The 56,154-nt window shown below is 67.0% G+C and carries 50 protein-coding genes and 4 pseudogenes (1 of these 54 only partly in view); 30 read left to right on the forward strand and 24 right to left on the reverse strand.

What is annotated here, in order from left to right; genetic code table 11:
- The 8 genes from ACLNGM_RS09395 to ACLNGM_RS09430 all read left to right on the forward strand — a co-directional run.
- On the forward strand, positions 1–338 hold the 3' end of the coding sequence (locus ACLNGM_RS09395; RefSeq protein ID WP_416358107.1) for a 2,3-butanediol dehydrogenase. 745 nt of this gene lie to the left of the window's left edge; 338 of the gene's 1,083 nt are visible here — the last part of the coding sequence; the start codon falls outside the window, past its left edge; it ends in the stop codon at positions 336–338.
- Positions 335–1,108 carry an SDR family NAD(P)-dependent oxidoreductase gene (locus tag ACLNGM_RS09400; RefSeq protein WP_416358108.1) on the forward strand — a complete coding sequence of 258 codons (774 nt, stop codon included), beginning with the start codon at positions 335–337 and terminating at the stop codon, positions 1,106–1,108. The genes ACLNGM_RS09395 and ACLNGM_RS09400 overlap by 4 nt, the downstream gene beginning before the upstream one ends.
- Before the next feature lie 28 nt (positions 1,109–1,136).
- A complete protein-coding gene (locus ACLNGM_RS09405) occupies positions 1,137–1,421 on the forward strand; it encodes a YciI family protein (protein ID WP_416358109.1) in 285 nt (94 codons plus the stop codon).
- An 11-nt stretch (positions 1,422–1,432) separates the two neighbouring features.
- Positions 1,433–2,434 (forward strand): Gfo/Idh/MocA family protein, encoded by a 1,002-nt coding sequence (locus ACLNGM_RS09410; protein WP_416358110.1) that lies wholly within the window; start codon positions 1,433–1,435, stop codon positions 2,432–2,434.
- A gap of 23 nt (positions 2,435–2,457) precedes the next feature.
- The gene (locus ACLNGM_RS09415; protein ID WP_416358111.1) at positions 2,458–3,441 is read left to right on the forward strand and encodes a zinc-dependent alcohol dehydrogenase; all 984 of its coding nucleotides are present in this window, start codon (positions 2,458–2,460) and stop codon (positions 3,439–3,441) included.
- Positions 3,442–3,513: 72 nt separating this feature from the next.
- Positions 3,514–4,449, forward strand: coding sequence for an intradiol ring-cleavage dioxygenase (locus tag ACLNGM_RS09420; protein WP_416358112.1), 936 nt, complete (start codon positions 3,514–3,516; stop codon positions 4,447–4,449).
- Positions 4,442–5,506 carry a maleylacetate reductase gene (locus ACLNGM_RS09425; protein WP_416358113.1) on the forward strand — a complete coding sequence of 355 codons (1,065 nt, stop codon included), beginning with the start codon at positions 4,442–4,444 and terminating at the stop codon, positions 5,504–5,506. The genes ACLNGM_RS09420 and ACLNGM_RS09425 overlap by 8 nt, the downstream gene beginning before the upstream one ends.
- An 8-nt stretch (positions 5,507–5,514) precedes the next feature.
- The gene (locus tag ACLNGM_RS09430; protein ID WP_416358114.1) at positions 5,515–5,847 is read left to right on the forward strand and encodes a hypothetical protein; all 333 of its coding nucleotides are present in this window, start codon (positions 5,515–5,517) and stop codon (positions 5,845–5,847) included.
- Positions 5,848–6,778: 931 nt separating this feature from the next.
- Here the strand turns inward: ACLNGM_RS09430 and pcaQ are convergent.
- Complete coding sequence (gene pcaQ / locus ACLNGM_RS09435; RefSeq protein ID WP_416358115.1) at positions 6,779–7,699, reverse strand: pca operon transcription factor PcaQ; 921 nt, start codon at positions 7,697–7,699, stop codon at positions 6,779–6,781.
- A 91-nt stretch (positions 7,700–7,790) separates the two neighbouring features.
- Between pcaQ and pcaD the strand changes: the two genes are divergently transcribed.
- The 7 genes from pcaD to ACLNGM_RS09470 are packed head-to-tail and all read left to right on the forward strand — an operon-like array spanning position 7,791 to position 13,954.
- Positions 7,791–8,963, forward strand: coding sequence for a 3-oxoadipate enol-lactonase (gene pcaD, locus ACLNGM_RS09440; RefSeq protein ID WP_416358116.1), 1,173 nt, complete (start codon positions 7,791–7,793; stop codon positions 8,961–8,963).
- Positions 8,960–9,682 (forward strand): protocatechuate 3,4-dioxygenase subunit beta, encoded by a 723-nt coding sequence (gene pcaH, locus ACLNGM_RS09445; protein WP_416358117.1) that lies wholly within the window; start codon positions 8,960–8,962, stop codon positions 9,680–9,682. The genes pcaD and pcaH overlap by 4 nt, the downstream gene beginning before the upstream one ends.
- Positions 9,682–10,308, forward strand: coding sequence for a protocatechuate 3,4-dioxygenase subunit alpha (gene pcaG, locus ACLNGM_RS09450; protein ID WP_416358118.1), 627 nt, complete (start codon positions 9,682–9,684; stop codon positions 10,306–10,308). Before pcaH ends, pcaG begins: the two co-directional genes overlap by 1 nt.
- 6 nt (positions 10,309–10,314) lie before the next feature.
- Entirely contained in the window at positions 10,315–11,049 is a 735-nt protein-coding gene (locus ACLNGM_RS09455) for a 3-oxoacid CoA-transferase subunit A (RefSeq protein ID WP_416358119.1), read from the forward strand.
- Entirely contained in the window at positions 11,046–11,717 is a 672-nt protein-coding gene (locus ACLNGM_RS09460) for a 3-oxoacid CoA-transferase subunit B (protein ID WP_416358120.1), read from the forward strand. Before ACLNGM_RS09455 ends, ACLNGM_RS09460 begins: the two co-directional genes overlap by 4 nt.
- A gap of 1 nt (position 11,718) precedes the next feature.
- Positions 11,719–12,921 (forward strand): 3-oxoadipyl-CoA thiolase, encoded by a 1,203-nt coding sequence (pcaF, locus tag ACLNGM_RS09465; protein ID WP_416358121.1) that lies wholly within the window; start codon positions 11,719–11,721, stop codon positions 12,919–12,921.
- 4 nt (positions 12,922–12,925) lie between these two features.
- Positions 12,926–13,954 carry a 3-carboxy-cis,cis-muconate cycloisomerase gene (locus ACLNGM_RS09470; RefSeq protein ID WP_416358122.1) on the forward strand — a complete coding sequence of 343 codons (1,029 nt, stop codon included), beginning with the start codon at positions 12,926–12,928 and terminating at the stop codon, positions 13,952–13,954.
- A 44-nt stretch (positions 13,955–13,998) separates the two neighbouring features.
- On the opposite strand, the gene ACLNGM_RS09475 is transcribed toward ACLNGM_RS09470, so the two are convergent.
- Genes ACLNGM_RS09475 through ACLNGM_RS09495 form a run of 5 tightly spaced genes read right to left on the reverse strand, consistent with a single transcriptional unit; the run spans position 13,999 to position 18,936 of the window.
- A complete protein-coding gene (locus tag ACLNGM_RS09475) occupies positions 13,999–15,891 on the reverse strand; it encodes a bifunctional sugar phosphate isomerase/epimerase/4-hydroxyphenylpyruvate dioxygenase family protein (RefSeq protein ID WP_416358123.1) in 1,893 nt (630 codons plus the stop codon).
- A gap of 57 nt (positions 15,892–15,948) precedes the next feature.
- Positions 15,949–16,701 carry an amino acid ABC transporter ATP-binding protein gene (locus tag ACLNGM_RS09480; protein ID WP_416358124.1) on the reverse strand — a complete coding sequence of 251 codons (753 nt, stop codon included), beginning with the start codon at positions 16,699–16,701 and terminating at the stop codon, positions 15,949–15,951.
- A gap of 54 nt (positions 16,702–16,755) precedes the next feature.
- A complete protein-coding gene (locus ACLNGM_RS09485; protein ID WP_416358125.1) occupies positions 16,756–17,571 on the reverse strand; it encodes a transporter substrate-binding domain-containing protein in 816 nt (271 codons plus the stop codon).
- Between the two features lie 29 nt (positions 17,572–17,600).
- Complete coding sequence (locus tag ACLNGM_RS09490; protein WP_416358126.1) at positions 17,601–18,257, reverse strand: amino acid ABC transporter permease; 657 nt, start codon at positions 18,255–18,257, stop codon at positions 17,601–17,603.
- Positions 18,258–18,267: 10 nt separating this feature from the next.
- Complete coding sequence (locus ACLNGM_RS09495) at positions 18,268–18,936, reverse strand: amino acid ABC transporter permease (protein ID WP_090964757.1); 669 nt, start codon at positions 18,934–18,936, stop codon at positions 18,268–18,270.
- Between the two features lie 149 nt (positions 18,937–19,085).
- On the opposite strand from ACLNGM_RS09495, the gene ACLNGM_RS09500 reads away from it, so the two are divergent.
- Positions 19,086–20,000, forward strand: a complete 915-nt coding sequence (locus tag ACLNGM_RS09500; RefSeq protein WP_416358127.1) for a LysR family transcriptional regulator — start codon at positions 19,086–19,088, stop codon at positions 19,998–20,000.
- An 11-nt stretch (positions 20,001–20,011) separates the two neighbouring features.
- Here the strand turns inward: ACLNGM_RS09500 and ACLNGM_RS09505 are convergent, their stop codons facing one another.
- The 4 genes from ACLNGM_RS09505 to ACLNGM_RS09520 are packed head-to-tail and all read right to left on the reverse strand — an operon-like array spanning position 20,012 to position 23,145.
- Positions 20,012–20,692, reverse strand: a complete 681-nt coding sequence (locus tag ACLNGM_RS09505) for a hypothetical protein (protein ID WP_416358128.1) — start codon at positions 20,690–20,692, stop codon at positions 20,012–20,014.
- Positions 20,689–21,462, reverse strand: a complete 774-nt coding sequence (hpaI, locus tag ACLNGM_RS09510; RefSeq protein ID WP_416358129.1) for a 4-hydroxy-2-oxoheptanedioate aldolase — start codon at positions 21,460–21,462, stop codon at positions 20,689–20,691. The genes ACLNGM_RS09505 and hpaI overlap by 4 nt, the downstream gene beginning before the upstream one ends.
- Entirely contained in the window at positions 21,459–22,241 is a 783-nt protein-coding gene (gene hpaH / locus ACLNGM_RS09515; RefSeq protein WP_416358130.1) for a 2-oxo-hept-4-ene-1,7-dioate hydratase, read from the reverse strand. The genes hpaI and hpaH overlap by 4 nt, the downstream gene beginning before the upstream one ends.
- A 10-nt stretch (positions 22,242–22,251) precedes the next feature.
- Entirely contained in the window at positions 22,252–23,145 is an 894-nt protein-coding gene (locus ACLNGM_RS09520; protein WP_416358131.1) for a dioxygenase, read from the reverse strand.
- Between the two features lie 306 nt (positions 23,146–23,451).
- Here ACLNGM_RS09520 and ACLNGM_RS09525 point away from each other — a divergent pair, with 306 nt between their 5' ends.
- The 6 genes from ACLNGM_RS09525 to ACLNGM_RS09550 all read left to right on the forward strand — a co-directional run bounded on the left by ACLNGM_RS09525 (position 23,452) and on the right by ACLNGM_RS09550 (position 28,442).
- Complete coding sequence (locus tag ACLNGM_RS09525) at positions 23,452–24,162, forward strand: GntR family transcriptional regulator (RefSeq protein WP_416358422.1); 711 nt, start codon at positions 23,452–23,454, stop codon at positions 24,160–24,162.
- Positions 24,159–24,977 carry a sugar phosphate isomerase/epimerase family protein gene (locus ACLNGM_RS09530; protein ID WP_416358132.1) on the forward strand — a complete coding sequence of 273 codons (819 nt, stop codon included), beginning with the start codon at positions 24,159–24,161 and terminating at the stop codon, positions 24,975–24,977. The genes ACLNGM_RS09525 and ACLNGM_RS09530 overlap by 4 nt, the downstream gene beginning before the upstream one ends.
- 101 nt (positions 24,978–25,078) lie before the next feature.
- Positions 25,079–25,918 carry a transporter substrate-binding domain-containing protein gene (locus tag ACLNGM_RS09535; RefSeq protein WP_416358133.1) on the forward strand — a complete coding sequence of 280 codons (840 nt, stop codon included), beginning with the start codon at positions 25,079–25,081 and terminating at the stop codon, positions 25,916–25,918.
- Between the two features lie 103 nt (positions 25,919–26,021).
- Positions 26,022–26,894 (forward strand): shikimate dehydrogenase, encoded by an 873-nt coding sequence (locus ACLNGM_RS09540; RefSeq protein ID WP_416358134.1) that lies wholly within the window; start codon positions 26,022–26,024, stop codon positions 26,892–26,894.
- 46 nt (positions 26,895–26,940) lie between these two features.
- The gene (gene aroQ / locus ACLNGM_RS09545; protein WP_416358135.1) at positions 26,941–27,390 is read left to right on the forward strand and encodes a type II 3-dehydroquinate dehydratase; all 450 of its coding nucleotides are present in this window, start codon (positions 26,941–26,943) and stop codon (positions 27,388–27,390) included.
- Entirely contained in the window at positions 27,387–28,442 is a 1,056-nt protein-coding gene (locus ACLNGM_RS09550) for a Gfo/Idh/MocA family protein (protein WP_416358136.1), read from the forward strand. The genes aroQ and ACLNGM_RS09550 overlap by 4 nt, the downstream gene beginning before the upstream one ends.
- A gap of 229 nt (positions 28,443–28,671) precedes the next feature.
- Here the strand turns inward: ACLNGM_RS09550 and ACLNGM_RS09555 are convergent, their stop codons facing one another.
- Positions 28,672–29,283, reverse strand: coding sequence for an FMN-dependent NADH-azoreductase (locus tag ACLNGM_RS09555; RefSeq protein WP_416358137.1), 612 nt, complete (start codon positions 29,281–29,283; stop codon positions 28,672–28,674).
- Positions 29,284–29,368: 85 nt separating this feature from the next.
- On the opposite strand from ACLNGM_RS09555, the gene ACLNGM_RS09560 reads away from it, so the two are divergent.
- A complete protein-coding gene (locus ACLNGM_RS09560; protein WP_416358138.1) occupies positions 29,369–29,758 on the forward strand; it encodes a winged helix-turn-helix transcriptional regulator in 390 nt (129 codons plus the stop codon).
- A 67-nt stretch (positions 29,759–29,825) separates the two neighbouring features.
- Here ACLNGM_RS09560 and ACLNGM_RS09565 read toward each other — a convergent pair.
- A pseudogene (locus tag ACLNGM_RS09565) lies at positions 29,826–30,271 on the reverse strand (MarR family winged helix-turn-helix transcriptional regulator).
- A 190-nt stretch (positions 30,272–30,461) separates the two neighbouring features.
- On the opposite strand from ACLNGM_RS09565, the pseudogene ACLNGM_RS09570 reads away from it, so the two are divergent.
- A pseudogene (locus ACLNGM_RS09570) lies at positions 30,462–31,247 on the forward strand (alpha/beta fold hydrolase).
- 499 nt (positions 31,248–31,746) lie between these two features.
- Here the strand turns inward: ACLNGM_RS09570 and ACLNGM_RS09575 are convergent.
- Together ACLNGM_RS09575 and ACLNGM_RS09580 are read right to left on the reverse strand one after the other, a co-directional pair.
- Positions 31,747–34,257, reverse strand: a complete 2,511-nt coding sequence (locus tag ACLNGM_RS09575; protein WP_416358139.1) for a hypothetical protein — start codon at positions 34,255–34,257, stop codon at positions 31,747–31,749.
- Positions 34,258–34,693: 436 nt separating this feature from the next.
- The gene (locus tag ACLNGM_RS09580; RefSeq protein ID WP_416358140.1) at positions 34,694–35,608 is read right to left on the reverse strand and encodes a magnesium transporter CorA family protein; all 915 of its coding nucleotides are present in this window, start codon (positions 35,606–35,608) and stop codon (positions 34,694–34,696) included.
- Between the two features lie 442 nt (positions 35,609–36,050).
- Here ACLNGM_RS09580 and ACLNGM_RS09585 point away from each other — a divergent pair, with 442 nt between their 5' ends.
- The 3 genes from ACLNGM_RS09585 (at position 36,051) to ACLNGM_RS09595 (ending at position 39,657) form a co-directional block, all read left to right on the forward strand.
- The gene (locus ACLNGM_RS09585; RefSeq protein WP_416358141.1) at positions 36,051–37,001 is read left to right on the forward strand and encodes a substrate-binding domain-containing protein; all 951 of its coding nucleotides are present in this window, start codon (positions 36,051–36,053) and stop codon (positions 36,999–37,001) included.
- A 62-nt stretch (positions 37,002–37,063) separates the two neighbouring features.
- A complete protein-coding gene (locus ACLNGM_RS09590; protein WP_416358142.1) occupies positions 37,064–38,647 on the forward strand; it encodes a sugar ABC transporter ATP-binding protein in 1,584 nt (527 codons plus the stop codon).
- Entirely contained in the window at positions 38,644–39,657 is a 1,014-nt protein-coding gene (locus tag ACLNGM_RS09595; protein ID WP_090964727.1) for an ABC transporter permease, read from the forward strand. The genes ACLNGM_RS09590 and ACLNGM_RS09595 overlap by 4 nt, the downstream gene beginning before the upstream one ends.
- A gap of 299 nt (positions 39,658–39,956) precedes the next feature.
- On the opposite strand, the gene ACLNGM_RS09600 is transcribed toward ACLNGM_RS09595, so the two are convergent.
- The 8 genes from ACLNGM_RS09600 to ACLNGM_RS09635 all read right to left on the reverse strand — a co-directional run bounded on the left by ACLNGM_RS09600 (position 39,957) and on the right by ACLNGM_RS09635 (position 48,302).
- Entirely contained in the window at positions 39,957–40,370 is a 414-nt protein-coding gene (locus tag ACLNGM_RS09600) for a hypothetical protein (RefSeq protein ID WP_090964724.1), read from the reverse strand.
- A gap of 288 nt (positions 40,371–40,658) precedes the next feature.
- Positions 40,659–41,534: a ribokinase gene (locus ACLNGM_RS09605; RefSeq protein ID WP_416358143.1), complete on the reverse strand. Its 876-nt coding sequence runs from the start codon at positions 41,532–41,534 to the stop codon at positions 40,659–40,661.
- On the reverse strand, positions 41,531–42,400 hold the full coding sequence (locus ACLNGM_RS09610) for a MurR/RpiR family transcriptional regulator (protein ID WP_416358144.1): 870 nt from the start codon (positions 42,398–42,400) through the stop codon (positions 41,531–41,533). The genes ACLNGM_RS09605 and ACLNGM_RS09610 overlap by 4 nt, the downstream gene beginning before the upstream one ends.
- The gene (locus tag ACLNGM_RS09615; protein WP_090964718.1) at positions 42,397–43,371 is read right to left on the reverse strand and encodes an ABC transporter permease; all 975 of its coding nucleotides are present in this window, start codon (positions 43,369–43,371) and stop codon (positions 42,397–42,399) included. Before ACLNGM_RS09615 ends, ACLNGM_RS09610 begins: the two co-directional genes overlap by 4 nt.
- A gap of 5 nt (positions 43,372–43,376) precedes the next feature.
- On the reverse strand, positions 43,377–44,912 hold the full coding sequence (locus tag ACLNGM_RS09620; RefSeq protein ID WP_416358145.1) for a sugar ABC transporter ATP-binding protein: 1,536 nt from the start codon (positions 44,910–44,912) through the stop codon (positions 43,377–43,379).
- A 62-nt stretch (positions 44,913–44,974) separates the two neighbouring features.
- Complete coding sequence (locus ACLNGM_RS09625; RefSeq protein WP_416358146.1) at positions 44,975–46,030, reverse strand: substrate-binding domain-containing protein; 1,056 nt, start codon at positions 46,028–46,030, stop codon at positions 44,975–44,977.
- A gap of 65 nt (positions 46,031–46,095) precedes the next feature.
- Positions 46,096–47,082, reverse strand: coding sequence for a sugar phosphate isomerase/epimerase family protein (locus tag ACLNGM_RS09630; RefSeq protein WP_416358147.1), 987 nt, complete (start codon positions 47,080–47,082; stop codon positions 46,096–46,098).
- A 491-nt stretch (positions 47,083–47,573) separates the two neighbouring features.
- Positions 47,574–48,302, reverse strand: a complete 729-nt coding sequence (locus tag ACLNGM_RS09635; protein ID WP_416358148.1) for a LysR substrate-binding domain-containing protein — start codon at positions 48,300–48,302, stop codon at positions 47,574–47,576.
- A gap of 308 nt (positions 48,303–48,610) precedes the next feature.
- On the opposite strand from ACLNGM_RS09635, the gene ACLNGM_RS09640 reads away from it, so the two are divergent.
- From ACLNGM_RS09640 to ACLNGM_RS09650, 3 genes and pseudogenes are all read left to right on the forward strand, one after another.
- A complete protein-coding gene (locus ACLNGM_RS09640; protein ID WP_416358149.1) occupies positions 48,611–50,512 on the forward strand; it encodes a hypothetical protein in 1,902 nt (633 codons plus the stop codon).
- 169 nt (positions 50,513–50,681) lie between these two features.
- The gene (locus ACLNGM_RS09645; protein WP_416358150.1) at positions 50,682–51,827 is read left to right on the forward strand and encodes a calcium-binding protein; all 1,146 of its coding nucleotides are present in this window, start codon (positions 50,682–50,684) and stop codon (positions 51,825–51,827) included.
- Between the two features lie 398 nt (positions 51,828–52,225).
- Positions 52,226–53,388, forward strand: a pseudogene (locus tag ACLNGM_RS09650) (IS3 family transposase).
- Between the two features lie 58 nt (positions 53,389–53,446).
- Here ACLNGM_RS09650 and ACLNGM_RS09655 read toward each other — a convergent pair.
- A protein-coding gene (locus ACLNGM_RS09655; RefSeq protein ID WP_416358151.1) for an IS3 family transposase occupies positions 53,447–54,546 on the reverse strand; the annotation gives its coding sequence in 2 pieces (ribosomal slippage) (positions 53,447–54,285 and positions 54,285–54,546; 1,101 coding nt in all).
- 48 nt (positions 54,547–54,594) lie between these two features.
- A pseudogene (locus tag ACLNGM_RS09660) lies at positions 54,595–56,081 on the reverse strand (IS1182 family transposase).
- Positions 56,082–56,154 lie beyond the last annotated feature (73 nt).

Below are 56,154 nucleotides of genomic sequence, written 5' to 3' on the forward strand. Positions count from 1 at the left end.
CGCTCGAATGCGTCGGCGCCGAAGCCTCGCTCAATCTCTGCGTCGACGCCGTTCGCCGCCGGGGCACCGTCGTCCAGGTCGGGCTGCACACCAGGCGCGCCTCCGTCGACGCGATGCTCTGGGCGCTGAAGGACATCACGGTCGAGGCGACGTGGTGCTATCCGACCGACATCTGGCCGCGCGTCGCCGCGATGATCGAGGGCGGCAGCTTCCCGGTCGAGAAGATCGTCACCGCCACGATCCGCCCGGACGAGGTCGTCGACAAGGGCTTCGAGGCGCTGCTCGACCCGACGGGTCGCAACATGAAGATCCTCGTGGAGATGGGAGGCTCGGCGTGAGCGCAGTGGACAGGCTCCGCCTCGACGAGCGCGTCGTCGTCGTCACCGGCGGGGCCGGCGGCATCGGCCGCGCGACCTGCCGCGCGCTCGCCTCGCTCGGGGCGACCGTCGTCGCGGCCGATCGCGACGAGGCGGTGCGATCCGTCGCAGAGGACCTTGCGAGCGAGGGCCTCAGCGCCGACTGGATCGCCTTCGACGTGACGGATTCCCGGTCCATCGACGCCGCGCGCGACGAAATCCTGTCGCGTCACGGACGGGTCGATCTCCTCTTCGCCAATGCCGGCATGGCCTACGAGCGCCCCGGCGCCGATCACTCGGACGAGGACTGGCAGAGCGTCATGCGCATCAACCTCGACGGCGTCTACTTCACCATCCGCGCCTTCGCCGCGAACATGCTGGAGCGTGGACGGGGCGCGATCGTCGCGACGTCCTCGATCGCCGGCGTCAAGGTGGTCCGGCCGGAACTGCATGTCGGCTACGACGTGTCGAAGGCCGGCGTCGCGCACATGTGCCGCGTTCTCGGCGTGGAATGGGCCAAACGTGGCGTTCGCGTGAACGCTGTCGGTCCCGGCTACACCGATACGGTCATGCTGGCGGAGGTCGGCATCAAGCAGCCCGAGATCATGGCCCGCTGGATGGACGACCAGCCGATCGGACGCCTCGTCTCGCCGGACGAGATCGCCAGCGCCGTCGCCTTCCTGCTCTCGGACGCGGCGAGCGGCATCACCGCGCAACTTCTCATGGTCGACGGCGGCTACTCGGCCGCCTGATCTCCCCAGTCGCAAACGGACCCCTGCCATGCATTTCATCGTCCATTGCCTCGACCGGCCCAACGCCGTCCAGGACCGCCTCGCGCACTACGACGCGCACAAGGCCTATCTCGCGTCCGCCTCCGTCAAGAGCGTCATTTCGGGGCCGCTGGTGGCCGAAGACAACGAGACCATGATCGGCTCGCTCTTCCTTCTCGAAGCCGAGACGAAGGATGAAGTCCTCGCCTTCAACGCCGCCGATCCGTTCAACCGGGCCGGCATCTGGGAAAAGGTGGAGATTCACCCGTTCCTGAAGCGCGTCGACAACCGCTAGGAGCCAGCGCGATGGAACCCCTCAAGACAGCGATCGTGGGCCTTGGATGGTGGGGCCGCAAGATGACCCATCTGATGTCGGGTGGCGATGCCGGGCTGAAGCTCATCCGCGCGGTCGACCCCGCACCGGAGGCCGCCGAGTTCGCCTCGCAATACGAGATGGCCTTCTCGGCCGATCTCGAGACCGCGCTCGCCGACCCCGCGGTCGAAGCCGTGATCCTCGCGACCCCGCACGCGCTGCACGAGGCGCAGATCGAGGCCTGTGTCGCAGCCGGCAAGCACGTCTTCTGCGAGAAGCCGCTGGCGCTCACCAAGGCCGGCGCGGAAAAGGCCGTCCGGCTTTGCGCCGACGCCGGGCTCGTGCTCGGCATGGGCCACGAGCGCCGCTTCGAGCCGCCGATCGCCGAGATCCTCGATCTCGCGCGCGAGGACGGTCTCGGTCGCATCCTGCAGATCGAAGCCAATTTCAGCCACGACAAGTTCCTGTCCCTGCCGGCCGAGAACTGGCGGCTGAAGGCGGACCAGGCGCCGGCCGGCGGCATGACGGCGACCGGCATCCACCTGACGGACCTCGCCGTGAAGCTGATGGGCCCGGCGTCCGACGTCCGCGTGTCCTGCGAGAACCTCGCGTCCAGCATCCCGCAGGGCGACACGATGAGCGCCCATGTGCGCTTCCAGGGCGGAGGCTCGGCCTACGTCTCGGCGACGCTCGCCACGCCCTTCGTCTCGCGCTTTGCCGTGTTCGGCACGAAAGGCTGGATCGAGGTGCGCGACAAGACCCATGTCGAGGCGCCGAGCGGCTGGATCGTCACGCGCGCCTCGACGGGGACGCCGATTACGGTGGCCGAGGTCGGCGCCGCCGAGCCGGTGCGCGACAACCTGCGTGCCTTTGCCCGCGCGGTCCGGGGCGAGGCGCCCTATCCGATCACCGGCGAGGAGATGATCGCCAATATCGCGCTTCTGGAAGCCATCGTCCGCTCGGCGGAACATGGCGCCGTCGAAGCCGTCCACTAGTCGCGTCCCGGGAGAGACACGCCATGAAAGCCCTGATCTTCGAAGCCCCCGAGAAGCCCGTCGTCGCCGACGTGGACATGCCGCGGATCGCCCCGACCGAGGTTCTCGTGAGGACGCGCGCCGTCGGCATCTGCCATTCCGACTACGAGCTCCTCGCCGGCCGCTACATCATTCCGATCTCCTATCCGGTGACGCCCGGCCATGAATGGGCGGGCGAGATCGTCGAGGTCGGCCGCGACGTGAAGGGCTTTGCGGTCGGCGATCGGGTCGTCGGCGAATGCGTGGTGCGCACGCCCGAACGGCTCCACCACTTCGGCTTCTCCCTGAGCGGCGCCGACCGGGAATACTTCAACGTCAACCCGGAATGGCTGCACAAGCTGCCCGACGCCGTCGACGACAAGAAGGCGTCGCTGATCGAACCCTTCACCTGCGGCTTCTACGCGGTCCAGCGTTCGGGCGGCACCAATGCCAGCGAGACGGTCGTGGTCTCGGGCGGCGGCACGATCGGCCTCGTCTCGGCGGCGGCGGCGATCGGCATGGGCGCACGGGTCATCGTGGTCGATCCCATCGCCAAGCGCCGCGAGGTGGCGCTCGCCCTTGGCGCCGACCAGGCGATCGACCCGTCGGACGGCGGCGCGGTCGAGCGCGTGATGCAACTGACCGGCGGCCGGGGTGCCGATCTCGTCATCGAGGCGGCCGGCCACGACGCCTCGCTCGCCGCGACCTTCGAGTTCGCGCGCGAGGAGGGCCGCGTCTCGATGGTCGGCATCAACATCGGGCGCAAGGTGTCGGTCAATCTCGGCCTGATCCAGATGAAGAACCTCGAGGTGAAGGGCTGCATCGGCTCGCCCGGCGTCTGGCCGGCCGCGATCCGCTTCCTGGAGCGCACGGGGCTCGACCTGTCGCCGATCCAGACCCACGAGTTCGCGCTGACGCAGGCCGTCGAGGCCTTCCGCCTCGGCGCCGACCCGCAGGCCTGCATCAAGGTCACGCTGCTGGCGGCCTGACCTCCCCCACGAAGCTCGATGACGACACGGAGACCGTCCGGCCCGGCCGGCGGTCCCGTCGAAGGAGACGCGATGACCGACGCAACCGATCCGACCGCCGGCGACGGCTACTTCACGGAAGAGAACTCCGCCGAAGTCGTCATCGCGCGCAACCGGGATTGCCGGGACGAGCGGCTGAAGACCGTGATGGACAGCGCGGTGCGCCACCTCCATGCCTTTGTGAAGGAGGTGGAGCCGTCGAACGCCGAATGGATGCGGGTGATCGAGTTCCTCACCGCGACCGGCCACATCACGAGCGACTGGCGGCAGGAGTGGATCCTCCTGTCCGACATCCTCGGCGTCTCGATGCTGGTCGATGCGATCGACAACCGCAAGCCGCGGGGCGCCACCGAGACGACGGTGCTCGGTCCGTTCCATGTCTCCAACGCCCCGCACTACGAGAACGGCCAGGACATCTGCCTCGACGGCAAGGGCGAGAAGCTGCTGGTGACCGGGCGGGTCGTCGACACGGACGGGCGTCCGATCGCGGGCGCGACGCTCGACGTCTGGCAGGCCAACGACGAGGGCTTCTACGACGTGCAGCAGCAGGGCGTGCAGCCGGACTTCAACCTGCGCGGGATCTTCACCTCGGGCCCCGACGGCGCGTTCTGGTTCCGCTCGGTCAAGCCGCGCTTCTACCCGATCCCGGCCGACGGCCCGGTCGGCCAGTTGCTGGGCGCCCTCGGCCGCCACCCCTACCGTCCCGCCCATATCCACTTCATCGTGGGCGCGCCGGGGTTCGAGGAGGTGACGACGCACCTCTTCACGCCGGACTGCCCGTATCTGCACACCGACGCGGTGTTCGGCGTGAAGGCCGACCTCATCGCCGACTTCCAGACGATCGACGACGCGGCAAGGGCGGCCGAACTCGGATTCCCCAACCCGTTCACCGCGGTGGACTGGACCTTCGTGCTGGCCCGGTCCGAGGAAACGCCGGACGATGCCGGCCAGGGCGACCGCAATGCGTGATTTCGTCTACAACGCCCATCCCGCCCGCGTGATCTTCGGCTCCGGCACGCTCGCGCGGCTGCCCGAAGAGGTCGAGCGCCTCGGCCTGTCGCGCGTGCTCGTGGTCGCGACGCCCGAGCAGGACGCCGATGCGCGCCGCATCAAGGATCGCATCGGGGAGCGGGCGGCCGGCATTTTCGCGGGCGCCCGGATGCACACCCCGACCGACGTCACCGCCAAAGCCATGGAGGTCGTCACGGCCGAACGCATCGACGGGCTGGTGGCGGTGGGCGGAGGGTCGACCACCGGACTCGCCAAGGCGATCGCGCTGCGCACCGACCTGCCGCAGATCGTGGCTCCCACGACCTATGCCGGTTCCGAGATGACACCCATCCTCGGCGAGACCGAGAACGGACGTAAGGTCACGAAGTCCGATCCCCGCATCCTGCCCGAGGTCGTCATCTACGACGTCGACCTCACCCTGACGCTTCCCGTCGCCATGTCGGTGACGAGCGGCATGAATGCGATCGCCCATGCGGTGGAAGCCCTCTATGCCCGCGAGGCGAACCCCATTGTCTCGATGATGGCCGAGCGCGCCGTCGCGGCCATCGCAGCAGCCCTGCCGATCATTCACGATCGGCCGGACGACCGGGACGCGCGCTCGGAAGCGCTCTTCGGTGCCTGGCTTTGCGGGGTCTGCCTCGGCAGCGTCGGCATGGCTCTGCACCACAAGATCTGCCACACGCTGGGCGGCACCTACAATCTTCCCCACGCCGAAACGCACACGGCCGTTCTGCCCCATGCCCTGGCCTACAACGCCGACGCCGCGCCAGAAACGATGCAGGCGCTGCGCCGCGCGCTGTCGACCGAGGATCCGGCCGGAACGCTATTCGACCTGTCACGGACACTCGGCGCGACGATGGCGCTGGAGCGCCTCGGGCTGCTTGAGCGGGCCGTGGACGAAGTGCCCGATCTCATCCTCGCCAACCCGTACTGGAACCCTGCGGCGCTCGACCGGTATGCCCTGAGGAGGCTGGTGGCGAACGCCTTTTCCGGGCATCGCCCGTCCGCCGGGTGAAAGGTGCGATGCCGAACCTCAAGATCTTTGTCGACGAGACGATCTTTCCGGACTGCCGGACCGCCTTGGACAGGGAGCTTGAATCCATTCGGTCCATGCTATGCCGGGAACTCGGCGTCGAGGTCGCCGCGTGCCAGTTTGCCGTCCTTCCCGTCATGGCGCTGCCCGACCAGCCCAGCGTGAACGTCGAGATGCAGATCATGCCGAAACCCGATCGCACCCGCGAACGGCTCGTCGGGCTCGCCGAGACGCTGCGCGACGCGGTCGGATATGCGACACACGCGCCCGTCGCCGTGCGGATCAGCACTCTCGATCCCAGCGGCTACGTCACCCTCAAGTAACAGACCGAACCCCAAGGGTCGGTTCGTCGCCCGAAGCCCGCGCTGCCTCACGCGCCAACGTGGGGCTGCAGCACGCCGCGGACGCCGGGGTCGCAGGTTGAGGATGGTCTCTGTGGCGAAGTCACAGGCTCAAGTGTCGTCGGTCCATGTGTTCGTAAAGGGAAGGGGCTGGTCGTTCGGCGCAAAGCAGGGGCGTCGGAGCAGATGATGTCGGGATCGACGTCATGGACCGAGACGTCCGGGTCGAGCCGGCAGAGCGCCAACGGGGCGCCTCCTTCATCGTGTCCATGGAACCGGCGAAGAGGCGGACGTGCCGGTCGACCCTGTCACGGTCGATCCGGTCGGTAAGGCAGTGGCCGGTTTCGGCTTGGTCGATCGTCACATCCTAGACGGCGGAGTCGAAGATCCCCAGCTCCCTTCGGCAGGCGGAGAAGTCAGCCGAGGCCGTGTACTCTATGGCAGCGAACGACCGTTTCCATTTTCGCCCGTACTGGCCGGCATCCTCGTCCGCCTTGATCGGCATGATCGAGGTCCTCCGGCTGGAGATCAGCGCAAATCTCCATCTCCTGCAGAGGTCCGGGAATTTCCCGCCTCGAACGATCGCGACCGGAAACTCTTCGTCGCGCTTGGGGTCTCCAGTGCCGACCGAGGCAGCCAGGCGCTGAGCGCCGACATCGAAGTTGCCCCAGCCGGGAGCCGACCAGGCGCAACCTTCAGGCCATTTTTGCGAGCGGAATGGGCTTCGACACTCTGACTCGAATTGTCTTGCGGCCTGATCGAGAGCGGGCCAACGGGAGCCGGTTCACCGGAGGGGATGACAGGCGCCAGCGTTGCTCCTTCTTGCGCGGCTGTCCGGTCGCGAGACTGGCAGCCTCCTCAGGCGCATCGGCGAGGCGTTCACCAAGGACCGGCGACGTGGATCCGGACCCGATCAGCCGCGCCGGATATCGGCCGCCACGTTGCGCAATTCCTGGAGGAGGATCGCGGCGGCGGGCGATGGCGTGTCGCCGGCGCGCATCGTGATGCCGACGGGTCCCTGCGTGCGCGAGGTGTCCACGGTGAGCTGATCGAGGACGCCGCGCTGGAGGTCTTCGAGGACGACGCCCTCGGAGATCAGCCAGATCGCGTCGGTCGCGAGGATGTAGGCGCGCGAGAAGGCGAGCGATACGGTCTCGACCACGCGGGGCGGCGCCGGAAGGTTGGCGGCGGCGAACAGCCGGTCGACGGTCGGGCGGATCACCGAGCCCGGCGGCGGCAGGAGCACATCGAAGGGCAGCACCGTTTCGGGGCGCAGCGTGCGGCCCGCGAGCGGATGCCCGGCACGCACGGCGAAGACGATCAGTTCCGAATAGAGATGCTCGAAGACGAGGCCGGTCATCGTCTCCGGCTCGCCCATGCGCCCGATGACGATGTCGAGCGCGCCCTCGCGCAGCTGCGCCGTGAGATAGGCCGTCGGGCCGGTGACGATGCGCGGTCTGGCGCCGAGATCGTGGGCGAGATAGCGGCGGATCGCCGCCGGCAGGAGCCGGGCGGAGACGGTGGGAAGCGCCCCGATGCGAACGGGCAGCGCGCTCGGCGAGGTCGCGTCGCCGACCTCCTCCAGCCCCCGGCACAGGGCCGAGAGACTGGCCTCGGCATGGCGCAGGAACATCTCGCCGTAGGGTGAGAGCAGGGGCTTGCCCCGCTCGCGCGCGAGCAGCGGGGCGCCGAGGATCGCCTCGAGTTCCTTGATCGCCTTCGAGACGGCCGGCTGCGTGATCGCCAGCTCGTCCGCCGCACGCCCAACGCTGCCCTGCCGCGCCACGGCGACGAAGGTTCGAAGATGGCGCAGGCGCAGGGCGGACGACAGCATCGGCATAACCTCCCAGTTATCATCGAGGCACCAATCCTCATTTCACATGACGGTTCAAGTGGCCTAAACCCGAGGACGGGAGGACGGCCGCATGGCATTCGTGACCGCGAACGGCATCGAGATGCATTACCGCGTCGAAGGACGGACGGGCGCGCCGCGCCTCGTCTTCCTCAATTCGCTGGGTTCGGACCTCCGGATCTGGGCCGAGGTCGTCGAGAAATTGCGCGACCGCTTCGAGATCCTTCTGGTCGACAAGCGCGGCCACGGTTTGAGCGAGGCGACGCCCGCGCCCTACTCGATCCCGCTTCTCGCCGACGACCTGACGGCGCTTCTGGATGCGCTCGGCTGGGCGAGGGTTTCGATCGTCGGGCTGTCGATCGGCGGCCTCATCGCCCAGCATGTCGCGATCCATGCGCCGAAGCGTGTCGAAAGCCTCGTCCTGATGGACACGGCCGCCCGGATCGGCGACGCGTCGGCGTGGAACGAGCGCATTGCCACGGTGACGGACGCCGGCGTCGCAGCCATCGGCGAGGCCGTCGCCGCCCGCTGGTTCTCCGACGGGTTCGCCGCCGCGCATCCCGCCCGCTTCGCCGCCTGGCGCGCCATGCTGGAGGGCACGCCACGCGAGGGCTATGCGGGTGCCTGCGCGGCCGTGCGAGACGCGGACTATCGTGGCGACGCGGCGCGCATCGGGGCGTCCACCCTTGCGATCGCCGGCGATGCCGACAAGGCGACCCCGCCCGATCTCGTGAAGGCGACCGCCGACCTCATCCGCGGTGCGCGCTTCACGCTCGTTGCGGATGCGGGCCATCTGCCGTGCCTCGAGAGGCCGGCGGCCGTCGCCGCGCTGATCGCGGGGCATGTCGCGCAAACCGGCGCAGCCACGAGCCGGTTCGACGCCGGCATGGCGGTGCGCCGCGAGGTGCTCGGCAGCGCCCATGTCGAGCGCGCCACGCAAGCGATCACGCCCTTCGACGCGCCGTTCCAGCGCTTCATCACGGAAGGGGCCTGGGGTTCGGTCTGGTCGCGCCCGCATTTCACGCGGCGCGAGCGCTCGATCGTCACCATCGCGCTGCTCGCCGCGCTTGGTCAGCACGAGGAACTCGGCCTCCACGTGCGCGCCACCGCCAACACCGGCGCCTCCGCCGAGGACATCGCTGAGGCACTGATGCACGTCGCGGTCTATGCCGGGGTCCCGGCTGCCAACCACGCCATCAAGATCGCCAAGACGATCCTGGCCGAGCGGGAGGACACGGTTCGATGAGCGGTTCCTATTTTCAGCGCGACCGCGGCCGGCACCCGCAGGCCCTGACGCCGTCCTACAAGACCTCGATCCTTCGCTCGCCCCGGCAGGCGCTCCTGTCGCTGCCGACCAGCCATTCGGAGGAGACCGGGCCGGTGTTCGGCCACGACATCCTGGGTCCGCTCGACAACGACCTGATCCGCAACTTCGCCAAGGACGGCGCCGAGGCGATCGGTCAGCGGATCGTCGTCTACGGCCGGGTGCTGGACGAGGCCGGGCGCCCCGTGCGCGGCGCCCTCCTCGAGTTCTGGCAGGCCAATGCCGGCGGACGATACCGCCACAAGCGGGAAAGCTATCTTGCCGCGCTCGACCCGAACTTTGGCGGATGCGGGCGCGCGGTCACCGACGACGAGGGCCGCTACTCGTTTCGAACGGTGAAGCCGGGCGCCTACCCTTGGCCGAACGGCGTCAACGACTGGCGTCCCGCCCACATCCACTTCTCGGTCTTCGGCCACGCCTTCGCGCAGCGACTGATCACCCAGATGTATTTCGAGGGCGATCCGATGATCTGGCAGTGCCCGATCGTGCGAACCATCCCGGACCCGGCCGCGATCGAGCAGCTCGTCGCCGCTCTCGACCGCCAGGTCACGATCCCGATGGACAGCCTCGCCTACAAGTTCGACATCGTCCTGCGCGGACGCCGCTCGACGATGTTCGAGAACCGCATGGAGGGCAACTGATGGTCCAGCGGCTCGACTACCTCAAAGAAAGCCCGTCGCAGACCGCCGGTCCCTATGTCCATATCGGCACCAATCCGAACTGGGTGGAGATATCAGGCGTCTGGCGGGACGACCTCGGGCTGGTGCTCGTCGGCCCGGACACAAAGGGCGAGCGGGTGATCCTGGAAGGCCGCGTCCTTGACGGAGCGGGCAGCTCCGTGCGCGACGCGCTGATCGAGATCTGGCAGGCGGACGCCGAAGGGCTCCACAACTCGCCGGCCGAGACGCGCGGCGCCGCGGATCCCACTTTTGCCGGCTGGGGCCGTCAGCCCGTGTCGGAGGCGGACGGCACGTTCCGCTTCGAGACGATCCGCCCGGGGCGGGTGCCCTGGCCGGACGGCCGGCTCCAGGCGCCGCACGTCACGGTCTGGATCGTGGCGCGCGGGATCAACCTGGGCCTGCATACGCGGCTCTACTTCGGAGACGAGGCGGAGGCCAACGCGGCCGACCCGCTCCTCAACCGCATTCCCGAGCCCGCGCGGCGCGCGACGCTGATCGCGCCGCGCACGGAACGGGACGGGCTGCCCGTCTTCACCTTCGACATCCGCCTTCAAGGCGAGGCCGAAACCGTCTTTCTGGATATGTGACGCACGATGGACAAGACCCTTCCCAATCTGGCCGAGGCCGTATCCGGCATCGCGGACGGCGCGGTGGTGATGATCGGCGGCTTCGGCGGCTCCGGCGCGCCGATCGAGCTGATCCACGCGCTGATCGACCGGTTCCTGGCGACGGGCTCGCCGAAGAATCTGACGGTGGTCAACAACAACGCGGGCAACGGCCACGTGGGCTTGGCCGCGCTGATCGAGCAGGGCATGGTCGCCAAGCTCATCTGCTCCTTCCCGCGCTCGGCCGACCCGCGCGTCTTTACCGAGCGGTATCTCGCCGGCGAGATCGAGCTGGAACTCGTGCCGCAGGGCACGCTTGCCGAGCGCATCCGGGCCGGGGGGGCGGGCATTCCGGCCTTCTACACGCCGACGAGCTACGGCACGGACCTCGCCAGGGGCAAACCCGTCGAGGAGTTCGACGGACGGCCGTACGTGCGCGAGCTGTGGCTGAAGGCCGATGTCGCCCTCATCAAGGCGCATCGCGGCGACCGGCTCGGCAACCTCGTCTTCAACAAGGCCGCGCGCAACTTCAACCCGCTGATGGCGATGGCCGCCGCGGTGACGATCGCGCAGGTGTCGCAGATCGTCGAACCCGGCACGATCGATCCCGAGAGCGTCGTGACGCCCGGCATCTTCGTGCAAGGCGTGGTCGAGGTTTCGAACCCTGCGCAGGAGGAAGACCTCAACCGCGCGAACGCGGTCTACCCGGAGCGGGCCGCATGAGTGCCAAGCTGTCTTCCACCCAGATCGCCTGGCGCGCCGCGCAGGACATCACTGATGGCGCCTACGTCAATCTCGGCATCGGCTTTCCGGAGATGGTGGCGAGATTCCAGCCGCCCGGTCGCGAGGCCATCTTCCACACGGAGAACGGCATCCTCGGCTTCGGCGAAGCGCCGAAGGCGGGCGAGGAGGACTGGGACCTCATCAATGCCGGCAAGAAGGCCGTGACCCTGAAGCCCGGCACCGCCTTCTTCCATCATGCCGACTCATTCGCCATGGTGCGCGGCGGGCATCTCGATGTCGCGATCCTCGGCGCCTACGAGGTGGCTGAGACGGGGGACCTTGCCAACTGGTCGACGGGGCCGAAGGGCGTGCCGGCCGTCGGTGGGGCGATGGACCTCGTGCATGGTGCCAAACGCGTCGCCGTCATCACCGAGCACGTGACCAAGGACGGCAAGCCGAAGCTCGTGAAGCGCTGCGCGCTGCCGCTGACGGGCGTCGGGTGCGTGACCCGCGTCTATACGAGCCTGGCCGTCATCGACATCGAGGACGGGCACTTCGTCCTTCGCGAGAAGCTGCCGTCCCTGTCGGTCGACGAACTCCAGGCGATGACGGGCGCCGCACTCGTGGTGCCCGGCACCGTCGCCGACCTCGTCGTTCTGGAGCTGTGAGATGAGCGAAGCCTTCATCTGCGCCTATGTCCGCACGCCCATCGGCCGCTTCGGCGGGGCGCTCTCGTCCGTGCGCGCCGACGACCTCGGCGCCGTGCCCCTCAGGGCGCTGATGGAGCGCCATCCGTCCGTCGATTTTGCCGCCGTGGACGAGGTGATCTACGGCTGCGCCAACCAGGCGGGCGAGGACAACCGCAACGTCGCGCGCATGTCGCTGCTGCTCGCGGGCCTGCCGGAGACCGTTCCCGGCACCACGATGAACCGCCTCTGCGGCTCGGGCATGGACGCCGTGATCACGGCCGCCCGTGCCATCAAGGCGCGCGAGGCGGAACTGGTGATCGCAGGCGGCGTCGAGTCCATGTCCCGCGCGCCCTTCGTCATGCCGAAGGCGGAAACGGCCTTCTCGCGTCACGCCGAGATCCACGACACGACGATCGGCTGGCGCTTCGTCAACCCGCTCATGAAGCAGCAGTACGGCGCCGATTCCATGCCCGAAACCGGCGAGAACGTCGCCGAGGACTTCCGGGTCAGCCGCGAGGATCAGGACGCCTTCGCCGTCCGCTCGCAGAACAAGGCGGCTGCGGCTCAGGGCAGCGGGCGGCTGGCGAAAGAGATCGTTCCGGTGACGATCCCCCAGCGCAAGGGCGATCCGAAGGTGGTGGACACCGACGAGCATCCGCGCGCGACGACGATCGAGGCGCTCGCCAAGTTGCCGACGCCCTTTCGCAAGGGCGGCACGGTGACGGCGGGCAACGCGTCGGGCGTCAACGACGGGGCGGCGGCGCTGATCGTGGCATCGGAAGCGGCGGCCAAGCGCCATGGGCTGACGCCAATCGCCCGCGTGCTCGGCGGTGCGACGGCGGGCGTGGCGCCCCGCATCATGGGTTTCGGCCCGGCCCCGGCATCGAAGAAGTTGATGGCGCGGCTGGGGCTGACGCAGGCCGATTTCGACGTGATCGAGCTGAACGAGGCCTTCGCTTCCCAGGGGCTCGCGACGCTGCGCGACCTCGGCATCGCCGACGACGACGCGCGGGTGAACCCGAACGGCGGGGCGATCGCGCTCGGCCACCCGCTCGGCATGTCGGGTGCGCGCATCGCCGGCACGGCAGCGCTGGAACTCGCACTGACGGGCAAGCAACGGGCGCTCGCCACCATGTGCATCGGCGTCGGGCAGGGCATCGCCGTCGCGTTGGAACGGGTCTGACCGCTTGACGTCCCTCCTCGACGCCCTGACCGGCGACCCCGAGATCACCGCCTTGTTCTCGCCCGACGCCGAGATCGCGGCGCTCCTGCGGGTGGAGGCGGCGCTCGCGCTGGCGCAGGGTGCGATCGGCACGATCGAACCGGCCGACGCGGAGCGCATTCGCTCGGTGGTGAAGGACTTCACGCCGGACGAGCGGGCGCTGCGGCAAGGCCTCGCGCGCGACGGCGTCGTCATCCCCGAACTCGTGCGACAGTTGCGGGCCGCAACGGGCGAGGCCGGGCGAAGCCTTCATCTCGGCGCGACCAGCCAGGACATCATCGACACCGGCCTCATGCTGCGCCTCCGCGCCCTCCTTGTAATTCTCGAGTCCCGAACGGGCGCGGTGCTCGCCGAGATCGCGCGGCTCGATGCGGAGGAGGGCGGGCGGACCCTGATGGCACAAACGCGGATGCAGGCCGCGCTCGCCTTCACCGTCGCCGACAAGCTGGCGACCTGGACGCGCCCGCTGCAGGGCCACCGCAAGCGTCTGCACGACCTTGCCCGGTCGCTTCCCCTCCAGCTTGGCGGCCCCGTCGGCAACGGCGCGAGCTTCGGCGCCTCGTATGAGCGCCTGCGCGCCGACATGGCCCGCCACCTGGACCTCCGAGACGCCGCCCCCTGGCACTCCGACCGCACGCCGATCCTCGACGTCGCCCAGGGGCTGGCGCTCCTGACCGGCACGCTCGGCAAGATCGGGCAGGACCTGGCGCTTCTCTCGCAGACCGAGGTCGGGGCGATCAAGCTGTCCGGTGGTGGAGGGTCGTCTGCCATGGCGCACAAGCAGAACCCGGTCGGCGCCGAGGTGCTCGTCGCGCTCGCACGGTTCAACGCGGGGCTCCTCGGCACGCTGTCCCAGTCCATGGTCCACGAGAACGAACGCTCGGGTGCGGCCTGGACGCTGGAATGGCTGGTGCTTCCGCAGATGGCCGAGGCCACCGGCCGCGCCCTGACCGGGGCCGCCGATCTCCTGCGCGGCGCCCGGTTCACGGGCTGAATCCGCCGACCGCGGTCCCGCCGCGCTCGGCCCGGAGCCGGGCGTCAGATCGCCGGCAGGCCCGCCGGCTTCAGCCGGGCCTGCGTCGCGAGCCGGATCGGAGCGTTCGCCGCCCCGAGTCCGCGATAGCCGCGCCGCTCGACGATCTCGATGAAGAAGCCGCCTTCCAGCGCGCCGAGATAGACCTGGAAATACTCGCCCGCCTCGTCGCGGTCGTAGAGGATGCCGTTCTCGCGCATGGCGTCGAGAACCTGCGGCTCGAGATCGAACTTGGCGTCGATATCGTCGTGGTAGTTCCGCGGAATGGGCAGGAGGGATACGCCGTTCGCCCGCAGCGCCCCGACGGTGCGGAAGATGTCCGCCGTCCGGAAGGCAACGTGCTGCACGCCGGGGCCGACGAACTGCGACACGAAGCGCGACGACTGCGTGCGGTTCGACTGCGAGCCGTTGAGGACGATGCGAAGGCTTGCGTCCTCGTTCTCCAGCACCTGGCTGAGGACGAGTCCGCCGGGGTCCGGCACCTCCAGCGGGGGGAGGGGGCGGAGGTCGAAGATCGACCGGTAGAACAGGGTCCAGGACAGGATGTCCTCGTAGCGCGCCGTCTGGGCGATGTGATCGATCATTTCCAGCCCGGCGCCGGGATGGGCGTCCCAGCCGGGCTCGAGGTCGAAGTCCACCTCCCACTGCCGGCCGAGCGCGTCGCCCTGCGGAACGAGGTAGAGGAGGCTGCCGCCGAGACCCCGGAGCGCCGGCAGCTCCAGTTCTCCCGGCCCGACGGGCTGGCGGAAGGTCGTCGCGATCAATCCTTCGGCACGCCTCAGCGCGGCGTCCGCATCCTCCATCCGAAGACCCAAAGCGGCGACGTTGGTGCCGTGGACGATGTAGGAGGAGTGGGCAAAGCCTTCCGTGTCGGTGTTGACGGCAACACGCAGATCCCCCTGCACGAAAAGCTCGACGTCCTTGGAGCGGTGCCGGCCGGCATGGCGGAAGCCGATCGTTGTCAGGAGCTGCGACAGAGCGACGGCCGAGGCGTTGTCGGTCGCGAACTCGATGAAGGACACGCCGCGGGTGCGCGCGGGTGACGGCAGCGGGTTCGGCTCGGACGGTCCCTTGACCGCGCGCCCTTCGGCCTTCAACCGGTCCATCATGTAGATCAGCGAGCGGCGGCCATCGACGGCCGTCTGGCGCGCCGAGCCGGCGCGGAACTGGTCGTTGAAGATCTCGAGCGAGTAGTAGCCGTCGTAGCCCGTCGCCTCGACGGCGGCCATGAAGTCGGCGACGGGAAGTTCCCCCTGGCCGGGCATGTTGCGGTAGTGCCGGCTCCACGAGAGAAGGTCGAGATCGAGCTTCGGCGCATCAGCCATCTGGACGATGAAGATCTTGTCGCGCGGGATCGAGCGGATCGAGGCCGGATCGATGCCGCGCGACAGGGTGTGGAAGCTGTCGAGGATCAGGCCGACCTCGTTATGGTCCGCCCGGCGCACGATCTCCCAGGCGTCGCGATGGTCGTTTACGAAGCGGCCCCAAGCCAGCGCCTCGTAGCCGATGCGAACGCCGTGCTCGCGCGCGATGTCGCCAAGCGCACGAAGATCCTCGGCCGCCCGGTCGATGCCGCCCTGCGCCAGCGGCGACACGTTGGAGCAGATCAGGATGAGGTCGGTGCCGAGCTCGTTCATCGTCTCGAACTTGCGCCGTGCCCGCTCGAAGGCTCGTCCGCGCTGGGGCTCAGGCAGGCCCTCGAAGTCCCGGAAGGGCTGGAACAGCGAGATCTTAAGGCCGGCGTCGCGCACCATGCGGCCGACCTCGCGTGGCCCCTGGTCGAAGGCGAGGAAGTCGTTCTCGAAGATCTCGACCGCGCCGAAGCCCGCCTGCGAGATGGCGGCGAGCTTCTCCGACAGGTCGCCGGACAGGGAGACGGTAGCGATCGAGGTCTTCATCGGGATGGCCCTTGAACGGGGACGGGGACACCCGCCGCTGGCAGGTGTTTGCGGCGCCTAGTGGTGCAGGATCTCGCCGAGGAAGGCGCGGGCGCGCTCGTGCCGCGGGGCCTGGAAGAAGGCCTCCGGCGTGTTCTCCTCGATGATCTCGCCGTCCGCCATGAAGATCACGCGATCGGCGACCTGCCGGGCAAAACCCATCTCGTGCGTGACGCAGATCATGGTCATGCCGTCGCGCGCGAGGCCCACCATCGTGTCGAGGACCTCCTTGACCATCTCCGGATCGAGCGCCGAGGTCGGCTCGTCGAAGAGCATGGCGATCGGCTCCATGCAAAGCGCGCGGGCGATGGCCACGCGCTGCTGCTGGCCGCCGGACAACTGGGCCGGATACTTGTCCGCCTGGTTGCCGATGCGGACCCGCTCGAGGAAGCGGCGGGCGGTGGCCTCCGCTTCCTCGCGCTTCACGCCGCGCACGCGCATCGGCGCCAGCATGCAGTTCTCCAGAACCGTCATGTGCGGGAAGAGGTTGAACTGCTGGAACACCATGCCGACCTCGCGGCGCACGATGTCGATCGACTTCTGCCCGTCGCTGAGCTCGGTGCCGTCCACCACGATCCGGCCCGACTTGATCGGCTCCAGGTGGTTGATGCAGCGGATCAGCGTCGACTTGCCGGAGCCCGAGGGCCCGCAGAGGACGATCTTCTCGCCGCGCTGGACCGACAAGTTCACGTTCTTCAGGGCGTGGAAGGAGCCGTAGTACTTCTCCACGTTGTCCATCCGGATCAGGATGTCGGCGCTGGTGGCGGTCATCGTTGGCTCCCGGGCCCTGCGGGAGCCCGTCCGGGCGCCCGCGCGTGGGTTTCGTTACTGGCTGACGGTGAAGCTGACGCCGTCGATCGTCGCCGGCAGGTCGGTGGTGGGCACCTGAAGCCATTCGGCATGGGAGGCATTGTAGCCCTCGCTGCCGATGTAGCTCTTCAGGAAGCCGTTGAGGGCCGTGTTCCAGTCGCTTTCGCCGAGGCGCGTGGCGACGCCTTGGTAGAGCTGGCCGATCTTGAACTTGTTCTCGTAGGTGCCCGCCGAAGCCTTGTCGAGGCGCTGGATATAGAACTGGTTGGAGCCGACGGCCTGGACCTGACCCGACAGGAGGGCCTGGATGTTGGCCGCGTCGTCGTCGAAGCGGCGGATGTCGGCCGACGGCGCCTCCTTGGTGAGGATCGTGTCCATCGGCGCCGAGCGCGGCACGCCGACGCTGACGCCCGAAAGCGCCGCCGCATCGGGCAGGTCGGCCGTCTTGGCGGCGGTCACGTAGAGCGTGTTGGCGGCATAAGGGGGGCTGAACTGCACGGATTTGGCGCGCTCGGCGGTGATGCCGACCGAGGCGATCAGCATGTCCACGCGGTTGGCGGTCAGCGCCGGGATGCGGTTGGCGACGGCGAGCGGCACGAACTCGGCTTCGAGCCCCAGGCTTTTCGCAAAGGCGCGGCCGACCGCGGCGTCGAAGCCCTGCGCCTCGCCCGTCGTCGAGAGGCAGCCCCAGGGGCAATTGTCGGCCTGGATGCCGATGCGCACCTTGCCGGCCGCTTTCGCCTCGTCGAGCGTCATCGCGCCGGCGGGCAGCGCGGCGCCCATCAGGGCGACGGCGGCAACGGCAAGGCCGAGCGTGGTCTGACTGATCATCGGGTTCCTCCTCCTTTGTTGGTCTCGTGTCAGCGCGCGGCCTGCGCGAGCCGGCGTTCCATGCGGCTGCCCCAGAGCGACAGGGGCCAGCACAGCAGGAAGTAGAAGATGCCGACGATCCCGAAGACCAGAAGCGGCTGGAAGGTCTGGTTGGAGACGATCTGACCGGCGCGCGACAGCTCGATGAAGCCGACGATCGCGGCGAGCGACGTGCCCTTTAGAAGCTGGACCAGGAAGCCGATCGTGGCAGGCAGCGACAGGCGGAAGGCCTGCGGCATGATGATGTCGCGCATCAGGCTCGGATATTTCAGGCCGAGCGCATGGGCCGCCTCGCTTTGGCCGAGCGGCACGGCCTCGATCGCGCCGCGCCAGATTTCGCCGAGAAACGCCGAGGCATGCGCCGTCAGCGCCACGGCGACCGCAAGCCAGGGGGCGACGTCGAGGCCGAAGAGCGGCAGGCCGAAGAACACGACGAAGAGTTGCATCAAGAGCGGGGTGCCCTGGAACACCACGATCCAGGCCTTGGCGGGCCAGCGGAAGAGGCGGCGTCGGGAGACACGGGCGAGCGCCACGACGAGGCCGAACAGGATGCCGCCGACGAAGCCGAAGCCGGTGAGGATCAGCGTCCAGCCGAGGCCGCGCAGCAGGAAGTAGAGTTCCGGAAGGCCGACATTGCTCGTTCCCATGCCCCGGGCCTCACTTCGTCGGATAGTTGAAGGACAGGCGCGCGATGGCCGCCAGCCCGGTCATCAGGAGCCAGGACAGGACGAGGTAGATGCCCGTGATCGTGAAGTAGACCTCGAAGGACCGGAACGTGTCGCCGTCGATGCGCTGGGCGACGCTGGTCAACTCGAAGGCCGAGATCGAGGTCGCGATCGAGGTCATCAGGGTCAGGAGCACGAACTGGCTGGCGAGCGAGGGGAAGATCGCGCGCAGGGCCGGCTTCAGGATGATGAGCCGGAAGATGTCGGCGCGCGACAGGCCAAGCGCGAAGCCCGCCTCGCTCTGCCCCTTGGGAATGCTCTCGACGCCGCCCCGGATGATCTCGATCGCATAGGCGCCGCCGTTGAGGCCGAGGGCCACGATCGCCGTCGTCGTCGGATCGAGGCGCACGCCGGCGAGCGGCAGCGCGAAGAAGATGAAGAAGATCTGCACCAGGAACGGCGTGTTGCGCACGATCTCCACGAAGGCGATGACGAATGCCGCGCCGATCCGCGAATGGGACCGGCGGACGGCGACGCCCAGAACGCCGATGATCATCGCGAGGATCATGCCGCAGAGCGCCAGCCACAGCGTGCCGAGCGTGCCCCAGGCGAGCTCCGGCCAGCGCGCCAGGACGGCGCCGAAGTCGAGTTCGACGTTCAAGCCTGTCCTCCCATCCAGCCGCTTCCCGACCTCTCCCGAGCGGCTTTTTCGTTAGCCTTCGCAAGCGGCCGGCGAGCCGTCAAATACCGATTTCGCGAGTTGTGGAACATGATGTTAATCTGACCGCTGTCCGGGACGGGAGAACGCGCGTGACCAAGCCCCTCACGCTGCGCCAGATCGAGGTCATCCGCGCCGTCATGGTCGCGGGGACGATCCAGGGCGCCGCAAAGCTCATGGGCGTCTCGGCGCCCGGCGTCAGCCGGCTTCTGAAGTACACGGAGGACACGGTCGGCATCCGGTTGTTCGAGCGCAAGGGCGGTGTGTTCCTGCCGGCTTCCGAAGCGCGGATGATCTTCGCGGTGGTAGAGCAGGTCCACCGCGAGGTCGGCAACCTCAACGAGGCCGTGGCGCTGCTGCGCCGGGGCGACGGCTCGGTCCTCAGTTTCGCCTCGGCCCCGTCGATCGCGCAGTTCATCGCCGCGCGCGTGATCCGGTCGCTGCGCCAGACGTTCCCGCATCTCGGCATCGACCTCAACGTCCTGAAAATCGAGGAGACGGCCGACTACCTCCTTCTGGAGCGGGGCGAATTCGTCGTCATGAGTTCGCCGAGCACCAACCCGGCGCTGGTCTCGCGCCCGCTGGCAAAAGGTCGCCTCGTGGTGATCGTACCGGAGGGGCATGCTCTGGCGGCCCGGGAGGCGATCTCCATCCACGAGCTCGCCCGCGAGGCGGTGATCGGCGTCGACCCGGAGGACCCCTACGGCGCGGTGCTGGCGCAACCCTTCATCGACGTCGGCCTGACGCCTCATTTCTCGATGCGCGGCCGCTTCGCCCAGACCGTCGTATCGCTGGTGCGCCACGGTCTCGGGGTCGCTCTCATCGACGAGTTCTCCGTGGCCGAGGTCTACATGCCCGGCCTCGTGCAGCGCCCGCTTCGGGAGCCGAGTACCATCGTGCCCTATGCCCTGATGAAGCGCGGTCGGGTCCTGTCGAGCTTTGCCGAGGATGCGATCGAGCGCTTTCGGGCCGAACTCGTCGGGGCTTCGGGCGCGCCCGCTGGGTAACGAATGCGCGATCACGAGGCGGCAGCCTCGATGCCCGTGCCCTGGAACCATGCCTCCAACACAGCCTGTGCGTGCGGCCTGCCGAGCGGGATGGCCAGCGCCTGAGGGACGCGAAGGATGTCGTCCTCCATCAGGCGCACATCCGGATGCTCATGCGCGAAAACTTTGAGGGTCGAGCGGATGCCTGCCACGAATTGGCAATCCCCCGAAAGCATGGCGGCCCGAGCCGCCTTCGGACTGTCGAAGGCGACGAGTTCGCCGTGCGCGAACGTGTGTTCGAGATGCGCGGTATAGGCCGCACCCCTGACCACCGCGATCCGAACGCCGTCGGCATCGGCGTCCCCGCAGCGTGCGATCGACGGGTGCGTGAGGGTTGCCAGCGTCGCGTCGACGGTGGCGAAGGCGGGCAGGAAATGGAGGCGGTCGAGACGCGACGGTTCGACGGCGAGGATCGCGGCGTCCCAGGCGGCCATGTCGTCCAGGATCGCGCCGCCCGGTGCGAAGGGCACGATCTCGACCGCGATGCGCCAGTCGGCTTCGAGCCGGCGCGCGAGATCGATCGCCTTGCCCTCGAAGGTACCGGGGCTGCGCTCCGACGCCATCTCGGCATTGGCGACGTTCACGCCAAGCCGCAGCCGGCCCGTCGGCAGGAGTTCGCGCCGGGCCGCCTCGGACAGGCCCGGCTCGCTCACGGCGCGAACTCGCGGGCGAGGGCTTCCGTCTGGCGGGCGAGGAGCCCGATATCCACGCCCACCGCCGTGAAGCTCGTGCCGAGCGCGATGCAGCGCTTGGCGAAGGTCTTGTCGGGCGTCAGGGTGCCGGCCGGCTTGCCGGCACCGCGGATGCGGCCGATGGCGTCCTCGACGGCCGCGACGACGTCCGGGTGTCCGGCCTCACCGACATGGCCGAGGCTGGCGGCAAGATCCGCGGGCCCGATGAAGACGCCGTCGACGCCTTCGACGGCGGCGATCTCCTCCAGCCGATCCAGCGCCTCGCGCGTCTCGACCTGCACGAGAAGGCAAAGCTCGCGCTCGGCGTCCCGCGCATAGTCGGGCACCCGCCCGAAGCGGGTGGCGCGGGTGAGGGCAGAGACGCCGCGGATGCCACGCGGCGGATAGCGCATGGCCGCCACCGCCGCACGGGCCTCGTCGGCCGACTGGACATAGGGGATCAGCAGCGTCTGCGCCCCGATGTCGAGAAAGCGCTTGATGAGGACGGGATCGTTCACCGCTGGCCGCACGACGGGCGACACGTCGTAGGGTGCGAGCGCCTGGAGCTGCGGCAGGACGGTGAGGACGTCGCCCGGCGAATGCTCGGTGTCGAGGAGGATCCAGTCGAAGCCGGCGCCGGCCAGCGCCTCCGTCACGAAGGCGTCGGGGATCGCCGACCAGAGGCCGATCTGCGACCGGCCCTCCGCGAGCCCGGCCTTGAAGGCATTGCGGGGCAGGGTGAAGGCGGTCATGTGAAGGACACGCCGATCGCGCCGCAGGGGCCGTAGTCGGCGTGGATCACGTCGCCGGGCGCGATGTCCACCGGCCGCGTGAACGAGCCGCCGAGCACGATCTGCCCCTTCTTCAGGCCGGCGCCGACCGCGGCCAGCTTGTTGACGAGCCAGGCGATGCCGGCTGCCGGATGGCCCATGATTGCGGCAGAGACGCCCGATTCCTCGATGATGCCGTTCTTCGACAAGGTCGCGCCGATCCAGCGCACGTCGACGTCGAAGGGGCGGAACACGCGCCCGCCCACGACGATCGCGCCGAAGGCGGCGTTGTCGGCGATCGTGTCGGTGATCGCGCGCGGCACTTCCGTTCGGTAGTCGATGATCTCCAGCGCCGGCACGACATATTCCGTCGCCCGCATCACGTCGTGGATGCGCGTGCCCGTCCCTTCTAGGTCCTCGCCCATGACGAAGGCGAGCTCGACCTCGAGGCGCGGCTTGATGAAGCGGGTCGCGGGGATCTGCGCGCCGTCGTTGAACAGCGCGTCGTCGAGGATGCGGCCGTAGTCGGGCTCGGTCATCTTGGAGGCCATCTGCATGGCGCGCGAGGTCAGGCCGATCTTGTGGCCGGCGAGCCGCGCGCCGCGCGCGATGCGCTCGTCGGCCCAGAGGTCCTGGATGCGATAGGCGTCCTCGATCTCCATCTCCGGATAGGTGCGGCTCAGCTGCACCACGGGCACGCGGGTTTCCTCGGCGCGGAGGATCGAGGCGGCGGCCTCGCGGCGTTGGTCGTCGGTCAGCATCGTCTGGTCCTCAACTGATCGGCGGGCGCGGCAGCACGGCCTCGCCGGGCTCCATGACGTAGGTGTAGTCGAGCTGCACCCAGGGGCTCGCGAGATCGGGGCGATCGGGGTGGGGCTCGGTGTGTTCCACGAAATCGCCGGTGAGCGCCTTGGTGACGCCGAACTGCACGTCGCTGTCGATCCACGGGCAGGAGGGGTCGAAGACCTGACTGATCAGCGTCTTGTAGCCCGGCTTGAAGATCAGCGCGTGGAGATGCGCGGGGCGATACGGATGACGGTCCTGCGCCTCGAGAAGCCGACCCACCACGCCGTCGGTCGGGATGGGATAGCCTACCATGCGCACCGACCAGAAGGAGAAGCGGCCGTCCACATCGGTGGTGAACTTGCCGCGAAGGTTCATCTCGGCCTGCTCGGGATCCTGGTTCTCGTAGAGGCCGACCGGCGACGCATGCCAGACGTCGACCTCGGCGCCTGCGATCGGCCGGCCCTGCGCGTCCTCGACGCGGGCGGTGACGAAAAGCGGCGTGCCCGGCGTGTCCGAGCGGATGATCGAGCCGCCGTTCGGCACGCGCGGTGAGTTGAGCCGCCAGAAGGGGCCGAGCAGTGACTGTGAGGTTTCGGTCTGGCCGCCGTCCCCGTTGTTGAGGAGGCAGACCAGCGTCGAGACGCCGAGCGACCCGGACATCAGGACGAACTCGTTGTGCGTGTCGCTGGCGAGCGCGCCGATCTCGTTGAGGATCGCGGTCGCCTCGCGGAACTCGGGTTCCGTCAGGCGGACGTCGCGAACGAACGCATGAAGATGGGTCACCAGGGAGGTCAGGATCTCCCGCAGCCGCGGATTCCGCGTGCGCGCCATCACGGCCAGAACCGCGGGCGTGACGTCCTCTTGGGTGCGAACAGGCATGACCGGGCCTCCCTCCCTCGAGCGAAGGACTGAACGATCATCGATTATTCGTCAAGGCCTAATGATAGCGGAGGTGCGCGGGGATAGGTTTGCGAGGTCAAGGCACCGCCAGTTCATCGACGATTGAGCTGTGTTCAGGCGGCTTTCGCTTCAATGAACCCATGCTCGTATCCGCTAAAGGAATGGAAGCGGCAGAACTGTTGACAGAAATAATCGTTTTTCGTAGCCATCGTCGATACAAGTGAGGCGTGAGACGGGACATTGGCGGCTTTGTCGATCGATCGGGAGAACGAGACGGGCCGCGCCGTGCCGGAAGGGCAGGTCGTCGCCGCCGTCCGCCCTCTCCTTGATGACGGCAAGAACACGATCGCCAGCCAACTCGTGCACCGGCTGCGCGAGGCCATCGTCTCCGGCCAGCTGGAGGCCGGCGCCAAGATCAACCTCGACCGCGCGCGACAGAACTTCAACGTCAGCCTCAGCCCCTTGCGCGAGGCGCTGGCGCGGCTGATCGCCGATGGTCTCGTCGAGTTCGAAGACAACCGCGGCTACCGGGTGACCGCCCTGTCGCTCGCCAATCTCGAGGAGATCACCAGCCTTCGCATCGAGATGGAGACCTTTGCGCTGCGCGAGGCGATGCGGGTCGGCGATGTCGAATGGGAGGGCAACGTCATGCGCTCGCTCCACCGTCTCAACCGCGCCGAGCGCGATCCGGCCCGGCCCGAGACGCTCGAGAACTGGGAGGCCGCCCATCGCGACTTCCACCTCACTCTCATCTCGGGGTGCCGGATGCCGCTCCTTCTCAACTTCTGCGGCATTCTCCTGAATCTCAACGACCGCTATCGCCGGGCCTTCCTGACGCGCACCTCTGGCGACCGGAACGTGGCGGCCGAGCATAGCGAGATCGGCCAGGGCGCCGTCGCGCGGGACGTCGACTACGCCTGCGCCAAGCTCGGCGACCACATCCGGCGCACCGGCGCCAATCTCGTGCGACATCTGGCGGAAAAGGGGATCGCATGACGAGGCCCGTCGTGCCGCTCGGCGTCGCGCATTTCTCGGCCATCACTCTCGCTCCGGTCGATTTCGTTCGGGCTGCCGCCGCCGCCGGTTTTCAGCGGGTAGGCCTGCGCCTCCACCCGGCCTTTCCGGGCGCGCCGTTCTACGAACTGCCGGCCGGAAGCCCGGCTGCACGTGACGTGCGCGCAGCCCTCGACGACCACGGCGTCGCGCTGCACGACATCGAGTTCGTGGTCCTGTCGCCGGACTTTCGGCCGGAAACTCTGACCGCGATGCTCGAAGGTGCCGCGGCGCTCGGCGCCCGGCGCCTCAGCGTGTGTGGCGACGACCCGGAGGAGGGCCGTCTTGTCGAGACCTTCGGTGCCGTGTGCGACCTGTGCGCGGGCTTCGGCATGAGCGTCGATCTGGAGAACATGGGCTGGCGGCCCGTCGCCACATTCGATTCTGCCCTGCGCGTCGTCGAGGCGTCGGGCCGCGCGAATGCCGGCGTTCTCGTCGATGCCCTGCATTTCTTCCGCAACGGGGCCCGAGCGGAGGACGTGGCGAGGGCACCAGCGGGCCGCATCGCTGCGCTGCAGCTCTGCGACGTCGGCGGACCGCCACCAACGCAGGCCGAAGCCATGGTGGCCGAGGCACGGGGCGGGCGCTTTGCGCCGGGCGAGGGCGAACTGCCGCTGGCCGATCTCGTCGCGGCCGCGCCTCGAAGTGTGGCGATTTCCGTCGAGGTTCCGATCGTGGGCGGTCGGGACGTTGCCGATCATCTGGCGAATCTGGCACGTTGCGCCCGACGGGTGATGGACGGGAATCGCGAACCATAGAAACCGCACATCGCGCGAGGCCGGCCGGGAGGGCGGGACTTGCGGAACTTCATCGCCGCCGCTGCGCGGCGACCTCATCGTCAACACAAGGGAGGACTTACATGATCGGAATTCTTGCAGGCGGACGCGCGCTTGCGCGCCGGGCCGCCGTCGCGACCCTGGCCCTCGCCGCCGTGTTCGGCGCGCTCGACGCCCACGCAGCGTCGCTGGAGGAGGCCAAGGCGCGCGGTCGCATCATCGTCGGCATCCAGGGCGACAACCAGCCCTGGGGCTTCGTGAACTCCAGCGGCCAGCAGGACGGCTTCGACGCCGACATCGCCCGGCTCTTCGCCAAGGATCTCGGCGTCGAGGTGGAGTTCACCCCGCTCGCCGTCTCCAACCGCATCCCGGCGCTGACGACCGGCAAGGTCGACGTCCTCTTCGCCACCATGGCGATGACCGAGGAGCGGGCGAAGGCGATTCAGTATTCCAAGCCCTATGCCGGCAACGTCATCTCGCTCTACGGTCCGAAGGACAAGACCATCGCCAAGCCGGAAGACGCGGCGGGCATCGCCATCGGCGTGCCGCGGTCGAGCGCGCAGGACAAGGCTGCCACCGACATGATGGGCACGGTCGCCACCATCCGGCGTTTCGACGACGACGCCGCCTCGATCCAGGCGCTTCTGTCCGGCCAGGTCGATGCCGTCGGCGGCAACCAGTTCTACCTCCAGCGCCTCGACGCCGCGGCCCCCGGACGATTCGAGCGCAAGATCGACTTCCTGACCGTCTACAACGGCGCGGGTACGCGTCAGGGCGAGAAGGACTGGAACGAGGCGATCAACGCCTTCATCGACAAGATCAAGTCCAACGGCGAGCACGCCGCCGTCTACGCCAAGTGGATGAAGGTGCCGGTTCCGGAGTTCCCGGCGTCGATTCCGAACATCCCGTTCACGGTGCAATAACGGGTGAGGGGAGACGGGCGTCGGCGACGCCCGCTCCTTCCATGCCGTCCCGACGCGGGGCACCCTGCCTCGCGATATCCATCCGCGCCACGAGGACGCCAGCATGACCACCGAGGGTGACACCGCGCAGACCGTCCGGGTCGGCCTGATCGGCTCCGACATCCAGCTCTCCAAATCGCCGGCTCTCCACGAGACCGAAGGGCGCGCCTTGGGCCTGGACTATCGCTACAGCCTCTTCGACACGCTGCGCCCGCCCTTCGACGCGATGAGCCTTCCCGACCTCCTCTCGCATGCGGAGGGTCGGGGCTTTGCGGGCGTCAACATCACGCATCCCTACAAGCAGGCCGTGCTGCCGCACCTGACGAGCCTTTCCGACGATGCGGCGATGCTTGGCGCGGTCAACACCGTGGTGTTCCGCGACGGGACCCGCACCGGCCACAACACCGACTGGTTCGGCTTCTTCCAAAGTTTTCGCACGGGGTTGCCCGACGTCGCGCTGGGATCGGCGGTTCTTCTGGGGGCGGGCGGGGCGGGTGTCGCCGTCGCCCATGCGGCGCTGAAGCTCGGGATCGGCCGGCTTTTCGTCTTCGATCAGGACGCGGCGCGGGCCGGCTTGCTCGCCGAGGCCCTGAACGGGCGCTTCGGCGCAGGGCGTGCGCAGGCCATTGGCGACGTCGGCAAGGCGCTCGCTACCGCGGACGGCCTGATCCACGCGACCCCGACCGGCATGCCCGCCCATCCCGGCCTGCCGATCGATCCGGAATGGCTGGAGGGCAGACACTGGGTCGCCGATATCGTCTACATGCCGCTCGTCACCGAGCTTCTGGCGCTGGCCGAGCGTCGGGGATGCCGGACGCTGCCCGGCGGTGGCATGACCGTGCATCAGGCAGCGGCGGCCTTCGAGCTCTTCTGCGGCCGGACGCCCGATCCCGACCGCATGACCCGCCATTTCGCGGACCTCTGCCGCGCCGCCTGACGGCCCGCTGCATCCTGCTCCATCAAGACACCCGGAAAGCCCTCCGATGAGCCTGATCTTCGTCCTCAATGGACCCAATCTCAATCTCCTCGGCAAGCGTCAGCCCCACATCTACGGCACGGAGACGCTCGCCGACGTCGAGCGCGACTGCCGCGCGCTGGCGACGGAGCTCGGACACGAGATCCGCTTCCACCAGTCCAATCGCGAATACGAGATCATCGACTGGATCCACGAGGCGCGGGAGGCGGCGGTCGGCATCGTCATCAATCCGGCCGCCTTCACCCATACCTCGGTCGCGATCCTCGACGCGCTCAACACGTTCGAGCCGCCGGTGATCGAGGTCCATATTTCCAACGTCCACAAGCGCGAGGCTTTCCGCCACCATTCCTACGTATCCTTGCGGGCGGATGGCGTGATCGCGGGGCTGGGCACGCAGGGCTACCAACTGGCGATCCGCCGCGTCGCCGCGCTCCATGCGGCTGCCGCCCCGCGATGAGCGGGCTCGAGGCCCGGCCCGTAAGACTGGCCGTCATGGGCGCGGGGCTGATCGGCCGCCGCCACATCCAGCATGTCCGCGCCGAACCCGACGCCGAACTCGTGGTCGTCGTGGACCCGACGGATGCCGGGCGTCAGGTCGCGGCCGAGAACGGCGTGCGGTGGCATGCGAGCTTCAGCGACGTGTTGGCGACCGAGCGACCGGACGGGGTGATCGTCGCGACGCCGAACCAGGTCCATGTCGAGAACGGCCTGGAAGCGGTGGCGGCCGGTATCCCGCTTCTGGTGGAAAAGCCGATCGCCGACGACCTTGCGGAAGGCGAGCGTCTCGTCGCCGCAGCGGAAAGAGCCGGCGTCCCGCTCCTCGTCGGTCATCACCGCCGCCACAACCCGATCATGCGCGCGGCACGGGAGATCGTCTCCTCCGGTCGGCTGGGCCGCATCGTCGCGGTCAATGCCCTGTTCTGGCTCTATAAACCCGACGACTATTTCGACCTTTCCTGGCGGCGCGAGGCGGGAGCCGGCCCTGTCTTCCTCAACCTCATCCACGACGTCGACAACCTGCGATACCTCATCGGCGAGGTCGTCGCGGTGCAGGCCGTCGAGTCCAACGCGGTGCGCGGGAACGCGGTCGAGGAAACCTCTGCGATCATCCTCGAATTCGCCTCCGGAGCGCTTGCGACCGTCTCGGTCTGCGACACGGTCGTCGCGCCCTGGAGTTGGGAAATGACCACCGGCGAGAACCCCGCCTATCCCGTCGCCGACGAGGCCTGCTATCTCCTCGCCGGCACTGCGGGCTCGCTGTCGCTTCCCAAGCTCGAGGTCTGGTTCAACGATGCAAGACCCGGCTGGTGGGAGCCTCTCCAGCGGTCAAGGCTCGGGGTGGTCGCCAGGGATCCGCTGGCGCTGCAGATCCGCCATTTCGCCGCGGTGATCCGGGGTCAGGAGGCCCCGCTCGTCGATGGCCGCGAGGGCCTGCGGACCCTCGAAGTCATCACCGCCATCAAGCAGGCGGCCCGAACCGGGCAGCGCGTCAGCCTGCCCCCGAGATGAGGCACGGGGCTTCCGCAACCTGACTTGCATCGGTCATTCGCACGAGCGATCGGGGGCGAACGCCGCGGCATACTGGATAGAAGGCTCGGAGAGACCGCCGATCGTCCGCTCCCCACATGATACGAGGAGAGTGGGCTTTCGTGAACCACTACCCATTCCTCCCGTGCTGCGGCGCGTGCCGGATGGGCGACGTGTCGCGCGGCAATCGGGATCCGAGGGCTGAAAGGCGCTACGCGACCTTGAGTTCGGCAATCTCCGTCAGGGCCTTTGCGATCGAGGCCTGTCGTTGGTCTGGACCGATCGCGATGCCTTCGGCCACGATGACCTCTGGATCCGTGATGCCGATGAAGCCGAGTACGGTGCGCATGTAGGTTTCGGCATGCTCGAAGGACTGGTGCGGTGTGCCTGCGCCGTAGAAACCGCCGCGGGAGACAGCCAGGACGACGCGCTTGCCGCCTGCCAGTCCTTCGGCACCGTTCGGGCCGTAGCGAAACGTCTTGCCGGCGACGAGGATGCGGTCGATCCAGGCCTTCAACTGGCTTGCCACGGTGAAGTTGTAGAGAGCGACGCCGATCACCACCGTATCGGCGACGAGAAACTCCTCGAGAACGCGGCCGCCAAGCGCCAGATCCTCCTGCAAGGCCTGGTCGTGCTGGACGTCGGAGTTCTGACCCGCAAGATATCGACCCGTCAGGTGTCCGATCGGATCGGCGACGAGATCGCGGTAGGTGACGTCGATTTGGGGCGCGGCTGAACGGAGCCGCTCGACGACCGCGGACGAGAGGGTTCGGCTGACCGAGTTGTCGCCGAGAATGCTGGAGTCGAGGTGGAGTAGCTTCATCCTGGGCGCCTTTGCGATAGCGGTATCGATTTGATACTGGCGCCCATTAGATGACCGTCTCGGCACGCCGCAAGGAGGCACATTTTTGGAACCCGCGCACACGGATGTCACCAGACTGCAACTGCACGAGCCCAGCCGCTGCCAGACCGTCAGCGGCGTGCTGGCGCGGATCGGCGACAAATGGTCAGTTCTCGTGGTGATGCAGCTTGGTTCTGGACCGCGCCGCTTCAGCGAGCTCAAGCGCTCCATCGGCAGCATTTCGCAGCGGATGCTGACGTTGACGCTGCGCGGGCTGGAGCGCGATGGCCTGGTCACGCGAACGGTCACGCCCTCCATCCCGCCAAGGGTCGATTACGAGCTGACCGGGCTCGGCCGCTCCCTCCTCGATCCCGTGCAGGCCATCGGCGCCTGGGCCGTCGACAACCACGAGCGGATCACCCGGGCACAACAGGCATTCGACGACCGCAGTGCTTGAAATGACGAAGCCGGATCCGTGACGCGTCCGCCAGCGAAGGGACGACGGTTCGAAGCGCTCGTTCGGCTCAAGCCGTGTCGGTTGTCGTGTCCAATACCGACCACTCGCCGATATGATCGTAGACCGCAGCGCGAAGCTGGTTGATTTCGCCGTTGAGCCGTGCCAGCACAGCGGGCGTCTGCCCCGAGGCCTCGAGCAGCGTGTCGCCGAGACACCCCGCTCGAGATCGCAGAGCCTTTCCCTCGTCTGTGAGGGCAATGATGACCTGCCGCCCGTTCGCCGGATCCACCGTTCTGTGCACCAGACCGGCGCCCGCCAGCCGCTTGAGGATCGGGGTCAGGGTGCTCGACTCCAGGGCGAGTTTCTGGGCGATGGCTCCGACAGTCTGGGAGTCCCGCCGCCATAGGACGTTCAGGACGAGATACTGCGGATAGGTCAGCCCCAGCTCGTCGGGAAGGGGTTTATAGGCACGCTGGATCGCGACCCCACCGAGTAGATGGCGAAGCAGAGCAGCTACTCCAGCGCGACGGGCGGGTTGGCGAGCTTGGTCATTCGGGACATTTTCCTGCTGGAATTCTAGCGGATCAGGTCACCGAGACGTATACCGCGATAACAATATGCCGGACACGGGCGGCGATGTCATCCAGAAAGATATCGCGATAACGGTTCTCCCTCACGTTAACCTGCTCGAAAGGTCCGACCCATGATCCAGACGCTCCTGAACGCCGCCCTTGCGACCGTCGCCGCCATTGCCAACGCTGGAGCACTGCCCGCGAAGGCTTAGTCCGACATTGCGCCAGTGAAGAACGTCGTCCTCGTCCACGGGGCCTTCGCCGATGGTTCGGGCTGGCGCGGTGACTACGAGGACCTCTTGGCGCGAGGCTATCGCGTGACCATCGTCCACAACCCACCGACCTCGCTGGCGGACGATGTTGCCGCGACCCGGCGGGCGCTGGACCGTGAGGACGGGCCGGCGATCCTTGTCGGGCATAGTTGGGGCGGTACGGTCATCACCGAGGCTGGCGTGCATCCGAAGGTGCGCGGCCTCGTCTACGTCTCGGCGCTGTCCCCGGATGCGGGCGAGACCACAGCCCAGTAGTATGCGGGATACACGACCCCGCCTGAGTTCGTGATCGAGACGGGGGAAGACGGCTACGGCTACATCAAGCCTGACGCGTTCGCGGCCGGGTTCGCAGCCGGTGCGACCGAGGCCGACGCCGCGTTCCTGCGAGATGCGCAGGTGCCGATCAACATGTCGGCTTTCGCCACCAAGCTGGAGCACGCCGCCTGGCGCACCTTGCCGAGTTGGGCCGTGATCGCCACGGACGACAAGGCCTTCGATCAGCGAATGTTGCAGGACATGGCCAAGCGCATCGGCGCAAGGGTCACGAACGTCCCCACCAGCCATGCCGTCTACCTGACGCAGCCGAAAGTGGTTGCCGACGTGATCGACGAGGCCGCCACGCAGGCAACTGTCAGCGCGAATTAGACGGACGCGCTCCGGTTCCAACGTCGGCGGAACCGGAGGGAGCCCTTACTGGCAGAGAGGGGCGATGCGGACAGCAGCTTCGGGAGGGTGACGGCAGCCGTGCGTTCGTGACCATCGCTGCCGCTGTACCGGTCTCGAACGTTCTTGCCCTCGAACCAGTCATCCCCTGTCCCTTCCAAGGAAATGTCGGCATAATTGCCGACGTGCACTACACGGCGCTCGACGGAGGTCGTGTCGAGGAAGCTATGGTTCGTGAAGATACTGTAGCCGCCGATGTCGTAACGCTCTGTTCCAAATCCCTAGACTTTATATGCCGACGGAGCACTGCCGCTTTACGGGTTGTCGGCCAACTGCGGCGGTTGGATCGCGTGACGGGAGCGCAGCCGCGGGTTTGCGTTCCCCGATCCGCCACTGGAGAGCCGCTACACGTCCTCCGGACGTTGGAACCTTCGACGAGCTGGGGCAGACCAGTGTCGCGCTCGGCACCATCGCTGCGGCCCTATTCCGTCCGACTGGAAGGGCTCCAGTCCTGGAACAGCAGCAGCAAATTCTGCCTCGATGCGTTCATGATCGCCATGGAGCGCTTCAGCAGCTCGCGCCTCGCCTCCAGCGCTTTCAGCTTCGCCTGCTCGGCATTCAGGTCGATCTCGGTAATGTCTTTGAAGGCATCTCGATAGATGCCCTCCAGTCGAGAGCTGAAGTTTGACTGGGTTTGGAGTTGAAAGGCGACAACTCCCACATAGTCCTCAGCCTCGGAAACCCGCTTGACGATTGCGTCGATATTGGACGCGATAGCGCCGATGTGCTCGAGGAAATGCTCTCGCTCCAACGTGCCGAGTGCGCCCACTGTCCGATCGAGCGTGAGGAGGCTGGTGCCGTCGGGAAGCGCCGGTCCCGAGCGAAGGGTGACATTGGTGATCGTAAGGCTTCCAAGCCCGGCAACCGTCTTCGTGAACTGAAGGCGGCTTGCAGACGAGGCGACGTTCACTCCCCCGACTCCGGCATCGATGAACGCCTGCTGCACGACGCGGGCAAGCTGGTCGGCGCTGTCGATGCGTCCCGGGGAGTATCCGCTGTCCTCGCCGAGAACCGCCTCGATCGTGCTGCGATCGAGCGTGATCAAGGGTCCTTGTTGCCCGTCGACCGAGAGCTCGAACGCGATTGACTGGCTCGCATCCAGAACCACGGAACCTGAGAAATCGCTTCCGGTCGTGAGAGTGGCTTGTCTCGCCGCAACGACCGGCGATTGGACGTTCGCGATCTCCAAGGTGTCGCCGTCGGCTGAAGGGCCCGTCGATGTGAGCCGCAGTCTTTGCCCGGATGTGGCCACCGAAACGTCGCTGATACCGGCGCGCTGGATGGCCCTCGCGACGACGCGCGAGAACGCGTTCGCATCGGCGATCGTGCCGCTCGATGGAACGTAACCGGCATCTGAACCCAGAGCGTCGTCGACGTCCGCCTTCGTGATGCTGACCGTGGCAGCACTGCCGTTGCGGATCAGATCGAAGTGAAGCGTTCCACCGTCTTCAATGGTGAGCGGCCCTTCGAAATCCGATCCGGTGGTGATGGCCGCGTTCGTCCCGCTCACTCCAGCCGCTCCACTCGAGGAGCCCGTGCGAAGACGGGGATCGGCGACGGCCGTACCATCGCCATCGATGCCGGTTATGGACGACACCCGGATGTTGCCGTTGATCTTGAGATACACGGCGACTTCGCCGTTGACGACGGCGGCGCCGACATACGCGCCATAGGTCGGATCGCGACTGATGGCAGCGTCGATGGCGGCAGCCATGGACGCCGTGTCCGTCACCCCGACCAGCTTGACTTCGATGGTGCCGGAGCCGGTCTGCCCACCTGAGAGCGCGTCGATCTGCAGGCGGAGCCGATCCGTCGTATCGACGTTCGACAGGCTGAAGCTGCCCAGGCCATCATATGTTCGAACTTGCCCGCCGATGGTTGCCTGGGTCGAACTGTAGGCCGATTGGGGGCTCAGGCCACCGCTTCCGGTGACCCTTCCGTTTCCGTCCAGCATCGCAACGTTTGCCACGCCGAGGCTGGCGCTCGCGCCCGTACTGGCCGTGGTCAAGGTCATCGAGCCGTCAGTCTCCGTCGAGACGCGCACTTTTCCCCCTCCCATCGCAGTATCGATGGCTGCCTGCATAGCCGAGGCAAGGGAACCTGGATCGCCGGCCGCCGGCAGAACCAGCGTCACCGCCCGGCGTACGCCGTCCACCGTCAGTTCGAACTGGACTCGGTCGCCGCTTCCAAGCGCTGCCGCGTTCAGGACTCCGAGATTGAAGGAGGCGCTGGTCGCCGCGCGAGCGCGGACGCCAGCCGTCGCATCGACGTTCGCGCCCGCCAGGCCATTCGCGGGCACGGAGAATGCGTCAGCACCCGGGTTGGTCGTCGCAGTTCCGGAAAGGCCGAGCAGGGCCGGACTCGCACTCGAAACGGTGGAAAGCCCGGAGAGATCGAAAGGGGTCTCGAGGATGGCCTCCCCGGATCCTGTGCCAAGGAGAACGGTTCGGCCCTTGTCCAACTCGATCGTATAGCGCGTGGCCTCGCCCGGCATCGAAGCCGGAAACGTCAGTACATCGGCCGATCCGGTGAGGATGCTGGTTCCGGACAGTGTGGACTGCTGGGCTATCACGCGCAGATTCTCGACCGCCGATCTCAATTGGGCGCGGAGGGTAGAGGAATCGGCGGGACTGCTTTTCGCCCTCGCCAAGAGCAATTGAATGGCCTGCAGCGCTTCCCGCGTACGGCTCAATCCATTCGCGCCGCGGGCGGCGAGGGCATGGGCTCGGTCGAGATCGACACGAAGCCCCGAAAGAGCGGACGCTCGCGATCGAAACTCTGTCGAAACCCGCCAGAGCGATGGATCGGTCGATGGGCCAGTCACGCGTAGACCCGTTGCCAGACGGGCCTTGGAAAGAGCGATCTGCTGGTCGATGCTTCTCATCGATCGAAGCGCAGACAACTCGCTGCCGGACAACGCCGTGATTATCATTCCGCATCCACCGCCATGTGAGTCGAGACTCGATGCTGGTGGAGTGCCGGAATCTTATCGCTCCCGACTGAATCGCAGAGGGCAGATTTTAACCGGATTTTATGACACGTTAACGGAATACGACGGCAGTCTCCACGGATGTCGAAAGCCCGGCGTTTCTTGGGTCGAGATCACGAATGGAAGATGTTCACCGTTGCGTCGTGGGATTGGCGGTTTTCGAACAAGAGCGGTTGCGGCGGCTTCCTGAAAAATCGCCGCGACAACTGCGCCAGAGATGATCCAGCAAATGGTGCCGCTGGTTCGGTCTGCGGACTTCGCTTCTCGATGAAGGCTGCTTCGCCGCGACCGATCCGGGGTGGTGCGACCTCGAAACCCGTCGTTGGCTGCAGGCTGTCCGCCAGCGTTGCGAAACCTCGCGCCTGTTCCCGCCTGCCGGTTACAGCCAGCCCTTGCGCCGGAACCACCAGTAGGGGACGACGGCCGAGACGACCATCATGACGAGCGCCATCGGATAGCCGATCCGCCACGACAGTTCGGGCATATGTTCGAAGTTCATGCCGTAGATCGTGCCGACCAGCGTCGGCGGCAGGAACAGGACGGCGGCGATCGAGAAGACCTTGATGATCGTGTTCTGCTCGATGTTGATGAGCCCGAGCGTCGCGTCCTGAAGATATGCGATCTCGGCTTCCGTACGCGCCTCGTATTCCGATAGCGAGCGGATGTCGCGCTCGACCGACTCGAGCCGCTGGAGCGCCGCGTCCTGGATCCAGGGGGCCCCCGGCCGCGCGAACAGGACGAGCCGGTTGAGGCTGAGAAGACTCTCGCGGATGATCGCCAGCAGACGGTTCTTCCGGCCGAGGCGCACCAGAAGGTGGCGGAGGACCGTCGAGCGCTCCTCCGCCTTGCGCACGTCCTCGTCGCCGTAGAAGATCGCGGTCGACACCTCGCCGATCTCCGTCTCCGTGGCCTCGAGAAGATCGGCGATGCGCTCCAGCACGCTCTCGAGAAGGGCGCCGAACACCGTCTCGGACGAAAGATGCGCATCCGACGATTTCGCCTGCCTCGCTTCGAAGGCGCGGAACGGCAGGGGATCGGCATAGCGAACCGTGACGAGGCACCGCCTCGTCAGAACGAATGTCACCTGCGTGCGGCCCGGCTGGGTCCGTCCCGTCGCCTGGACGAGGACAGCCGTCATGACGAGTGCTCCATCCTCCTCGTAAAGCCGGGACGACTCCTCGATCTCCGCCATCTCGTCCTTGGTCGGGACTTCGATGCCGAGCATCCGCTCGACGGCCTGTTCTTCGTCTCGCGTCGGATCGTGGAGGTCGATCCAGACCAGACCGTCAGGCATGTGCGAGCAGTCGCTGCCCGAAGGCTTCAGCCTTCCGCCATCGATCGTGTGAAGCGTCAGCATCGGGTTGCCGCGCTCGCCGGGTCTCCGGCTCCATCCATGGGGATCCTGTCCGACCCGGATGAGTTCATCGTCTGGTTCCTCCGGGTCGTCGCGCAATCGGCCGATGGCGAAGCATGCCTGCACACTCGAGGCAACGTTCAGGACCAACGCCGCTATCGTGCGACATGATCGCGGGAATGGTGAAATGCGCCATCCGGAAAATCGTCTCGGACCCAGCCGTCCACAGGCAGCCTTCCAACTGGCCTAGGCGTCTCAAGGCAGCCTTTAACGATCAATGAAGTCCACTTGCACCGACACGTGTGCGTGATACCGTGAGGTGTCCCCGGACCGACCCGACGAAGAGCGGGAGGCCGGCGGCGCAAACGGGAGGGTTCACATCATGAACAGGCGTTCGTTCCTGTTGTCGTCGGCTGCCTTGGGTGTGGTCGCCCTATCGGCCGGAAGAAGCTGGGCGCAGGCCGCGCCCCTGACCATTCTCGGCTCCGTGCCGAGCCTCAGCTTTCCGTTCTTCGTCCACATGCTGAACCAGATCAAGGCGCAGGCGCAGGAGATCGGCGGCATCACGCTGATCGAGAGCGACGGCCAGAACTCGGCGCCCAAGCAGACGGGCGACGTCGAGGCCGCAGTGGTCCAGAAGGTCAACGCGATCGTCATCTCTCCGCTCGACGTCAATTCGCTGGCGCCCGCCGTGGAGCAGGCCGTTCAGGCCGGAATCCCGGTGGTGACGATCGACCGGCGCGTCGACGGCGTGGACGGGATCCTCGCCCATGTCGGCGCCGACAACGCCAAGGGCGGCGAGGCGCAGGCCAACGCCATCATCGCGGCGAGGCCCGACGGCGCCAAGATCTTCCACCTGCAGGGTCAGCCGGGCGCAGGGCCCGCAATCGACCGCAACAAGGGCGTCCATGCCATCCTCGACGGCAAGGACAAGTATCAGATCGTCTTCGAGCAGACCGCCAACTTCGCGCGGGCCGAGGCCCTTTCGGTCACGGAAGCCGGTCTCACCGCCCACGGCAAGCCGGACGTCATCGTCTGCGCCAACGACGACATGGCGCTCGGCGCGATGGAGGCGTGCGAGGCGGCAGGCCACACGGACGTCCTGATCTACGGCTTCGACGCGCTGCCGGAAGCGCTGGCGGCTGTGCGCGACGGCAAGCTCGCCGGCACGGTGGAGCAGTTTCCGGGTGAGCAGTCCCGCACTGCGGTCCGCATCGCGGTGGATTTCGCCCGCAACCAGACGAAGCCCGCACAGTCCCAGGTTCTCCTGACGCCGATCGTCATCGGCAAGGACAATCTCGACAAGGCCGAACGACTGAGCGAGGCTGGCTGAGCGAAGGCTCCAGTCTCGGCCGGCGGCCTCCGGGGCGCCGGCCAAGATTGGACCGCATGCCGATGCTCGCGCCATCCGCTCCCATTCCGGCCGCACCGTCGCCGGTTCCGCTGCTCGAGATGCACGGCATCTCGAAGGACTTCTCGGGCGTGCGCGCGCTCAACGACGTCTCCCTGCGCCTGCACGCCGGCGAGATCCTCGGCCTGATGGGCGAAAACGGCGCCGGCAAATCGACGCTCCTGAAGATCCTGTCCGGCGTCCAGCCGCCCTCGCGCGGGGAAATTCGCCTCGACGGCCGGCCGGTCGCCTTTGCCAATCCGGACGAGGCGATGCGGGCCGGCATCGTGACGATCTACCAGGAACTCTCGCTGATCCCGACCCTGTCGGTGGCCGAGAACATCTTCGTCGGCCGCGCGCCGGTGAACCGCCTGAAGCTCGTCGACTGGCGCGCTATGCGCGAGGCCGCGTCGGAGGCGATCGCGCGGGTCGGTCTGCGGCTCGATGTGCGAACGCCCGTCTCGGCGCTGTCGGTCGCCGAGCAGCAGATGGTGGAGATCGCGCGCGCGCTCTCGCTTCGCTCGCGCGTCATCGTGATGGACGAGCCGACATCCGCTCTTTCGGAAGCCGAGGTCAGCCGCCTTCTCGGCATCATGCGCCAGCTCCGCTCGGCCGGGGTCTCCATCATGTTCGTCACCCATCGTCTGGAGGAGGCCTCAGAGGTCTGCGACCGCATGACCGTCCTGCGCGACGGGCGGCTGGCGGGCGAACTGGAGCGTGGGACGGATCCCATTCCCGTCCCGGCCGTGATCGAACGGATGGTCGGGCGTGCCGCCTCCGAGCTCTATGCCCGGCCGGCCGAGCGGGCGAAGGCCGGCGAGGTGCGCCTGTCGGTGCGGGGCCTCACCACGCTCCGCAATCCCGAGGCGCCGCACGCGATCGTCCTCAAGGGCGTCGATCTCGATCTTCGAGCCGGCGAAATCCTCGGAGTCGCCGGTCTCGTCGGGTCGGGTCGCACCGAACTGGCGCGGGCCATCTTTGGCGCCGACCGGCGCGCGGCCGGCGAAATCCGGCTCGACGGGCGGCCGATCGCCCCCGCCGCGCCGTCCGATGCCATCGCTCTGGGGATCGGTCTCGTGCCGGAGGATCGCAAGCATCAGGCGATCTTCCCGGCGCTCGGCATCCAGCCGAACTTTTCCGTCGCGTCGCTGAAGACCTATGCCCGGGCGCTGGGCTTCATGGCCGAGGGGCGGGAGCGCCGCGATCTCGCCGACTACAGGAAGATGCTGAACATCCGCATGGCCGGCCCGGATCAGCTGATTGCCGGGCTTTCCGGCGGCAACCAGCAGAAGGTGATCCTCGCCCGCTGGCTGGCGCGAGACCCGAAGGTGCTGATCGTCGACGAGCCGACGCGCGGCGTCGATGTCGGAGCCAAGGCGGAGGTCCATCAGATCCTCGTGGGGCTGGCCGCGCGCGGTATCGCCGTGCTCGTCATCTCGTCCGAACTGCCTGAGATCCTCGCGGTCAGCGACCGCATCGTGACCATGCGCGAGGGCCGCATCACCGGCGAGATGCCGGCATCGGAGGCCAGCGAAGAATCCCTCATGGCGCTGATGGCGCTCGGAACCCGGACGGAGCCCCGCCCATGACCGCAGCCAACGAGCCGGCGACACGCCCCCGCGTCAACCTCTTCCGCGTCCTCAAGACCTTCGGGCCGCTGCTCTTCCTCGTCGTGCTGATGGCCGTCTTCGCCCTCGTCAACCCGAACTTCCTGAACCCCACCAATCTCTTCAATGTCCTCCGCCAGATCTCGATCACCGGCCTGATCGCGCTCGGCATGACCTTCGTGATCCTGACGGCGGGCATCGATCTGTCCGTGGGATCGCTGGTGGCGCTGTCGGGCATGGTGGCGGCCATCGTGTTCAAGGGCGGGGCGGCCAACACCTTGTCCCTCGGGGGGGCGGCGGCGGGCGGCTACGGCTGGTTCGCCGCGCTCCTCGCGGCCCTTGCCGTCGGCACGCTCTGCGGCGCGATCCAGGGCCTCGCCATCACCCGACTTAAGGTGCCGCCCTTCGTGGTGACGCTCGGTGGGCTGACGATCTTCCGCGGGCTGACGCTGACGCTCTCCAACGGCGGCCCGATCTCAGGGTTCGACGCGTCCATGCGTTGGTTCGGCGCCGGGCTGATCGGGCCGGTGCCGGTGCCGGTCATCATCTTCGCGGTGGCCGCGATCCTCTGCCATGTCGTCCTGCGCTACACGCGCTACGGGCGGGCGGTCTATGCGGTAGGCGGCAATGCCGAGGCGGCGCGCCTGTCCGGTCTGAAGGTCGATGCGATCCTCGTCTCGGTCTACCTCATCGTCGGCTTCTTCTGCGGGCTGGCGGCCTTCGTCCTCTCGGCGCGCCTCAACTCGGCGGAGGCCGTGGCGGGTATCGGCTACGAGCTGACGGTCATCTCGGCCGTCGTGATCGGCGGTACCAGCCTTTTCGGTGGCGTCGGCACCGTCGGCGGCACGGTGATCGGGGCAGCGCTGATCGGCGTCCTCGTCAACGGCCTCGTGCTCAACAACGTCTCGTCCTATACGCAGCAGGTGGTGATCGGCCTGATCCTGATCCTTGCCGTGGCCTTCGACCGCTGGCTGAAGGCGCGGGCCCGGTGAGGGCGTCGTTCCGCTGGCCCCTGAAAGGGGCCTCATAAGCGGCTGATCGTCGTGCATCTGCCGACCGTGGCGCCCTGTGGCGTCTTCTCGGCGAAGCCTGTCGGCAAATCCCGCACATAGGATCGCACTCGGCGCATCAAGGCTGATCGGGATCGGCGTCGCGTTCCGACTGCCGACATCGAGCGTCTGCCTCAACGCGCAGTTTTCCGGCGAAGCCGCCGATGCAGCGGCGCAACGGGCGCGGAAACGCGGGCACTGGACGAAGAGCCCGCCGCCGGATGCCGGCGGGCCCCAGAGGACTACTGGGCCTTGATCATGGTCATGACGAGCTTGTCGTCGACGCGGACCGGTCCGTCCTCCTTGGCACCCAGCGTGTACTCGAACACGCCCTTCTTCGTGCCGCCGTCCTCCGAGTGAACCATCAGCATCAGCATGTCGCCGGGCTTCACGTCCTCGGTCAGGATCGCCGCGACGTCGTTCGTGGTGCCGGCCCGGATCGGGGCATGCCCGACAACCGGACCCGGCTTCATCGCAGCGTCCGTGCGGTGGACGACGAGCCAGCCGTTCTTCGCGGCCATGACGGTGTCGGCGCTGACGATGCCGTTCGAAACATCCTGATCGACGGCCTTCACGCCCTGCATGGTCTGCTGGGCAAAGGCGGACGACGCCATCAGGCACAGCGTTCCGGCGATGAGGATCGCGCTCTTCTTCATGTCCCACTCCCGTGTTCGGTTTCGAAAACACAGAAAGATACGAACGGGCTTCGACGTCGGCTTCGGCGATCACCACCACGTGACTGCGCCGGACGAACGCCCCGTGCGCTGTTCATCCGTGTTCGCGACCGGCGCAAGGCTCGTGTCGGGCATTCGCTGCCGGGGCGCCGATCGGTAGGAACAGGCGATCAACCAACAGGGGCGAGGGCTCGGTCGCTCGCCATCAGATGTGAGATCGCATCCGATCAGGCGGATCCCGGCGTGGCCGGCATCGATGGTCCCGAACCGTCATGGACGTGCGGAAACATGCCGGGCTGCCGCCTCGTTTGCGGCAGACAGGCTTTCCCCGAACGGCGAGCCGGCGGCGAGCGAACCGACGAGGGCGCCGACGAAAGCGTCGCCGGCCCCATGCGTGCTGACGAGACGCACGGGCAGGGCTTCCAGCGAAACCGGTGCCTCGCCGGTCTGGACGCAAGCAACGCCGTCTCCCCCGGCCGTGACGACCACGCTGGGAAAGCGCTTCGCAAGCTCCGTCGCCGCGGCGGCTGCCGACGTCAGGTCGGTGACGCGACATCCGCAAAGCTGCTCGGCCTCGATCGCGTTCACGATCAGGACATCCACCAGGGCGGCCAGTTCGTCCGGAAGCGGACGGAACGGGGCCGCGTTGAGGCAGACGATCGCTTTCGCCTGGCGGGCGGCTGCGGCGGCTGCCAGATTCACGGCGTCCGGCACCTCATTTTGGAGGATCAGGGCTTTTGTACCCTTCCAGAGATCGGCCTGCCGGAGCGCAGCCGTATCGATCTCCAGGTTGGCGCCTGACACGATCACGGCGCCGTAGTCGCCTTCGGCATCGGAGATCGCGACGCTCATGCCCGAGCCGATCCCCGGCAGCCTGGCGACCCGGGTGGCATCGACGTCCGAGGCATCCAGCGCGGCGATCAGGAAACGGCCGAACTCGTCATCGCCGACGGCGCCTGCCATCCGGACCTCGGCGCCCGCCCGAGATGCGCTCACCGCCTGGTTGCCGCCCTTGCCGCCGAACTTCGGCGCCCAGGCGTGCCCCGTCACCGTCTCGCCCTTGCGCGGCCTGTCGGGCGCATCGACCATGATGTCGTAGTGCAGGCTTCCGACGACCACGATCACGGGCTTGGCGGGAGTGTTCATGTGTTTCGTCGCTTGGTTTTGACGGCTCCCATCGTAGCCGCGAGATTGCGTTCGGCGGCCTTCAGATCGCGCTGGGCGACCGCTGCGAAGACGGCGTCGAGGATGATCAGCTGAGCGACGCGCGCGGCCGCGTTTTCGCCGAGCAGCGGCGATCCCTGCGCGGTCGAGCAGAGCACGACATCGGCGATCTCCGCGATCGGGGAGGTGGCGTAGTTGGTCAGCGCGATCGTGCGCGCCCCTCGTTTGCGGGCGAGTTCGAGCGGCTCGAGGACCGCCGTGGTCTGGCCGGAATGCGAGAAGGCGATCGCGACGTCGCCTTCCGACAGGAGGGCGGCCGACATCAGCATCATGTGCGCGTCGTCGAAGACGTTGGTGCGCACCCCGATGCGCAGGAACTTGTGGGCGACGTCGCGCGCGATCTGGGCCGAGCCACCGATGCCGTAGAGGTCGCGCTGGCGCGCGGCGAAGATCAGGTCCGCGGCACGCTCGAAAGCTTCCGGATCGAGGATCGAGAGCGTCTCCTCGAGCGCGTGGATCGAGGTGCGGAAGACCTTCTGGGCGATCTGGGCGCCGCTGTCGTCGGGCGAGAGTTCCTGATGCAGGTCGGCGGTCGGCAGGCGATTGTAGTCCGCGATGCCGGCCCGAAACTCCTTGAAGCCCGAGAAGCCGAGCTTCTTGGCGATCTTGACGAGCATCGCGTCGGAAACGCCGGCATCCTCAGCAACGGTGCGCAGTGCCGTGGTCTCGTCGAAGTCGCGCCGCCCGAGGATCATCTCGACGACGCGCGCCTCGAGCGGCGTCAGCTGCGGCATCATCATGCGGATCCGAGGTCCGATGGTCCTCGGATCGCTGAAGGTGATGTTCATCCCCGTCCCCTCGTCGCGCGGTCGATCAGCATGGCGACGAGGATGATAAGGCCGGTGGCGAGCAGTTGGTAGAAGGCCTGGACGTTGAGGAGGGTAAGGCCGTTGCGCAGGGAGCCGAGGATGATGGCGCCGAGGATCGTGCCGACCACCGAGCCCTTGCCGCCCATCAGCGAGGCGCCGCCGATCGCCGCCGCTGCTATCGCGTCGAGCTCCCAGAGGTTGCCGAGCGTCGGGTCGGCGGCGCCCAGCCGCCCGACAAGGATCAGGCCGGCGATGGAGGCGAGGCCGCCGGAGATCACGTAGGCCGAGATCTTCGTCATGGCGACCGGCACGCCCGCGATATGCGACGCTTCCTCGTTGCCGCCGACCGCGAGGAAATACTCGCCGAGCGGGGTCTTGTTGAGAACGACCCAGACCGCGAAGGCGAGGACCGCCACGAGCACGACCGGCGTCGGCACGCCGAGGATGTCGCCGTTGAAGAGGGCGCGAAACTCAGGGGGAATGCCGAAGATCGGGTTGCCGCCGGTGTAGATGAGAGCCGAGGCGCGGTAGAGCGACAGGGTGCCGAGCGTCACGATGAAGGGCTGCAGGCCGCCATAGGCGACGAGCGCCCCGTTCACCGCGCCCGCCGCCATGCCGAAGAGGATCGCGGCGGGAATGGCGAGGACGATCGGCGCGCCGCCGACCATCATGGCGGCCGCCGCCACGGCGGCGATCGCCGCGGTCGGGCCGACCGACAGGTCGATGCCGCCCGAGATGATGACGAGCGTCATGCCGAGCGCCACGCAGGCGTTGATCGACGACTGCTGGAGGATGTTGAGAAGGTTGCGCTCGGTGAGGAAGTTCGGGCTGAGTGCGGCAAAGACGCCGGCGATCACCAGGAGGCCGATGAGCGTTCCGGCGTCGCGCAGGCCGAAGCCGAGCTTCAGGCCGCGCTTCGGCGTTGCGGAAAGGCTGTCGGTGGAGGTCATGGGCGTCAGTGTCCCGATCGGGAGGAATGGGAGGGGGCGCTGGCGGACTGCGGCACGGCGAGGGCGACGATCGCCTCCTCGCTGATCGCGTCCCGCTCCAGGATGCCGGCGACGGCGCCCTCGCGCATGACGAGGACGCGGTCGGAGACGCGCAGGATCTCCGGCAGCTCGGAGGACACGACGATCATCGAGCGCCCTTCGACGGCCAGCCGCTCGATCAGCGCGTAGATCTCCGCCTTGGCGCCGACGTCGATGCCGCGCGTCGGCTCGTCGAACAGGAGGATGCGCGCGCCCGCCGCGATCCAGCGGCCGATGATGGCCTTCTGCTGGTTGCCACCGGAGAATTGGCCGATCGGCCGCTCGACGTCGAGGGGGCGCAGATTCATGTCGCGCATCAGCTTGAGGCTCTCGGCCGCGAGCGCGCGGCGGCGCACAAAGCCGGCGCGCGAGAAGCGCTTCATCGACGACAGGGCGATGTTGGAGCGGATCGAGCGACGGGCGACGATGCCGTCGCGCTTGCGCTCCTCGGGCAGGAGGCCGAGCCCGGCGCGGATGGCCTTGCGCGGATTGCCGAGGGCGAGCGGCCTGCCGTCGACGCGGATCGTGCCGCCGTCGGGGCGGTCGACGCCCGCGACGAGCCGCAGGAGTTCGGTGCGGCCGGCGCCGACCAGCCCGGAGATGCCGAGAACCTCGCCGCGCCGCAGCTGGAAGCTCGCGCCGCGCACCGCAATCCCGCGCGAGAGGTTCTCGACCTCGAGCGCCACCGCGTCGGTCGCAAAGCCCTTGTGCTCGGCCTGCGCGAGTTCGCGCCCGACCATGCGCGAGACGACCTCGGCCTCGGTGGTCTCGGCCATGGCGACGTCGGCGACCTTGCGCCCGTCGCGCAGGATCGTCGCCCGGTCGCAGACGCGGAATACCTCGTCCATCTTGTGGCTGACATAGATGATCGAAACGCCGCGCGCGGCGAGATCGCGGATCAGGACGGCGAGCCGGTCGAACTCGGCCGGCGTCAGGCTGGACGTCGGCTCGTCCATGGCGATGATCCGCGCATCCTCCATCAGGGCGCGCGCGATCTCGACGATCTGGCGCTGCGCGACCTTGAGGGTGTTGATGCGGGCGGCGGGGTCGATCGAGCCGTCGAGCGGGGCTAGCGCCGCGCGGGCCGCGCGCTCCTGCGCCCGGCGGTCGACGAGGAGGCCGCCGGCCATGCGAAGCGGGCGGCCGAGAAACATGTTCTGCGCGACGGTGAGCTCGGGAACGTGCTGGAGTTCCTGGTGGATCATCGCGATGCCGGCGCGCCGGGCGCCGAGCGGCCCGTGGCCGGCCACGCGCACGCCGTCGACCGACACGGTGCCGCCGGTCGGCTCCATCACCCCGGACAGGATGCGCAGGAGCGTCGACTTGCCCGCCCCGTTCTCGCCTAGGAGGCCATGAACCGATCCGCGCGCGACGTCCATCGACACGCCGTCGAGGGCGCGCAGCGTCCCGAAGGTCTTGCCGATGCCGTCGAGGCTGAGGCGTGGGGCGGACGAGGTGGTCATGGCGCTCCCTCCTGGAGACGTCGCGGTCGGCTGGGACCGCGTATGCGGTCCCGGCCGGACGATCACTTGGCGGCTTCTTTCAGGAGAACCGCGCGCAGGGCGTCGCCCTTCACGGCATAGGCCTCGACATTGTCCTTGGTGATCAGCGCCTGGGGCGTCGAGACGACGCGCGGCAGCGCCTGCTTGCCGACGAGGCGCAGAGCCGCCTCCATCGCGACCTCACCAGTGAGGACCGGGAAGGAGTCGACCGTGCCGGTCAGCTCGCCCGCGCGGATCGACGCATAGGCGTCCGAGATGCCGTCGGTGCCGAACACCACGACCTTGTCCTGCAGGCCCGCCGCCTTGACGGCCTCGACGACGCCGAGCGCCATGCCGTCGTTGTTGGCGTAGAAGCCGACGAGATCGGGGTTCTGCTGGAGGATCGTGGCGGCCGCGTCGTAGGCGACCTGGCGGTCCCAATTGCCTGGAACGCTCGCGACGACCTCAAACTTGCCGCCCTCGACCACGGTCTCGGAGAAGCCCTTGGTGCGCTGACCGGCGGCGAAGACGCCCGCCTGGCCCTCGATCACCGCGACCTTGCCGCCCTCGGGCCGGTTCTGGAGGAACCACTTGGCGACGCGCACGCCGTTGTCGCGCTGCACATTGCCGACATAGTGCTTCACGCTCGGGATCACGGCGTCGTTGACGTTGACGACCGGGATCCCCTGCGCCTCGGCGCTTTCCAGCGCGGGCTGCAGGTTGTTGTCGGTCTGCGGCGACAGGAGGAGCGCGGCGAAGCCCTGGCTGATGAGGTTCTCGGCGATCGAGAGCTGGCCGAGCTGGTCGCCCTCCGACTGCGCCGCCTGGTAGACGACCTCGACGCCGGCCTTCTTGGCATAGGCCTCGTAGCCCTCGCCGAGAGAGCGCCAGTATTCGTTCGTCAGCGTCTTCGACACGCCGCCGATGCGGGTGTCAGCGGGGGCGGCCGGAACCGCGCCGAACTTGGCGTCGAGCTGCGACCACTCGATGCGGTCGGTCTCGGTGTCGGAGTTGAGGGGCGCGAGCGTCTGGGCGAAGGCGCTGGCGCCGAGGAGCGACAGGGCGCAGCCGGCCACGAGGGCCTTCAGTCGGATCGTCATGGGGTTGGTTCCTCCCGTTGGACAAATGCCGGGCTGGCCTCGCGGCCCGGCGCGCGGTCTGGCGGTCAGGCCGCTGCGATCATCGCGGCGTTGACGATGCTCTGGCTGGCGACGCCGTCCTGGCGGCTCTGGGCCTCGCCGAGTCGGTTGTCGGCGTCGAGACGGTCGGCGACGCCGAGAAGCCGCTGCACGGTCTCGATGTTGGTCTCGCACTCGGCGACCGGATCGAGGCCGGATGCGTCGGGGAAGGTGTCGAAGTAGAGGGCGCCGCGGTAGCCGTCGCGGCGGATCTGGCGCAGGAGCTCCAGCGTCGAGCGAAGATGCACCGCGCCGACCATCAGCCCGTCGTCGCGCTTGGCGTAGCCGTCGTTGAGGTGGACGCCGAGGAGCTTCGAGCGGCGGTGGATGAGGGCGGCGGCATAGGCGGGCTGCTCGCCGGCATAGAGCGCATGGGCAAAATCGAGCGTCACGCCGAGGTTCGGCGCCCCGATCTCGCCGATCGCGAGCAGCGTCGTCGCGCAGTCGCGCAGGAGCGCGTGGGCCCGCGGCTCGTCGGGCTTGTACTCAATGGAGATCTGGCAGGCCGGATCGTGCTCAACGATCTCGCGAATGCCGGCGATCTCGAGGTCCCAGGCCTCGGCATAGTCGAGCTGGAAGTTGTAGTCGAAGCCGTCCTGGCCGAGCCAGAGCGTCATCAGGTCGGCGCCCATGGCGCGCGCGGCATCGACGCCGCGCTTGGTCATGTCGATCGCCTCCCGCCTCACGGCTTTGTCGGGATTCGTGAAGGCGCCGAGCTTGAAAGCCGGGTTGGTGTAGTAGCGCATCGCAAGGCCGTTGACCGACAGGCCGAGGTCCCTGATGCGCCGGCCGACGCTTGCCGGATCGTCCTTCACGTGGTCCGGGAAGTTCAGATCGACGTCCGTCAAACCCTTTGCAGTCGCCGCACGCTCTGCCATCTGCATGAAGGTCGGCTTGCCCGACAGGTCGGGCCAGTAGAGGTGCGGTGCGGAGCCAAAGGAGTTCAGACGGGTGGCGAATCGGGAAAGGGACATGGAAGCTCCGCTCGGTTGACTTAACTTTACGAATATTCGTGAACTCGTCAAGTTTTGGCTCGTCGGCCTTTCGTGGGCGACTCGGTGCGTGGTGCGGAGGGCATGACGGCGGCGCCCCGGAGAGGAGGCGAAGAAGGGATCCGCACGAAGCGTCGCTCCGACCATGACAGCTCTAACGCCGACCCCAAGGCTGCCCCGACGTTCCGCGGTGGCGCATCGAGTGATGATCGGACGATGCGAGCATCCAAGGCGTCACGTTCCGCCGGATCGGCGATCTTGGGCGTTTGCGAATGGCCCACTTTCCGACGTTCGCTCGCACGGCTGTCCGAGGCCGGACGAGGTGCTGCCGGACTGTCCGGTTTCGCAGGGCCTTGTTTGGTAAAGGTCGACCAGCCTTCTGTCGGGCCGTCAGGCGCATTTCGGTCTCGGATCGGGGCGCGACGGGCGGTTAGAGGGAAAGCCGACCATGACGGTCTCTCCTGGCGGCTCTTTCAAGTGTCCAGTGATGCGCGTTCCTGGAGGACGTGGTTCAGCGCTTCGATAAAAAGGGCGACCGAAGCCTCACTGTCCCGATCCCTCCGCGTCAGCGCGGTGTAAGGTCCCATCGACGGACGGAAGTCGACGAGGAGCGCGTCGATCGTCGGGCGCCCGAAGGGGCTGGCGAGCATGTCGCGGGGCAGAAGCGAGATCGCTTCGCTCTCGGCGAGGAGGGAGATCACCATCAGGAACGAGGCCGTCTCCGTGACGTCGTCGGGCTCGTGCGCGCCGCCGCCGCGAAAGGCGCTCGACAGGATCTGCCGCATGGGCGATCCCTCCGGCAGCACGACCCAGGGCCAGCGCGAGAGCTCCACCCAACTTGCGCGTTCGCCGGTGAGGCGGAGCGGGTGATCGCGCCGGCAGCAGACCACGAGACCTTCGTCGACCGTCGCGTGGACCGCAAATGAGGACCCGGCGTCCGCATCGAGCACCCGGCCGAGGGCAAGGTCCAGCCGACCCTCGGCAAGGGCTGCCGTGAGGTGGTTGCTTGTCGCCACCTCCACCGAAATCCGCAGGCGCGGGTGGCGCCGCTTCAGGACGGCGATCGTCCGGGCGACCAGGATCGGCACGGCGCTCGGGATCGCGCCGACGCGCAGCGTGCCCGCATAGCCGGAGGCGAGGGCCGCGATCTCGCCGACGGTTCGCCCGAGTTCGGCCCGCACGGAACGGGCATGGCGGATCATCGCCTCGCCGGACCCGCCGATCGGGCGGTGACGGCACGGGCGATGACGATCATGCGGACGGACGAGTACTGAGGTGGGTATGGATCATCGCCCCCATCTGATCACCTCGGTGCATGCAACTACAACCGCCGATAGGCCCCGCACGCTTCGATCCAAATTGCGCCGGCAAGCTGGCAGCCGCAAAGGTTGAAGTCCGTGTCACACGCCCGCTGTGAGCCCACAAATCGCAGTCGATTGTCGGGCAGAGCCCCTTCGTCAAGGCCGCTGCTGGAGCGCGCCGTCCCATCACCCTTGGCGCGGGCGGTGGAGTGCTCGGCCCGCTGACGGCATCCCTCACCGCTGGTGCGACGTCCGGAACGCTGGTAGCTGCCATCATTGGCTTGGGAAGCGGCGAGACCATCGCCTCCGTGACGCCGAACGATGGGAGGCTTGCGCTGGACGTCACACGACGCAATCTGCTGGTCGGTGCCAGCGCGGTCGCCGCCGGCACATTCGCGGCGACGCTCGCGACCAGTGCCGGTCGCACTTTGGGAATGAGGCCGACCGTGAATGCGAGCGGCCAGCCAGACCCCGCATCGATCCTGATGGAGAGCTTCGACAGCACCACGAACTGGTCCGCCGTCGCGGCTGGCTCCGGCTCGCAAACGATCGACACAGTTGGAAAGGATCAAGGGGCCGGACGTGCAGTCTTCACACCAGGCACCACAGGGGCTCCCCAAGTCACGAAGACGACGGGCTACCCGAACTACGACGCCTCCAAGCACAAAGTATTCGCCTACCTCGTGGACAAGGGTAACGATCCCGAGCTCAGCAACGGCGCGGATCTGCGTCTCGGGCAGGCTGCGAACGGCGTGAACTATCCCGCCGGCGCGAATATCGGGAAATATCCCGATCTGAACGGCGCTCTCTTCGGCAATATGATTCCCGGCAAGCACGTCAGGTTCACGAGCGCAGCTGACATGGCAACTGCTGGCGTCGACCTTGTGGACGGTGCTCCGATGGGCGTGCGAGCTTTTGGTGGTTTCAGCAGCCCTTTTGCCCCGAAGGTCGACGCACTGATCGCGACGGAAGGCGGTCGCCCGACTGTAGTCCTCACGTTCGATGATGGGCGAGTTGGTCCGTGGACCGAGCGTCAGTATCTCGCAGACCGCCGCATTCCGATAACGCTCTACATCCCGTGGGCTCTGGTCGGGCAGCTTAATCGACTGACGCTCTCGCAGCTTCAGGACATGAAGGCGCTTGGGCACGATATTCAGCTCGACGGCACCTGCGACGACGGGGCGATGATCGACCGGGCGAGCGCTGCTGCGGCTGTGACCGAACTTCTGGAAGGGAAGCAGTGGCTGGCCGACAACGGGCTCAATTCCAATGCTCGTCACTTTTGCTATCCCAACGGCCTGCATCGTTCGGCAGGTCCGCGCGTTGCGCTCCCGAATCCTGTCACGGACGGGTCGAACGTCATCACGGTCGGGTCGCACTCCAACTCTCAATCTGGACAGCCGATTTTTGGCGACAACGTACCCGCAGGTACGTGGATTACCGTCGTCATCAGCGCGACGCAGCTTCAGTTGAACCGGGCGGTCCCCGCAGGAGCGGCGAAGCTCTGGCGCGGCAACGTCTCGACGCTGACTGATACGAGTATGACGTCGGGTAGCCCTGTCCTCACTGTCACGTCTTCGGCTGATCTCATGGTCGGTGCGCGCGCCGTCTCGCAGGGTATTGGTATTCCTGACTACGCCACGATCCAGTCGATCGAGAATGCGACGCAGGTCACGCTGTCCGCCAGCGCCACGGCGACCAAGACGGGATCCGTCACGTTCACCGAGACCTCGCATCCGTTCCACACCGGCAAGCTGCCGGCGGCACTGAAGGCTGCGGGCTTCCTGACGGGCCGCACCACGATCGGCAACCCGATCTTCTCGAAGCACGGCATCTTCGATCAGGGCTTGGTGCTGCCGTCCTACACATTGTCGCAGGCTACCTTGTCCACCTATCAGACCGTCGTCGGGCACGCGAAGCGGACGGGCTCCACAGTGTTCATGTATGGCCATGACTTGGGCGGCGGTCTCATCAACCAGGAGACGGCCGACTTCCGCGCCGGCATGGACTTCCTCGCGGCCGAGCGTGACGCGGGCAATATCGACATCCTGACGGTCTCGCAGTGGTGGCTTCGCGATTGCGCCAACCCGCTGGCATTCCCCGCCGAATAAGCGTCGCCCTCAACTCAAATGGCGGGATGCGATCTCGCAGTCAGTCATATCATAAGTGGTGCCAAGAATTTCCGCTTCTATCAAAAGTTGTCGCTTTGAGCTTTTCGGACAATTCACACGGTTCCTGACTTAGCGGCAGTTGGCTGCGAACGATACCCAGGGGAAACATATGGCTGCCGTTACACTCAATTACCGCCTGGACGATTTCCTCGGAACCGGTTCCGGCCCAGCCTTGCTTGGGCCGTTTCCGATTACCACGGCGGCAAGGACAACGACTGGAGATGTATCCGTCACGCTGCAGTATTTTGGCGATTTCTCGGTGGGTAACGGCGACGAAACGGTTGCGGTTCTGATTGAAGGGTTCGTCAGCCAAGCCTACGAGGGTCAGATACCCAATGGTCAGTACGATGGTGTGAATTCTGTCACATTCACGATACCTCAGTCCACTTGGGCGGCAATCATTGCTGATGGTCAGATTGATGTGGCTTTCGGCATTGGATCTGACGTTGATGATTTCTCGGGAGAACCTGTCGAGGAGTTTCTGAACGTCACCTTCGATTATGACAGTGGACAGATTGGAAGCCCTTCGAACCCGCCGGTTTCTGGTTCGGAAGGAAACGATGCGCTCGCCGGGAACAACCTCGACAACCTGATTGATGGTGGCGCTGGGGATGACATGATCCTGGGGGCTGGCGGTGATGACCGGCTTATTGGTGGATCCGGTAATGATCTCGTCTCCGGCGGCCAAGGCGACGACGTCATCACGGGCAACCAAGGCGTCGATAATCTGAACGGCAACGAAGGCTCGGATCTCGTCCGTGGCGGCCGAGGCGACGACATCGTCCAGGGCGGTCGGGATGCTGACGAGGTCTACGGCGACAACGGCAACGACTTCGTCAACGGCAACATGGGCAACGATACCGTCTACGGCGGTGACGGGGCCGACGAGGTGCGTGGCGGTCAGGGCGACGACTTCGTGTTCGGGGATCTCGGCAACGATCAGATCTGGGGCGATCTCGGCAACGACACGCTGTTGGGCGGCGGTGGCGCGGACACGTTCCGTTTCGCGGCGAACTCGGGCAACGACATCATCGTCGACTTCAACCAGGCCGAAGGCGACAGGCTGGACTTCCAGGGCCAGACCTTCACGGTCTCGGAGGTCAACGGCTCGACAGTGTTCGACCTGTCGGGCGGCGGCACGATCGTGCTGCAGGGCGTCACCCCGGCGAACCTCGGCGACTTCCTGATCGCCCGACAGTCAGCGCCTATGCAAGTAGTCAGCCCGCCCGGTTCGCCGCGGCGGGCTTTTTCATGACCAAAGTCACCTGCAGGTTCAAGTGGTGGGGCGCAGCTGAATAGGGGCGCTGGTCTCTATGTTCCAGCGTGGTTTCCGGCAGTCTCAACGCGTGCTCGACCGCCTCGCGGATGAAAACTTCGACCGACCGTGCTTGCCGACCACGGCGTCAACACGCGCAGACATATCGTTCGGCAGCTGCACGACAACGGCGCCCACATTCAGCGGAGGCCGGCCCATCGGCATGTCTCCTGGTAGCGCCCGGGTCATAGCGGAGGGTAGGGCCGTAGATGATGGTGACTACTGACCGTGCGAAGGGCGGCATCCATTGCTGCATCATCCTTGAAGGAGATTGTGCTCTGCCCCCTGAAAAGTGGCCCTCCCTGAAGTAGGCTTTCGAGCTGACGGAGGATGACAAGATGGGACAGGAGAAGCCCAAGTCGGAAGAGATCGTCGCCAAGCTGAGGCAGGTCAATGTGTTGCTCTCGCAGGGCCGCCCGGTAGCGGATGCGATCCGCACGATCAGCGTGACGCCGTTTACCTACTACCGGTGGCGGAAAGAGTTCGGGGGGCTGAAGTCCGACCAGGTGAAGCGTCCGAAGGACCTCGAGAAGAGGAGCGAGCGGCTGCGCAAGGCCGTGTCGGACCTGACGCTGGAGAAGCTGATCCTGAAAGAGGCCGCTATCTAAGAAACTGGTGAGCCCCGCCCGTCGTCGTCGCTGCATCGACCATACCGTTCTGAAGTTCGGTGTGTCGGAGCGGCTGGCGTGCCGGGTTCTGGGGCAGCACCGATCGACGCAGCGCAAGGCGCCGCGGGGACGTTCCGACGATGCGGCGCTGACGGCCGACATCATCGAACTGGCGACGCAGTATGGACGCTACGGATATCCCCGTGGCCGACAAGCGATTGCTCGCAATCGCTGATAGGCGTCGGATCACAGCCCTGCTGCGGAATGCCGGATGGGTGGTCAACGTGAAGCGCGTCGAGCGGATCTGGCGGCAGGAAGGTCTGAAGGTGCCGGCCAGACAGCCCAAGCGCGGTCGGCTCTGGCTGAACGATGGTTCATGCGTTCGGCTTCGGCCCGAGCATCCAAACCACGTCTGGGCCTATGACTTCGTCGAGGACCGGACCCACAACGGCCGCAAGTTCCGCACGTTGAATGTCGTAGACGAGTTCACTCGGGAATGCCTCGCCATCCGGATCGATCGGAAGCTGAAGTCCGCAGACGTCATCGACGTTCTATCCGACCTCTTCATACTACGCGGCGTGCCAGGTTACATCCGTTCTGACAATGGCCCGGAGTTCATCGCCAAGGCGGTGCGCGAATGGATCGCCGCAGTTGGTGCCAAGACCGCGTTCATCGAACCGGGCAGTCCTTGGGAGAACGGCTACTGCGAGAGCTTCAACTCCAAGCTTCGCGATGAACTCCTGAACGGCGAGATCTTCTACAGCCTCGCCGAGGCGCGCATCGTCATCGAGAGCTGGCGGCAGCAATACAACAAACGGCGACTTGCACGAGCCTTAGTTACCGTTGACGTGACCCCCGTTTTTCATCCAGCGGGAGCGAGAGTCCTGTCGTGATCTTGACGTGCCCCCTGTTTTTGGACCGCCCGGCTGGAGTATTTCCGGGGGTGATTGCTCAGGCGGGCGGGCTGCCTTCCGAGCGTTTCATCATCTCGATCGGGGTCTTGTGGCCGATCGAGCTGTGAGGGCGGACTTCGTTGTAGTCTCTACGCCAAGCCTCCATCTTGGCCTTCGCGTCGTCAAGGCTCATGAACCAGTGGGTGTTCAGGCACTCAGCTCGGAACTTCCCGTTGAAGCTTTCGATGAACGCGTTGTCGGTCGGCTTGCCGGGCCGCGAGAAGTCGAGAACGACGTCTTTCTGATACGCCCAGAGATCGAGGTCTCGCGAGATGAACTCCGATCCCTGGTCGACCCGGATGGCCTTGGGGTAGCCAACCTCGCCACAGATGCGCTCCAGCGCCCGGACCACATCCTCGCCACGGTAGCTGAAGCGCGGATCGATCGCCGGTGAGAACCGCGAGAAGGTGTCGACGACCGTCAGGATGCGCAGCTTGCGGCCCGTTGCGAGCTGGTCGTGAACGAAGTCCATCGCCCATGTCTGGTTCACATGGGTCGCCACCGTCCGGTCGTCCCGCAGCTTGGCCTTCACGCGCCGCTTCGGCACCTTGTTCCGAAGCTGCAGGTCCATCTCCTTGTAAAGACGGTAGATCCGCTTCGGGTTCACGGCCCATCCTTCCCGTCGTAGCAGCACGTGGACACGACGGTACCCATATCGCACCCGCGTCCGCGTGATCTCTTGGATTCGGGTCTTCAGATCGGCCTGATCGCCGCGCCGGGACTTGTAGGTGTAGAGCGAGCGCCCGACCTTCAGGGCCGAGCAGGCCCGTCTGATCGACACCTTCCAGGACGCTCGAACCTCGTCCACCAACTGGCGTCGGCGAGCAGGCCTCAGAGCTTTTTTGAAAGCACAGCCTGCAGCATGGCCTTGTCCAGAGACAGGTCCGCGACGAGCCGCTTCAGCTTGGCGTTCTCCTCCTCGATCTGGCGCAGCTTCCTCACCTCGGACGGCATCATCCCGCCGTACCGCTTGCGCCAGTTGTAGAACGTCGCCTCCGAGATCCCGGCCTTCCGGCAGACCTCCGCAACCGCCGTTCCCTCGTCAGCCTGCTTCAGGACGAACGCGATCTGCGCCTCGGTGAACTTCGACTTCTTCATGGAATTCTCCTCGTCCCGCTCACGGGATCATAAGTGGAAAATTCCAGCTCAAAACGGTCCGTTTTTCAGGAGGCACGTCAGCGTGGCAAAGCCGATCGGCTTTCTTACCCGCATTGCCGCCATGAGCCCCGGCGTTCCGAGCAAGGCGATGGCCCGCTTCATGTTGTAGGCGAGAACGTGGAGGCTCATCTCAGTGCCGACGTTCGGCAGCCTTCGCGTCTTGAAGTGGCTGCGCCCCATCCAGTCCTTGATCGTGCCGAACACGTGCTCGACGGTTCGCCGACGGATGCGCATAGCATCGGGCATGCGGTCGAGCCGGTGCTGCATGGTATCCAGAATGCGTTCGTGCTCCCAGCGCCGGATGCGCCGGACAGCCTCCGGCGTGCATCGCGACCGTATCGTGCAGTCCCGGCACGCCTTGGAATTCCGGTAGAAGAAGATATCCGTCTCGCGGCCCGCCCGTGCCTTGGCCTGTGTCAGTTCATGGCCGGCGGGGCAGACGTAGAGATCGCGATCGGCTTCGTAGCGGAAGTCCTCCTTCACGAAGTACCCGAGTTTGCGCCCGCTCGACGTGAACGGCTTGGGACAGATCGGAACGACGTCCTGTGCCTCGCAGGCGAGGACCTCTCCACCCGAGAAATAGCCGCGATCGGCCAGGACGGTGACGCTGGATGCTCCGGCCGCCTCCTTCGCCTGGCGGCCCATGTTCGCAAGCTGGGTGCGGTCGTGGCCGAGATTGGTGACCTCGTGCGCCACGACGATGTGGCTCTCCGTATCGACGGCGACCTGAACGTTGTAGCCGACAAGGCCCGTGCCCTTGCCGTGCGTGGCCATGGCACGCGCATCCGGATCGGTCAGCGAGACCTGACGGTCGGGTGCCGTCTCCACCTGTGTGGCCATCATCTGAAGGGAACGCATCTGCTGGCGGAGCGCCGCGACCCGCTCGTTCAGACGTGTCGTGGGCATCTCGGCGACATCATCTTCCTGCCGATCCGCCGTGTCGAGCTTGGCGAGGTAGCGCTCGATACCGGCCTCGACCTGTTCGATGCGCCGCTGGATCGCACTGGGCGTGTAGTTCCTGTCGCGTGTGTTCACAGCCCGAAAGCGGCTACCGTCCACGCCACCGTGCCACCCGCGATCAACCCGACCGCCCGGCACAGGACGACGAACTGCGTGCACGTGGCGCGGATCGCTTCGCCGTTGTCGCCCCGGAAGTCCGCGATCGTCTTGAAGTCGGGAGCAAGCTTGCCGGTCAGCCACATGACCTCGACATTGCGGCCCGCCTCGCGCTCCAGGCGCCGGCTCGACTGCACCTGGTTCAGATATCCGTAGAGGTAGAGCTTCAGGAGCGTCGCCGGATGATAGCCGGGCCGACCCATCGCGGCCGCGCCTTCAAAGCCGAGCGAGGCGAGGTCCAGTTCGTCGACGAAGACGTCGATCACTCGAACTGGGTTCTCCGCACCGACGTAGTCCTCGACGCAATCCGCCAGAAGAAGGGTCTGATGCCTCTCGCAGCCTTCGATGAAGCGGCTCATCCCACCCCTCCAACGCTACCAGAAAGTTAGCACAGAACGGCGTTTCCATACAGCCTCGGTGGTTAGCGGTCCG

The organism is Aureimonas phyllosphaerae (assembly GCF_047943035.1).
GTDB lineage: Bacteria > Pseudomonadota > Alphaproteobacteria > Rhizobiales > Rhizobiaceae > Aureimonas > Aureimonas phyllosphaerae.

Excerpts from the sequence above, each read along its gene's own strand:
- ACLNGM_RS09405 (WP_416358109.1), top strand. The coding sequence starts at position 1,137 with ATGCATTTCATCGTCCATTGCCTCGACCGGCCCAACGCCGTCCAGGAC.
- ACLNGM_RS09410 (WP_416358110.1), top strand. The coding sequence starts at position 1,433 with ATGGAACCCCTCAAGACAGCGATCGTGGGCCTTGGATGGTGGGGCCGC.
- ACLNGM_RS09415 (WP_416358111.1), top strand. The coding sequence starts at position 2,458 with ATGAAAGCCCTGATCTTCGAAGCCCCCGAGAAGCCCGTCGTCGCCGAC.
- ACLNGM_RS09420 (WP_416358112.1), top strand. The coding sequence starts at position 3,514 with ATGACCGACGCAACCGATCCGACCGCCGGCGACGGCTACTTCACGGAA.
- ACLNGM_RS09425 (WP_416358113.1), top strand. The coding sequence starts at position 4,442 with ATGCGTGATTTCGTCTACAACGCCCATCCCGCCCGCGTGATCTTCGGC.
- ACLNGM_RS09430 (WP_416358114.1), top strand. The coding sequence starts at position 5,515 with ATGCCGAACCTCAAGATCTTTGTCGACGAGACGATCTTTCCGGACTGC.
- pcaQ (WP_416358115.1), bottom strand. The coding sequence starts at position 7,699 with ATGCTGTCGTCCGCCCTGCGCCTGCGCCATCTTCGAACCTTCGTCGCC.
- pcaD (WP_416358116.1), top strand. The coding sequence starts at position 7,791 with ATGGCATTCGTGACCGCGAACGGCATCGAGATGCATTACCGCGTCGAA.
- pcaH (WP_416358117.1), top strand. The coding sequence starts at position 8,960 with ATGAGCGGTTCCTATTTTCAGCGCGACCGCGGCCGGCACCCGCAGGCC.
- pcaG (WP_416358118.1), top strand. The coding sequence starts at position 9,682 with ATGGTCCAGCGGCTCGACTACCTCAAAGAAAGCCCGTCGCAGACCGCC.
- ACLNGM_RS09455 (WP_416358119.1), top strand. The coding sequence starts at position 10,315 with ATGGACAAGACCCTTCCCAATCTGGCCGAGGCCGTATCCGGCATCGCG.
- ACLNGM_RS09460 (WP_416358120.1), top strand. The coding sequence starts at position 11,046 with ATGAGTGCCAAGCTGTCTTCCACCCAGATCGCCTGGCGCGCCGCGCAG.
- pcaF (WP_416358121.1), top strand. The coding sequence starts at position 11,719 with ATGAGCGAAGCCTTCATCTGCGCCTATGTCCGCACGCCCATCGGCCGC.
- ACLNGM_RS09475 (WP_416358123.1), bottom strand. The coding sequence starts at position 15,891 with ATGAAGACCTCGATCGCTACCGTCTCCCTGTCCGGCGACCTGTCGGAG.
- ACLNGM_RS09480 (WP_416358124.1), bottom strand. The coding sequence starts at position 16,701 with ATGACCGCCACCAGCGCCGACATCCTGATCCGGATGGACAACGTGGAG.
- ACLNGM_RS09485 (WP_416358125.1), bottom strand. The coding sequence starts at position 17,571 with ATGATCAGTCAGACCACGCTCGGCCTTGCCGTTGCCGCCGTCGCCCTG.
- ACLNGM_RS09490 (WP_416358126.1), bottom strand. The coding sequence starts at position 18,257 with ATGGGAACGAGCAATGTCGGCCTTCCGGAACTCTACTTCCTGCTGCGC.
- hpaI (WP_416358129.1), bottom strand. The coding sequence starts at position 21,462 with ATGACCGCCTTCACCCTGCCCCGCAATGCCTTCAAGGCCGGGCTCGCG.
- hpaH (WP_416358130.1), bottom strand. The coding sequence starts at position 22,241 with ATGCTGACCGACGACCAACGCCGCGAGGCCGCCGCCTCGATCCTCCGC.
- ACLNGM_RS09520 (WP_416358131.1), bottom strand. The coding sequence starts at position 23,145 with ATGCCTGTTCGCACCCAAGAGGACGTCACGCCCGCGGTTCTGGCCGTG.
- ACLNGM_RS09530 (WP_416358132.1), top strand. The coding sequence starts at position 24,159 with ATGACGAGGCCCGTCGTGCCGCTCGGCGTCGCGCATTTCTCGGCCATC.
- ACLNGM_RS09535 (WP_416358133.1), top strand. The coding sequence starts at position 25,079 with ATGATCGGAATTCTTGCAGGCGGACGCGCGCTTGCGCGCCGGGCCGCC.
- ACLNGM_RS09540 (WP_416358134.1), top strand. The coding sequence starts at position 26,022 with ATGACCACCGAGGGTGACACCGCGCAGACCGTCCGGGTCGGCCTGATC.
- aroQ (WP_416358135.1), top strand. The coding sequence starts at position 26,941 with ATGAGCCTGATCTTCGTCCTCAATGGACCCAATCTCAATCTCCTCGGC.
- ACLNGM_RS09550 (WP_416358136.1), top strand. The coding sequence starts at position 27,387 with ATGAGCGGGCTCGAGGCCCGGCCCGTAAGACTGGCCGTCATGGGCGCG.
- ACLNGM_RS09555 (WP_416358137.1), bottom strand. The coding sequence starts at position 29,283 with ATGAAGCTACTCCACCTCGACTCCAGCATTCTCGGCGACAACTCGGTC.
- ACLNGM_RS09575 (WP_416358139.1), bottom strand. The coding sequence starts at position 34,257 with ATGATAATCACGGCGTTGTCCGGCAGCGAGTTGTCTGCGCTTCGATCG.
- ACLNGM_RS09580 (WP_416358140.1), bottom strand. The coding sequence starts at position 35,608 with ATGCCTGACGGTCTGGTCTGGATCGACCTCCACGATCCGACGCGAGAC.
- ACLNGM_RS09585 (WP_416358141.1), top strand. The coding sequence starts at position 36,051 with ATGAACAGGCGTTCGTTCCTGTTGTCGTCGGCTGCCTTGGGTGTGGTC.
- ACLNGM_RS09590 (WP_416358142.1), top strand. The coding sequence starts at position 37,064 with ATGCTCGCGCCATCCGCTCCCATTCCGGCCGCACCGTCGCCGGTTCCG.
- ACLNGM_RS09595 (WP_090964727.1), top strand. The coding sequence starts at position 38,644 with ATGACCGCAGCCAACGAGCCGGCGACACGCCCCCGCGTCAACCTCTTC.
- ACLNGM_RS09600 (WP_090964724.1), bottom strand. The coding sequence starts at position 40,370 with ATGAAGAAGAGCGCGATCCTCATCGCCGGAACGCTGTGCCTGATGGCG.
- ACLNGM_RS09605 (WP_416358143.1), bottom strand. The coding sequence starts at position 41,534 with ATGAACACTCCCGCCAAGCCCGTGATCGTGGTCGTCGGAAGCCTGCAC.
- ACLNGM_RS09610 (WP_416358144.1), bottom strand. The coding sequence starts at position 42,400 with ATGAACATCACCTTCAGCGATCCGAGGACCATCGGACCTCGGATCCGC.
- ACLNGM_RS09615 (WP_090964718.1), bottom strand. The coding sequence starts at position 43,371 with ATGACCTCCACCGACAGCCTTTCCGCAACGCCGAAGCGCGGCCTGAAG.
- ACLNGM_RS09620 (WP_416358145.1), bottom strand. The coding sequence starts at position 44,912 with ATGACCACCTCGTCCGCCCCACGCCTCAGCCTCGACGGCATCGGCAAG.
- ACLNGM_RS09625 (WP_416358146.1), bottom strand. The coding sequence starts at position 46,030 with ATGACGATCCGACTGAAGGCCCTCGTGGCCGGCTGCGCCCTGTCGCTC.
- ACLNGM_RS09630 (WP_416358147.1), bottom strand. The coding sequence starts at position 47,082 with ATGTCCCTTTCCCGATTCGCCACCCGTCTGAACTCCTTTGGCTCCGCA.
- ACLNGM_RS09635 (WP_416358148.1), bottom strand. The coding sequence starts at position 48,302 with ATGATCCGCCATGCCCGTTCCGTGCGGGCCGAACTCGGGCGAACCGTC.
- ACLNGM_RS09645 (WP_416358150.1), top strand. The coding sequence starts at position 50,682 with ATGGCTGCCGTTACACTCAATTACCGCCTGGACGATTTCCTCGGAACC.